Genomic DNA, 44614 nt, shown 5'->3' with positions numbered 1-44614 from the left:
CGCCGATCGGCGCCGCGTCCGCGCGCGCCGTCCGCCCTGCCGCGCCGCCGCCGGCGGATTCGAAATCCGCGGCTACGCCTCCCAGCTCGCGCATCTGCTGAACCAGCCCGAAATGGCGGCGATCCTCGCCGCCGACCCGCGCTTCGGCCGCGCCGTCCGCCCGCTCTGCCACCTGCTCAGGATTCCGCTGCCGGCCGCGCTGGCCCCGCAACCGATTTTGCTCCGCCGCCCCGAACCCGCCAGCGGAACGCCCTCGCAGCGGCCCTGCAACCACTCTTCCGCGCCGGCAGCGGATCGGGCGGCGCCATCTCCCCCGCTTGCCGTCGCCCTCCGCCCGTCCGGATAACGCCGGGGCGGCGCTTACATTCAGCCCTCTGCCAGAACGTCCCTGATCGCCCCGGTCAGGCGCGCCAGTTCATCCTGCGCGATGGTCAGCGCCGGGGTGAGATAGACGATGTCGCGGAACGGCCGGATCCACGCCCCGCGCGCGACGAACCGCTCCCGCAACCCCGCCGGATTCTTGATCCGCCCCAGCTGCACCACGCCGATCGCCCCCTTCACCCGCACATCGACCACGCCGGGCAGCCCCCGGCACGGTTCCAGCCCCTCGCGCAGCCAGGCCTCGATTTGCCTGGCCTGCCCCAGCCGGTCCTCGGTCTCGAACAGGTCGAGCGAGGCATTCGCCGCGGCGCAGCCCAGCGGATTGGCCATGAAGGTCGGCCCGTGCATCAGCGCCTTCATCGGGTCCTCGCCGAGAAACGCCTCGTACAGGTCGCGATGCACCACCGTCGCCGCCAGCGGCGAGGTGCCGCCCGTCAGCGCCTTCGACAACGTGACGATATCCGGCACGACGCCCGCCTGCTCGAAGGCGAACATCGTTCCCGTCCGCCCGAACCCAGTGAAGATCTCGTCGAAGATCAGCGTCAGCCCGTATTGGTCCGCCGCCGCCCGCAGCCGCCGCAGCACGGCGTCGTCGTGAAACACCATGCCGCCCGCCCCCTGCACCAGCGGCTCGACGATGATCCCCGCGAGCTCCCCGGCGTGCCGCTCCAGCAGCGCCATGAAAACCTGCTCCGACTCCGCATCCCGGGGCAGGGGGGCGATCACATGCTCCTGCAACAGCCCGGCGAACAGCGCGTGCATCCCTTCCTCCGGGTCGCACACCGCCATCGTCGCCAGCGTGTCGCCATGATACCCGTCGCGGAAGGCAAGGAATTTGTGCCGCCCGCGCTCGCCGCGATTGAGCCGCGCCTGCACCGCGACCTTCATCGCCACCTCCACCGCGACCGAGCCGGAATCGGTGAAGAACACCCGCTCCAGCCCGTCCGGCATCATCCCGGCCAGCCGCGTCGCCAGCCGATAGGCCGGCTCGTGCGCCAGCCCGCCGAACATCACATGCGGCATCGAATCGAGCTGGGCCGCGACAGCCTCACGGATATGCGGATGATTGTAGCCATGGCACGCCGTCCACCAGGAGGCGACGCCGTCGATCAGCACCCGCCCGTCGGCCAGATGGATTCTTGCGCCCTCCGTCCGCACCGCCGGCAGCGGCAGCGGCGCGGTCTGCATCTGCGCATAGGGCAGCCAGACATGCCGCCAGCCGCGCTCCAGCCAGTCGCTCACGAAAGCTTCGTCATCCCGAGCCTGTCGAACAGCGCATTGTCCCGCGCGACCGCGGGGTTCGCCGTGGTCAGCAGCGTGTCGCCATAGAAAATCGAGTTCGCCCCGGCGAGGAAGCACAGCGCCTGCGCCTCGTCGCTCAGCGCCTCCCGCCCGGCCGACAGCCGCACCCAGGATCTCGGCATGGAAATCCGCGCCGCCGCGATGGTGCGGACGAAATCGATCGGGTCGATCGGCGCGCTCTCGCCAAGCTTCGTGCCCTTCACCGCGACCAGCGCGTTGATCGGCACGCTCTCCGGCGGCGGGTCGAGATCGGCGAGCGTCGCCAGCAGCCCGGCCCGGTCGTCGAGATCCTCGCCCATCCCGATGATCCCGCCGCAGCAGATATTGATCCCCGCATCCCGCACCGCCGCCAGCGTATCCAGCCGGTCCTGGTAGGTGCGGGTGGTGATGATGCTGCCGTAGAATTCCGGCGAGGTGTCGAGATTGTGGTTGTAATAGTCGAGTCCGGCCGATTTCAGCCGCGCCGCCTGGTCCGGCCGCAGCATCCCGAGGGTGACGCAGGTTTCCATCCCCAGCGCCTTCACCCCCTCGACCATCGCCGCCACCCGGTCGAGATCGTGATCCTTGGGCGAGCGCCAGGCCGCCCCCATGCAGAAGCGCTGCGCCCCGGCCTCCTTCGCCCGCCGCGCCGCTTCCAGCACCGGGGCGATGTCCATCAGCTTCGAGGCCTTCACCCCCACGTCGAATTCCGCGCTTTGCGGGCAATAGCCGCAATCCTCCGGGCAGCCGCCGGTCTTGATCGAGAGCAGGGTGGAAATCTGCACCTGGGTCGGGTCGAAATGCTGCCGGTGCACCGTCTGCGCCTGGAAGATCAGCTCGGGCAGCGGCAGCGCCAGCAGGGCGGCGATGCGCGCCCGCGTCGGGGACGGCGCGGCAGCGGCGGTGGCGGTGGAAGAATCGAGTGCGATGGACATGGCAAGCTCCGATTTGCCCCAAGGGGTCGAACCGGTGATAAACGCTGCATCCGCGTTCGTGAAGCTTTTGCGGCAGATTGAGACAGGATGACCACGCTCGACCAGTTCGCGACCGACAAGCTCGCCCGCCTCGAGGCCGGCGCCCTCCGCCGCCGCCTGCGCCCGACCGCCCGCGCCGCCGGCGCGGTGCTGGAGCGCGACGGGCAGCGGCTGATCTCGTTCTCCTGCAACGACTATCTCAACCTCTCCACCCACCCGGCGGTGATCGACGCCGCGATCGACGCCGCCCGCCGCCACGGCGCCGGCGCCGGCGCCTCCCGCCTCGTCACCGGCGACCATCCGCTCTATTGCGCGCTCGAGGCGCGCCTCGCCGCGCTGAAACAGACGGAAGACGCCGTGGTGTTCGGCTCGGGCTTCCTCGCCAATACCGGCATCATCCCGGCGCTGATGGCGCGGGAGGATGCGATCTTCGTCGACGAGCTCGCCCATGCCTGCATCTGGGCCGGCGCCCGCCTGTCCGGCGCCGCGCTCCACGTCTTCCGCCACAATGACCTTGCGCATCTCGCCGAACTCCTCGCCGCCCATCGCCAAGCCGCCCGCCACGCGATGGTGGTGACCGACGGCGTCTTCTCCATGGATGGCGACCTCGCGCCCGTCGGCGAGATGCTCGCCTTGGCCAAGGCGCATGACGCCTGGCTGATGACGGACGATGCGCACGGCATCGGCGTCATCAACGAAGGGCGCGGCTCGGCTCACGGCCATGACGTGCCGTTGCAGATGGGCACGCTGTCCAAGGCGGTGGGCAGCTATGGCGGCTATCTCTGCGCCTCGCACGTGGTGTGCGAGCTGATCCGCAACCGTGCCCGCAGCTTCGTCTACACCACCGGCCTGCCGCCGGCGGTGGTCGGCGCCTCGATCGCAGCCCTCGACCTGATCGCGAACGATCCCGCAATGTGCGCCGCCCCGCTCGCCCATGCCCGCCGCTTCTGCGCCGCCCTCGGCCTGCCGCCGGCCGAAAGCCCGATCGTGCCGCTCCTGCTCGGCACCGCCGAGCGCGCCCTCGCCGCCCAGGCGGTGCTGGAGGGGGAGGGCTTCCTGGTCGCCGCCATCCGCCCGCCCACCGTGCCCGAGGGTACGGCGCGGCTCCGCTTCGCCTTCACCGCCGACCACGCGCCCGGCGACATCGACCGTCTGGCCCAACTTGTCCGCGACAGAATCATGGTGAGCGCATGAGCCATTTCTTCATCACCGCCTCCGGCACCGAGATCGGCAAGACGCATGTCGCCGCCGGCATGATCCGTCACTGGCGGGCCGGCGGCGTTCCCGCGCGGGCGCTCAAGCCGGTGGCCAGCGGCTACCAGCCGGCGCTCTCGGCGTCGAGCGATGCCGGCATCCTGCTGCGGGCGATGGGCAGTTCGATGCTGAACGACGAGGCGGTCGCCGCAATCTGCCCCTGGCGGTTTCCCGACCCGATCTCGCCGGACATGGCGGCGGCACGCAGCGGCCGGCGCATTCCGTTCGACGACCTTGTTGCCTTCTGCCAGGCCGATATGGCCGGCGCGGCCGGCCCGATGCTGGTCGAGGGGGTCGGCGGCGCGATGGTGCCGCTGGATGAAACGCACACCGTGCGTGACTGGATCGGCGCCCTCGGCCTCGAGGTCGTGCTGGTCGCCGGCGGCTATCTCGGCACGATCAGCCACACGCTTTGCACCGTCGAGGCGCTGCGCGCGCGGGAGATCGCGATTGCCGCGATCGTGATCAACCCGATGGAGCCGCTGCCGGTGCCGGTCGAGCGCACGCGGGAGTCGCTGCTGCGGCATCTCGGCGCCACCCCGCCGCCGGTCTTCATCGACGATACGCCGGACTGGCACGCCTGGCTCGACGAGGCCGCCCGCCGCTGAGTCGCCGGATGATACGAACGGCGTGTTGACACCCCCCGAAATCCTATATACCGGTTATTGAAAATCTGCATGGGGAGACCGACGGATGCGCGCTCTTGTGCCCGATTGCCCTTGCAGGCGGCAGGCTGAGTGGCTTCTGTTCTGGTCTCGTTCCCGCACGGCCCACGGGTTCGCCCGGCGCCGGCGTGACACGGCGGGCCACGACCGCGACGGAAGTGGCTTCAGGCCCGGATCGGTCCGGAAAATTCACAAACACTAGGGGAAACAAATCCAATGGTCAGAAAACTCCTTTTTGGCGCCGGCATGATTGCGCTGTCGTGCGGGCTGGGTGTCGCGCACGCGGCCTCGGGCACGATCGAGATCGGCATGATCGCGGACATGACCGGACCGGCGGCGCTCAGCGGGCAGCACAAGGTCGATGGCGCGAAGCTCGCCGTTGACGAGATCAACGCCCATGGCGGCATCAACGGCAAGAAGATCAAGCTGATCGTCGAGGACGATCGCGGGCAGAACCAGGCCGGCGTCTCGGCCTATCAGAAACTTGCGGCGAACCAGAATATCGTCGCGATCATCGGCTCGATCCGCAGCACCATCGTGCAGGCGACGCTGCCTTACGTCGCGCGCTACAAGATTCCGACCATGATCGGCGGCACCGATCCGAAGCTGACGCATGTGGGCAACCAGTGGGTGTTCCGCTTCCGCCCGAACGATACCTATGCCTCGGCGACGATGGCCCAGTATGCGGTAAAGACGATGGGCAGCAAGAAGGTTGCCATTCTTTACGACACCGACGCCTTCGGCTCGGCCGGCAATCAGCTGCTCAAGGCGGCGCTCGTGAAGGACGGCGCGAAAGTGGTCAGCGACCAGGGCTACACGACCGCGACGCGCGACTACACCTCGTTCCTTGAAAAGATCAAGAACTCCGGCGCGGATACGCTGGCCACCTACATGACGAATTCGGAGGACGAGGCGCAGATGCTCAAGCAGCTGCGCCAGCTCGACCTCAAGGTGAAGATCATCGGGTCCACCTCGATCGCGACGGCGGTGTGCATCCAGCTTGCCGGGTCGGCGGTCGACGGCACCTACGGCGTTTCCGATTTCGTGGCGGACGGCAATGACGCGGCGAAGGCGTTCACCAAGCTCTATGTCGCGAAATATCACAGCCAGCCCGACGTGTTCGGCGGTTGGGTGTATGACGCGATGAACGTCCTGAGCCGGGTGATCGCAAAGGACGGCACCGCGCCGGCGGCGATCCAGAAGGGCATTCGCGCGGTGAAGGGCTATCACGGCGTCGAGGGCACCTACAATTTCGACGCGAACGGCGACGGGCTGCACGGCTATTGGGTGGTGAAGATGCAGCACCAGAAGGTCATCCCGATCAAATACGTCGGCTGAAGGCCGCGCGCCGTCCGGGCAGGGTCGTGGCCCGGACGGCGTTCGCCGTTATCGTGACGGAATGAAAAACCAGCTGCCCGGGATATCGTCTGCGTGTTCTCCGAATTCATCCAGCTGACCATCGCGGGGCTTGCGGTCGGCAGCATCTATGCGCTGATCGCGCTCGGCTTCGTGCTGATCTACACCTCGGTCAACGTGGTGAATTTCGCCCAGGGCGATTTCGCGATGATCGGCGCCTATTTCATGGTCAGCCTCGTCGTCGTGCTGCATCTGCCCTGGTGGCTCGCGCTTCTGCTCGCGGTGGCGGGAACCGGCGTGGTCGGCGCGCTGTTCCAGTTGCTGATCTTCCAGCCGGTGCGCAACCGGCCGCGCAACTTCCTGCCGGTGATGATCGCCACTGTCGGCGCCTCGGTCTTTCTCGAACAGGCGTTCCTGCTGATCTATGGACCGATCCCGTACCAGCTGCCGCCGATCTTCAAGGCGCAGTCGGTCGCGTTGCTCGGCGTGCACGTCTATCCGCAATATATCGTCATCATCGTCGTCACCGCCGCCATGGTGGCGCTGCTGAACTGGTTCCTCGAACGGACCAAGCTCGGCAAGCAGTTGCAGGCGACGGCGCAGGACCCGGACACCGCGCGGCTGATGGGAATCCGCGTGGCGTGGATGGCGGCGCTGACATTCGCCATCAGCACCGCGCTGGGCGGGCTGGCGGGTTTGCTGATCGCACCCGTCTACACGGTGACGGCGACGATGGGCTCGACCATCGCGCTGAAGGCGTTCGCCGCGGCGATCGTCGGCGGGTTCGGCAGCATGAAGGGCGCCATCGTCGGCGGGCTCGGCATCGGGCTGATCGAAACCTACGGCGCGACCTATATTTCGGGATCGTATCGTGATGCGTTTCCGTTCATCGTGCTGATCCTGTTCCTGATCTTCCGGCCATACGGGCTGTTCGGTGAAAAAGTCTCGCAGAAGGTCTGACCGGCGCGCCGGCGGCTTCAGGGAAACGACAACATGACCAGGTCGATCGCCAAGTTCCTGCCCTTCATCGCGCTGCTCGTGCTGATTCCCTTCCTGCTGCCGGGCGGGCGGCTGGGCTCGTATTATCTCACGCTGCTGATCCTCTCGCTGTCCTACGCCGTCGCGGCCCTGGGGCTGACCGTTCTGCTCGGCTATTCGGGGCAGATCTCGCTGGCGCAGGCTGCGTTTTTCGGGATCGGCGCCTATACGTTCTCGATCCTCGCGGTGAACCACCACATCGGCTACTGGAGCGCGGCGCTGGCGGCGGTGGCGGTGACGACCGGGTTCGGCCTGTTCCTCGGCGCGATCTCGCTCAGGCTCGCCAGCCACTATCTCGCGCTGGTGACGATCGGCTTTCAGATCATCACCGAACTCGTGCTGAACAACTGGAACGCGGTGACCGACGGCGCCGACGGGATTTCCAACATCCCCCGGCCGAGCCTGTTCGGCTACGCGATCAACAGCGATCACGGGTTCTATTTCATCTCCGTCGCGGTGCTGGTGCTGGCGAGTTATGTCGTGTTCCGCCTGCGCCATTCGCGGCTGGGCGGGGCGCTGTTCGCCCTGCGCGAGGACGAGATCGCCGCTTCGGCAAACGGGATCAGCCTGTTCCGGACCAAGGTTCTCGCCTTCGCCGTCTCCGCGGCGCTCGCCGCGATGGGCGGGATTCTCTACGCTTCCGGCTCGCTCTATATCAGCCCGAACGTCTTCAATTTCTATCAGTCGGTCTCGTTCTTCGCGATGGCGCTGGTGGGCGGGCAGGCCTCGATCGTCGGCACCACGCTGGGTGCGGGGCTGATCACCTTCCTGCCGGAAGTGCTGCGCTTCCTGCATGCCTATTACATCGCGGTCTATGGCGTGCTGGTCGTCGTCGTCGTGCTGTTCATGCCGGAAGGGCTGTACGGGTTGCTGCTCCGCGGCGTCGGCGCGGTGGCGACGCTGGTGGCGGGCCGGCGGCGCTCTGACGAGGAAGAGGTGGCGCATCTCGAGGCCGGCGCCGTGCCCGAGCGGCCGGTGGCCTCGGACCGGCCGCTTCTGGAAATTCGCGATCTGGCCAAGCATTTCGGCGGCATCAAGGCGGTCAACGGCGTGTCGCTCACGGTCAACCGGGGCGATGTCGCGGTGCTGATCGGGCCGAACGGATCGGGCAAGACGACGGTGCTGAACGTGCTGAGCGGGATCTATACGGCGACGGCGGGATCGATCGTCTATGACGGGAAGGAGATCACCAATCTCGGCCCGGCGCGGATCAACCGGCTCGGCATTTCCCGCACCTTCCAGAACATCCGCCTGTTCCCCGAACTCACCGCGTTGGAAAATGTGGCGGTCGGTTATTACCGGCGCGGCACGGTCGGGCTTGCGGGCGCGTTGCTCTCGCGGCCGCGCGGCTATCGCGAGGAACGCGAGGCGATGGAAAAGGCGAGGGAAACGCTGCATTTCCTCGGTTTCGCCCGGCTCGGCGTGAAGGCGAAGAACCTGCCGTACGGGCAGCAGCGCATCGTCGAGATCGCGCGGGCGATCGTCTCCGGCCCCGAACTCCTGCTGCTCGACGAGCCGGCGGCGGGGATGAACCACGAGGAAACCGAGGTGCTGTCGCAGATCCTCTACCGGATCCATGCGCGGGGGATGACGATGCTGCTGATCGAGCACGACATGAGCTTCGTCTCCAGTGTTGCGACGCGGGCCTATGTGATGGATTTCGGCCAGAAGATCAGCGAGGGTTCGGTGAAGCAGGTGCTGTCGGATCCTGCCGTGATGAAGGCGTATCTGGGTGACGATGTCGAATATGCTTGAGGTCAGCAACATCCAGTCGCGCTATGGGCAGGTGACCGCCCTGCACGATATCAGCATCGAGGTGCGCGCGGGCGAGGTCGTCGCCCTGCTCGGCGTGAACGGCGCCGGCAAGTCGACCACGCTCAAGACGATTTCCGGTCTGCTGCACCCGACGCGCGGCGAAATCCGTTTCGAGGGCGAGCGGATCGACCGGATGGCGCCGGAGGCGATCGTCCGCCGCGGCATCGCGCATGTGCCGGAGGGGCGGCACGTGTTCCCGGGGCTTACCGTGCGCGAGAACCTGATCATGGGCACGTCGAACCGGAAGGTGTCGCGCGCCGAAACCGAGCGGGACATCGAGGGGATTCTCGAAATCTTCCCCGATCTGAAGCGGCTTTACACGCAGATGGGCTGGTCGCTCAGCGGCGGGCAGCAGCAGATGCTGGCGATCGGCCGAGGGCTGATGGCGAAGCCGCGCCTGCTGATGCTGGACGAGCCCTCGCTGGGCCTCGCGCCGGTCATCGTCAAGCAGGTGTTCGCGACGATCGCGCGGATCAACGCCGAGGGGATGACGGTGCTGCTCGTCGAACAGAACGTCAATCTCAGCCTGAAGGTCGCGCATCGCGCCTATCTGCTGGAGACCGGGCGGATCGTGCGGGCGGACACGAGCGAGGCGCTGCGCGCGGACGAGGGGTTCCGCGCGGCGATGCTGGGTGCTGGCGCCCACTGACGCCGGCGCCGCGGCCACATGAGATTTCGCCAGGCGGTCACACGAAACTTCGCCTGGCTGTCACATGAAACCTCACTTGGCGGTCACATGACCGCGCCGACCTGCCAGGGCACGAATTCGTTGTCGCCATAGCCGAGCCGTTCGGATTTCGTGCGCGCGCCGGAGGCGACGTCGAGCAGGTGGCGGAAGATTTCCTCGCCCTTTTGCGCGATCGTCGTGCCGGAGAGGATGTCGCCGCAATCGATGTCCATGTCGGTTTCCATGCGGCGGTAGAGATCGCTGTTGGTGGCGAGCTTGATCGAGGGCACCGGCTTGCAGCCGAAGGCCGAGCCGCGGCCGGTGGTGAAGCAGAGGATGTTGGCGCCGCCGGCAACCTGGCCGGTGACCGAGACCGGGTCGTAGCCCGGCGTGTCCATGAAGACGAAGCCGCGCTCGGTGACCGGCTCGGCATAGCGGTAGACGGCGGTGAGCGGCGTGGTGCCGCCCTTGGCGACGGCGCCGAGGGATTTCTCGAGAATGGTGGTCAGCCCGCCGGCCTTGTTGCCGGGCGAGGGGTTGTTGTTCATCTGCCCGCCGGTGCGGGCGAGATAGTCGCGCCACCAGTCGATCCGCGCCAGCAGGTCGTCGGCGATGCGGCGGCTCGCGGCGCGATGGACGAGAAGATGCTCGGCGCCATAGATTTCCGGCGTCTCCGACAGGATCGCGGTGCCGCCGTGGCGCACCAGGATATCCGCCGCCTCGCCGAGTGCGGGGTTGGCGGTGAGGCCGGAATAGGCGTCCGACCCGCCGCATTGCAGGGCGAGGATGAGATGCGAGGCGGGCAGGGGCTCGCGCCGCGCGGCGTCGGCGCGGGGCAGGATCTCGCGCAGCGCGGCAAGCCCGGCCTCGATCGTCGCGGGCGTGCCGCCGGAGTCCTGGATCGTCATCCAGTGGAAGCGGGGATCGTCCTTCAGCCCGTAGCGGGCGGTCATCCGCGCGATCTGCAGCACCTCGCAGCCGAGGCCGATGAACAGCACGCCGGCGACGTTCGGGTTGCAGGCCGCGCCCCAGAGCGTGCGTTCCAGCAGCTCGTAGCCCTCGCCATCGGCCGCCATGCCGCAGCCGGTGCCGTGGGTGAGCGGAACGATGCCGTCGACATTCGGAAACCCGTCGAGCAGCCCGCTCCGCTCCGCCCGCAGCGCGATCTGGCGGGCGACGGTCGCGGCACAGTTCACCGAGCTCAGGATGGCGATGTAGTTGCGCGTGCCGACCTGGCCGTTGGCGCGGCGGAAGCCCATGAACGTCGCCGGCGCGGCGACGGGTTCGACCGGCTTCACCTCGCCGAGCGTGTAGTCGCGCGCGAATTCGTGAACCTCGACATTGTGTTCGTGCACCCAGGCGCCGGGCGCGATGGCCTCCTTCGCGAAGCCGATGATCTGGCCGAACTTGCGCACCGGCGCGCCGGCCTCGATCGGGGCGGCGGCGATCTTGTGCCCCCGGGGGATTCGCGCCGAGGTCACCAGGCCCTCGGCGACGCCGGTGCCGGATGCGATCGGCTCGATCGCCACGAGGACATTGTCGGCGTCGTTCAGGCGCACGGTGGTGGGAGCGTTCATGGGTCTGGTTCCGTTTCTCGCCCTGGCGCGGGGCGGTGGTCCGCCCCGGGTCGTTGAATGAAATATACCGGTATGTATTTTTCCGATAAACGGCAAGCCGGTCAAGCGCCGGCCGGCCGTCCCGCGCGCTGCGCCACCTCGCCGGCATCGGGCGAGAAATAGTCGCGCCGCTCGGCGATCAGCAGGCGCACGGTTTCGAACACCCGGTCGAGATGCGTCTGCATCGCGGCGGCGGCGCGCTCGGAATCGCGCCGCATCAGCCCGTCGAAGATCGCCTGGTGCTCGGCGAGCACGGTTTCGGCGTGGTGCGGGCGCGGGAAGCCGAGGCGGCGAATGCGGTCGAGCTGCGCCTTGGCGCCGTTGATGATGCGCCAGACCGTGGGCGAGGCGCCGCATTCGCTGATGAGGCGGTGGAAATCCTCGTCCAGCAGATAGAACTCGTCGAAATCGCGGGCGGCGGAAGCCTTGCGCTGGGCGGCCATGTTGGCGGCGAGCGCGCGCTCGAAGGCGAGGTTCATCCGCGATGCGGCGAGCCGCACCACGCGCATCTCCAGCGCGTCGCGCACCATCTGGCCGTCGAACGCGTCCTGGATATGGATGGGGGCGACGCTGGTGCCCGAACTCGGCACCACGGTGACGAGGTTTTCCGCCGCGAGCTGCAGGATCGCCTCGCGCAGCGGCGTGCGCGAGATGCCGAGCCGGGCGCAGATTTCGCGCTCGTTGATCGCCGCCCCGGGCGGCAGCTTGAGCTGGACGATGCCGTTGCGGATGATCGTGTAGATCTGCGCGGTCTTGCCGATCGCGGGGTCGAGCCGGAGCGCGCCGAGCGAGGCGAGGAACGGATCTTCCGCCGCGGGGTTTCCGGTTTCGGCGGGCTGCTTGCGGGGGCGCGGCATGAATCTCCCTGACGTGGTGCGCCCGGAAGGATCTGACCGGCATGGACGCAAGGCGTTTTGCACCGATCATACCGGGGGCGCGACATGTTTGACAGTCGTGATTTACCAATATACCGGTATTTCGGGAGGGTCGATACATGGACGGTCTGCCGGCGCGCGAGGGGAACATGAAACGGGCGCTGGAGGGGCGGGTTGCGGTCGTCACCGGCGCCGGCGGCGCGATCGGCGCGGCGGTGGCCCGCGCGCTCGCGGCCGAGGGGGCGGTGCTCGTGCTGGTGGACATCGCCGCCGGGAAGCTGGCCGCGACCGGCGCCGAACTCGGCGCTGCGGCGCGGGTGGTCGTGGCCGATCTCGGCGATCCGGACGCCATCGCCGCGGCGGCTGCCGTCGTGAACGATAAGGGCGGCGCCGACATTCTCGTCAACAATGCCGGCATTCTCTCGAACCGCAAGATCGACGCGACCGATCTCGCCGAATGGCGGCGCGTGCAGGCGGTGAATCTCGACGGCGCCTTCCTGCTCACCCGCGCCCTGCTGCCGGCGATGCGGCGGAAGGGCTGGGGGCGGATCGTGAATATCGCCTCCTACGCGGCGAAATGCGGCGGGCTGACGGCGGGCACGGCCTATACGGTGTCGAAGGCGGGGCTGGTGGGGCTGACCTTTTCGGTCGCCCGCGAGGTGGCCGCCGAGGGGATCACCGTCAACGCCATCGCGCCGGCCTACGTGATGTCGCCGATGGTGTCGGAAATGCTGACCGAGGCGCAGCGCGCCGAACAGCTTGCGCAGATCCCCGTCGGCCGGTTCTGCCGGCCGGAGGAAGTGGCGCATGCGGTGATGTTCCTGGCCTCGCCGCTGGCGGCCTCGATCACCGGCGAGGTGATCGACATGAACGGCGGATTGCAGTTTGACTGACGGGCCGTTATCTCCGGCGCGGCTCGCGTCGCTGCCGGCGGACATCGCCCGCCCGGGCTATGACCGCGATGCGGTGCGGACCGGCATCCTGCATCTCGGCCCAGGCGCGTTCCACCGGGCGCACCAGGCGGCCTTCACCGAGGATTGCCTTGCGGCGGGCGAGACGGCGTGGGGGATTCTCGGCGCCTCGCTGCGCAGCGCGGGCACGCGGGACGCGCTGGCGCCGCAGGATTTCCTCTACACGCTGGCGCTGCGCGAGGGCGGGCGAGAGGCGTTGCGGGTGGTGGGCGCGCTGCGGGGCATTCTCGCCGGCGCCGATGCGCCGCGCGCGGTGCTGGCGGCGCTGGACGATCCGGCGATCCGTATCGTCACGCTCACCATCACCGAGCGCGGCTATGGTTGCGATGTCGCGCGCGGGGAGCTCGACGAGGGCGATGCGGATGTCGCCCACGATCTCGCCGCGCCGGATGCCGCGCCGCGCAGCGTGCCGGGGTTGCTCGCCGCCTCGCTGTGGCGGCGGCGGCGGGCGGGGATCGCGCCGTTCACGCTGCTCTCCTGCGACAATCTCGCCGGCAATGGACGTGTGCTGCACGCGGCGGTGACGCGGATGGCGGCGCGGCGCGATCGCGGGTTCGGCGATTTCGTGGCGGCGGAAGTGGCCTGCCCGTCGAGCATGGTGGACCGGATCGTGCCGGCGACGACGGCGGAGGACCGGGCGCGGATCGCCGCCCGTCTCGGCTGCGCCGATGCCGCACCGGTGGTCGGCGAGCCTTTCGCGGAATGGGTGATCGAGGACCGGTTCCCGACCGGGCGGCCCGGCTGGGAGCGCGCGGGGGCGCGGTTCGTGACCGACGTCGCGCCGCATGAGCGCCGCAAGCTGCGGCTGCTGAACGGCGCGCACACGATGCTCGCCACGATCGGGCCGGGGCTCGGCTGCGCCACGGTGGCGGAGGCGGTGGCGCATGAACGGCTCTCGCCGGTGCTGGCGCGGTTCTGGGCGGAGATGGCGGCGACGCTGCCGGCGGAGACCGACGCCGCCGCCTATTGCGCGCGGCTGCGGGCGCGGTTCGGCAACACGGCGCTGCGGCACGAACTGGCGCAGATCGCCCTGGGATCGGCGCAGAAACTGCCGCAGCGAATCCTGCTGCCCTGCCTCGAGCGCTGGCGCGCGGGGCGGGCCTCGCCGGTGCTGATCGCGGTCATCGCCGCCTGGCTGCGCGGCGCGGCGGCGGGCGGCGACCCGCTCGACGGGCTCGCCCGGCGCGAGGTTTTTGCCGCCGACGAGTGGCGCGCGCCGCCGCTTCGGGGCATGATCGCCGAGGAATGCGGCGCGATGGCGCGGCAGGGGCTGGCGGCGCGGCTCGACGCGCTCTGCCGCGCGCCGGACTGACAAGGGGAAAGGGCAGGGCGATGGAAGAAACCTGGCGCTGGTTCGGGCCGGAAGATCCGATCCCGCTCGAGCATGTGCGGCAGGCGGGGGCGACCGGCGTGGTGACGGCGCTGCACGACATTCCGCCCGGCGAGCCCTGGCCTGTCGCCGCGGCGCAGGCGCGGCGCGACGCGATCGAGGCCGCCGGGCTGCGCTGGAGCGTGTGCGAGTCGATCCCGGTGCCGACCGGTATCAAGTGCCGCGACCATGACTGGCCGCGTCTCGTCGCGGTGTGGAAGGACTCGCTCGCCGCGGTGGCGCGGGCGGGGGTCGGCGTGATCTGCTACAATTTCATGCCGGTGATCGACTGGACGCGCACCGAACTTGCCCACGAGATGCCGGACGGGGCGAAGGCGCTGCGCTTCGACATGGTGGATTTCATCGGCTACGACGTCTTCGTGCTGCGCCGCGCCGGGGCGGCGTCGTGCTATCCGGCGCCGCTGGTCGCGCAGGCGGAGGCGCGGATGGCGGCGTGCGACGCGGCGGCGCTGGCGCGGCTGGAGCGGACCATCATCGCCGGCCTGCCGGGCGGGGCGGCGGCGCAGACGCGGGAGACCATCGCCGCCGAGATCGCCCGGTTCGACGGGCTGGACGACGCGGCGGTGCGCGCCAATCTGGTCGATTTCCTGCGCGAGGTGGTGCCGGTGGCCGAGGAACTCGGCGTGCGGCTCGCGATCCATCCCGACGACCCGCCGGTGAAGCTGTTCGGCCTGCCGCGCGTGGTCTCGACGCTGGAGGATCTGGCGACGCTGTTCGAGGCGGTGCCCTCGCGGGCGAACGGGCTGACGCTCTGCGCCGGGTCGCTCGGGTCGCGCGCGGATAACGACGTGCTGGCGATCGCCGAGACGTTCCGCAGCCGCATCCATTTCGCGCATCTGCGCAACGTGACGGTGGAGCCGGACGGGTCCTTCGTCGAGGCGCCGCATCTCGGCGGGCGGACCGACATGGTGGCCCTGCTCGCCCTGCTGCTGCGCGAGGAACGCGAGGCGGCGGCGGCGGGGCGGCGGGCGTCGATCCCGCTGCGGCCGGACCACGGGCATCTGCTCGCGGCCGATGCCGCCAGGCGCGTCAATCCCGGCTATTCCTATATCGGCCGGCTGCGCGGGCTGGCGGAGCTGCGTGGCGTGATCCGCGCGCTCGAAGCCCTGGCGCCGGCGGCGTGATGTTCACCGCCATCGGGGAATGCCTCGCGGAGTTCGCGCCGAACGAAGCGGGCGGCTACGCGCTCGGTTTCGCGGGCGATACGTTCAACGCCGCCTGGGCGGCGCGGGTGCGGCTGCGCGGCGCGGTGCCGGTGCGCTACGTGACCGCGATCGGGACCGACTGGATGTCGGACGCGATGCGCGCGCGGATCGAGGCGGCCGGGATCGATGCCGCCTTCGTGCGGCGGGTCGAGGGCGCGTCGGTCGGGCTGTACGTGATCCGGGTGGAGGCGGGCGAGCGGTCCTTCGCCTATTGGCGGCGGCAGTCGGCGGCGACGCATCTGGCCGACGATCCGGCATTCCTCGCACGGGCGCTGGCGGGCGCGCGGCTCGTGCTGGTCTCGGGCATCACGCTGGCGATCCTGCCGCCGGCGGGGCGGGCGGCGCTGCTGGACGCCCTCGGCGCGGCGCGGGCGGCGGGGGCCGAGATCGCCTTCGATACCAATTACCGCCCGGCGCTGTGGCGCGACGCCGACGAGGCGCGGGAGATGATCCGGCGCGTGCTGCCGCTCGTGGATATCGCGCTGCCGACCTTCGAGGACGAGGCGGCCCTGTTCGGCGACGCGGCGCCGGCGGCGACGGTCGCGCGGCTCGCGGCGGCGGGGGTGCGGGATGTCGTCGTCAAGAACGGCACGGCGGCGACGCTGGGGCGCTTTGGCGCGGAGAGCTTCGAGGTGGTGCCGCGCGAGGTGGTGACGCCGGTGGATTCGACCGGCGCGGGCGATGCGTTCAACGGCACCTTCCTCGCCTGCCGGTTGCAGGGCATGGCGCCCGCGGCCGCGGTGGCGGCGGCGCAGGCGGTGGCGGCGCGGGCGGTGCTGACGCGCGGCGCGCTGATCGCCGACGAGGCGTGAGCCGCGCTTAGAGCACTTTCCGATCCTTTTGGATCGGATGTAGTGCCCTATCATGCTGATAAATCGAGCATCTTTATCCGATCAGATGACTCCATCTGATCGGATGATGCTCTAGCCCCGGTAGATCCGCGCGGCGTTGCCGCCGAACACCGCGTCCACCGCATCAGGCGCCATCACCCCGGTGAGGGCTTCCGCCGCGCCGCGCCAGGCATCGTAGGAGGCGGCGAGGGTGAGCACCGGCCAGTCGCTGCCCCAGAGAATCCGGCTTGGGCCGAAGGCGTCGAACACCGTGCGGACATAAGGGGCGAGCGCGTCGAAACCGGCACCAGGCGCCGCCTCGGTGATGAGGCCGGAGAGCTTGCAGGCGATCGCCGTGTCGGCGGCGAGGCGGTGCAGCGCCTCCGCCCAGGCGGCGTGGCCGCGCTGCGGGATCGACGGCTTGGCGGCGTGGTCGAGCACCATGGCGAGGCCGGGATGCCGGCGCGCGAGTTCGACGCAGCGCGGCAGGTGCGCGGGGCGGACCAGCAGGTCGAGCACCAGCCCGGCGCGTTCCATCGCGGCGAGGGCGGGTTCGATCTCCGGGCGCAGGATCCAGTCGGGATTGGCGATGTCCTGCAGCATCGGGCGCAGGCCGGCGAGGCGTGGTTCGCCCGCGAGGGCGGCGATGCGGGCGGGCGCATCGTCCGCCGCGAGATCGGTCCAGCCGACCACGGCGCGGACGAAGCCGCCGGCGCCGGCGGCGATGTCGAGCAGGAAGCGCGTCTCCGCCTCGGTGGGCGCGGCCTGGACGAGGATGACGGCGTCGATCCCCGTCGCGGTGCGGCGGGCCTCGTCGAGCGTGATCTCGCGGCAGATCGGCAGGTCCGGCGTCAGCCAGCCATAGTCGCCGCGGGCGGGCGACCAGAGATGGAGGTGGGAGTCGATGCGCATCATGCGGTCAGCGCGCGGTCGAGATGGACATAGCCGCCATCGACGACGTGATGCTGGCCGGTGACGTGCGAGGCGGCGGCGGAGAGCAGGAAGACGACGCTCGCCGCGATTTCCGCCGGCGTGGTCATGCGCGCGCCGAGCGGGATGGTGCGGGTGATGGCGGCGCGGCGGGCCTCGGGGTCGGGCTGGGCGGACAGCCACTGGTCGTACATCGGCGTGGCCACCTCGGCGGGAAGGACGGCGTTGACCCGTATGCCCTCGGCGGCGAGTTCGGCGGCCCATTCGCGGGTGAGGCCGAGCAGGCCGCCCTTGGCCGCGGCATAGCCGCTGGTGCCGCCCTGGCCGGTGAGGGCGACCTTGGAGGCGATGTTCACCACCGCGCCGCGCGACTGGCGCAGATGCGGCAGGCAGAGATGCATCAGGGTGAAGCACTGCACGAGATTGCGTTCGAGCGAGGCGCGGAAGGCTTCGAGTGCTGCATCGAGCGTGCCGCCAAGCCCGGCGCGATCGTTCACGCCGGCATTGTTCACCAGCCCGTCGATCCGGCCGTGGCGCGCGGCGATGGCGGCGATGGCCCCGGCGCAGGCGGCGGCATCGGTCAGGTCGAGGCGGTGATGCTCGCCGGGTGCTGCGGCGCGGTCGAGCACCACCGGCACGGCACCGGCGCCGGCCAGCGTGTCCACCACCGCGGCGCCGATTCCCGAGGCGCCGCCTGTGACGATGACGATCTTTCCCTTGAGCCCAAGCTCCATTGCTGCTCCCTTCCCTGCGGGTCGTGCCAGATATCGTTGTTGTATAGAAACGAAATCGGCATCGCCGGCGCGGACGCTATCAACCGGCCGCGGGCCGCGCAAGCCGGCGCGCGATGCCGCGATGGTGAGGCGCCGGCGGCGGCGGCCCGCTTGTCAGCGTTGCTGCATATCGATATTCTGCACCCCAATGGCCGATGGCGGACGCCTTCGGCGAAGGGGAGGAACAACGATGCGAGCGAACGACCCCGGAACGGGCGCGCCGGTCGGAACGGAGATCTCGGCATGAGCGTGCCCGCCCTTGAGGTGCGCGGCGTCGACAAGCGGTTCGGCGCGGTCGAGGTGCTGCGCGACGTGTCGCTCGAAGTGGCCCCAGGCGAGGTGCTTGGCGTGGTCGGCGACAACGGGGCCGGCAAGTCCACCCTGATGAAGGTGATTTCCGGCGTGCACCGGGCCGATTCCGGCTCGATCCGGCTCGGCGGCGAGGAGATGTCGTTCCGCTCGCCGCGCGATGCGCGCAATGCGGGGATCGAGACGATCTACCAGGACCTCGCGCTTGCCGATCATCTCGATGTGGGCGCCAACATCTTTCTCGGCCGCGAGCCGATGCGGCGTTTCATGGGCCTGGTGCCGATGCTCGACGAGCGGAAGATCCATGGCGAGATCGCCGCCCTGCTGGCGCGGATCGAAAGCCACATTCCCGATCCGATGACGCGGGTGCTCGACCTTTCCGGCGGGCAGCGCCAGGCGGTGGCGATCGCGCGCGCGCTCTACTGGCGGGCGAAGGTCGTCATCATGGACGAGCCGACGGCGGCCCTCGCCGTGATGGAAACCGAGAACGTGCTGAAGATGGCGCGGCAGCTCGCCGGCGAGGGGATCGGCGTGCTGTTCATCGGCCACAACCTCGTCGAGATCCTCAAGGTCTGCGACCGGGTGATGGTGATGTATCGCGGGCGCAAGGTGTTCGACGCGCGCTCGGCCGAGACGTCGCAGACCGAACTGATCCGCTACATGACCGGCTATGCGGATGCCGAAACCAACGAAGCCGAAAGGGAACATCCATGAAACTACGCAAGACATTGCTCGGTGCCGCGGCGGTCGCGCTGCTCGGCGGCATGGCGGCGGCGCCGGCCATGGCGGCCGCGCCCACCGTTCATTCGCTGCCGGTGCCGGCCAAGCCGGCGAAGCATTATCATTTCACGCTCATCACGAAATCCAACGCCTCGCCCTACTGGCTCGCGGTGCGCGAGGGGGCGGACGCGGCGGCGAAGAAGTTCGGCGTTTCGGTCGCCTTCGAGGCGCCGGCCAGCGGCACCGACCTCGCCGGGCAGATCGGCATGGTCAATAACGCGGTGACAGGAGGCACTGACGGCATCATCCTCGCCGCGCAGAATCCGCAGGCGCTGCTCAAGCCGGTGAAGTCGGCACTCGCGCATCACATTCCGGTGGTGACGGTCGATTCCGGCCTGTCGCCCAACATTTCGGACTGCTTCCTCGCCACCTCGAATGTCGGGGCCGCGGCGGCGCTCGCGAAATATACGGCCGACCACCTGATGGGCGGCAAGGGACAGTATGCGATCGTCGACTTCAACCACACCGCCTCGACCGGAATCGCCCGGCCGAAAGGCTTCATGCTCGGGATGAAGTCCTATCCGCACATCAAGAAGATGGGGCCGATCCAGTATTCCAACAACGACGTCAGCGCCGGGCTGCGGATCGCGACCACGATGCTTACGCAATACCCGCATCTCAAGGTGATCTTCGGCGCGAACGACCGCGCGGCGCTCGGCCCGGCCGAGGCGGTGCAGCGCGCGCACGCCAAGGTGAAGGTCGTCGGGTTCGATGCCGATCTTGGCGAGATCGCGCTGGTCAAGGCGGGGATCATCCAGGCCTCGATCCTGCAATCGCCCTACGACATGGGCTATTACGCGGTGGTCGCGCTGCTCGACAAGCTCGACGGCAAGACGCTGCCGAAGCGGATCAACACGCCGTATTTCCTGCTGACGCCGAAGAATCTCGGCTCCAGCCAGGCGACGGCGGCGATCCGCCAGTACGCGCCCAAGTATAACCCCGCGGGCTGAGGGAGACTGGCGGACGATGGACCAGCAGGCACGAACAGCCGCGCTCGACGTCGAGACCATTCCGCGCGGGCGCATGCTGTGGCGCTTCGTCCGCCAGATCGCCTTCGCGCTGATCAGCATCGTGGTGCTGGTCGTCGCGTTCGGCGTGCTGAACCCCCGCTTCCTGAGCGGGGGAAACTGGTTCCACATCGCCCAGCAGGTCGCGGTGATCGCGATCCTGGCGACGGGGCAGACCTTCATCATCGCGACCGCCGGGATCGACATCTCGCAGGGCTCGGTGGTCGCGCTGTCGTCGATGATCTGCGCGATCGCGATCGTCGATGCGCACATGTCGTCCGGGGTGGCGATCGTGCTGACGCTGGCGCTGGGGGCGGTGATCGGCGCGATCATCGGACTGTCGGTGGTCGTGCTCGGCGTGCCGCCCTTCATCGCGACGCTGGGCATGCTCGCGGTCGCACTCGGCGCGGCGCTGCTGACCACCAACGGCACGCCGGTGTTCGGCCTGCCGAACGGGTTCCAGGAGATTTCGCAAGGCACCGTGCTGGGCTTTCCCAACATGGCGTGGATCGCGGTGCTGCTCGCGCTGTTCTCGGCCTATCTGCTGAACAAGACGCGGTTCGGCCGCTACACGCTGGCGATCGGCAGCAATGCCGAGGCGGCGCGCCGGGTGGGCATCAACGTGCCGCGGCATCTGCTGCTGGTCTATGTGTTCGGCGGGATCGTCTCGTCGCTCGCCGGCGTGATCTATCTTGCCTACACGGCGGCGGCGCAGCCGACCTCGGGGGCGAATTACGAACTCTATGCGATCGCCGCGGTGGTGATCGGCGGCGGGTCGCTGTTCGGCGGGGTGGGGACGATCCTCGGCAGCATCCTCGGCGCGCTGCTGATGACGATCCTGAAGAACGGCACGCAGCTGGCTGGGATTTCACCCTATGTCGAGCAGGTGATTCTCGGGATCGTGGTGGTCGGCGCCGTCTATGTCGACAATCTGCGGCGGCGGCTGCGCTGAGCTGAAGGCCGCCGGCCGGATGCGGGCATCCGGCCGGTCGGGGCAGGCGGTCAGGCGAGGTCGAAGCGGTCGAGCTCCATGACCTTGGTCCAGGCGGCGACGAAGTCCTTCACGAAGGCGGCCTCGCCGTCCTGCGTGCCGTAGACCTCGGCGAGCGCGCGGAGCTGGGAGTTCGAGCCGAACACGAGATCCACCCGCGTTGCCGTCCACTTCACCGCCCCGCTCTTGCGGTCGCGCAGCTCGTAGACGCCGGGCTCGGCGGCGGGGTGCCAGCTCATGTTCATGTCGAGCAGGTTGACGAAGAAGTCGTTCGTCAGCGCGCCGGGGCGGGTGGTGAAGACGCCGTGCTTCGCCCCGCCGACATTGGCGCCGAGGGCGCGCATGCCGCCGATCAGCGCGGTCATTTCCGGGGCCGTCAGCGTCATAAGCTGGGCGCGGTCGATCAGCTGTTCCTCCGGCGCGCGCGGATCGCCCTTGCCGAGATAGTTGCGGAAGCCGTCGGCCTTCGGCTCCAGCACCGCGAAGGAGGCCACGTCGGTCTGCGCCTCGGTCGCGTCGGTGCGGCCGGGGGTGAAGGGCACGGTGACGTCATGGCCGGCCGCCTTCGCCGCCGCCTCGATCGCCGCACAGCCGCCGAGCACGATCAGGTCGGCCAGCGAGACCTTCTTGCCGCCGGTCGCCGCCGCGTTGAACTCGGCCTGCACCTTTTCGAGCGCGGCGAGCACCTTGGCGAGTTCGGCCGGCTCGTTCGCCGCCCAGTCCTTCTGCGGGGCGAGGCGGATGCGCGCGCCGTTGGCGCCGCCGCGCTTGTCCGAGCCGCGGAAGGTCGCCGCCGAGGCCCAGGCGGTGAGCGCGAGGCGGGTGGGCGCGATGCCGGTGGCGAGAAGCTTCGCCTTCAGCGCCGCGATATCGGCCGCGTCGATCAGCTTGTGGTCCACCGCGGGAACCGGGTCCTGCCAGATCAGGTGCTCGGCCGGAACCAGCTTGCCGAGATAGCGCGAGACCGGCCCCATGTCGCGATGGGTGAGCTTGAACCAGGCGCGGGCGAAGGCATCGGCGAACTCGTCCGGATTCTGGTGGAAGCGGCGCGAGATCTTCTCGTAGGCCGGGTCCTTGCGCATCGACAGGTCGGTGGTGAGCATGGTCGGGCGGTGCTTCTTCGCGGCGTCGAACGCATCGGGGATGACGTCACCCGCGTCCTTCGCGACCCACTGCCAGGCGCCGGCGGGGCTCTTGGTCAGCTCCCATTCGTAGTTGAACAGGTTGTCGAAATAGAAGTTGCTCCACTGCGTGGGCGTCTGCGTCCACGTGACTTCCGGGCCGCCGGTGATGGCATCGCTGCCCTTGCCGGTGCCGTAGCTGCTGATCCAGCCAAGTCCCTGCTGCTCGATCGGCGCGGCTTCCGGCTCGGGGCCGACCAGGGCGGCGTCGCCGGCGCCATGGGTCTTGCCGAAGGTGTGGCCGCCGGCGATCAGGGCGACGGTTTCCTCGTCGTTCATCGCCATGCGGGCGAAGGTCTCGCGGATGTCGCGCGCCGCGGCCACCGGATCGGGCTTGCCGTTGGGGCCTTCGGGGTTGACGTAGATGAGGCCCATCTGCACGGCGGCGAGCGGGTTTTCGAGGTCGCGGTCGCCGCTGTAGCGCTTGTCGTCGAGCCAGGTCGTCTCCGGGCCCCAGTAGATGCCCTGGTCGGGCTCCCAGGTGTCGACGCGGCCGGCGCCGAAGCCGAAGGTCTTGAAGCCCATCGATTCGAGGGCGACGTTGCCGGCGAGGACCATGAGATCGGCCCAGGAGATCTTGCGGCCGTATTTCTGCTTGACCGGCCAGAGCAGGCGGCGGGCCTTGTCGAGATTGGCGTTGTCGGGCCAGCTGTTCAGCGGAGCGAAGCGCTGCTGGCCGGCGCCGGCGCCGCCGCGGCCGTCACCGATGCGGTAGGTGCCCGCCGCGTGCCAGGCCATGCGGACGAAGAGCGGGCCGTAATGGCCGAAATCGGCCGGCCACCAGTCCTGCGAATCGGTCATCAGCGCCTTCAGGTCGGCGATCACCGCATCGAGGTCGAGGGTCTTGAATTCCGCGGCGTAATCGAAATCCGGATCCATCGGGTTCGACAGCGCCGAGTGCTGGTGCAGCATGCCGAGATTGATCTGGTTGGGCCACCAGTCGGCATTGGACTGGATGCCGGCCGAGCTTGACCGGGTCGCGCCGCCGGTGACGGGGCATTTCGCTTCTGTCGACAAGTCTTCCTCCGTTGATTGCCTGGGATGCCTGTCCGCCCGGGGTAGCGACTCGATTCCGATCGGTCAAATCCATTTTATGGAATGGAACAATAGGGGAAACCTATTGCAATCAACGTGAAACAGTTCGTCGCGGAGTGCGGCGGGACGGCGCGGAATTGCCGCGGTGCAGCAACGAAAACGGCTTGCGGCGGTGCGGCGGCGCGGTATACCGGCTGTGCGTTGGTGTTTCCAGTGTGCGTCTGCCGCACAAACGGCGGCGCACCGCGACCGGCCGGAAGACCGGCGGCGAGGCGGGAGGGCGAATGGCGATGGAAACGAGGACGAGGGTCGGCATCATCGGCGCGGGGCCGGCGGGGCTGATGCTCGCGCATCTGCTGGCCCGGGCGGGGATCGACAGCGTCGTGCTGGAGCGGCAGTCCCGCCATCATGTCGAGCATCGGATCCGCGCCGGAATCCTTGAACACGACGTGGCCGAACTGCTCCGCGCGACCGGGCTTGGGGCGCGGATGGACACGATCGGCTTTCGCCATGACGGCACCAACCTGCTGTTCGACGGCGCGCTGCACCGGATCGATTTCGCGCGGCTGACCGGCCGCCATGTGATGCTCTACAGCCAGCACGAGGTGGTGCGCGACCTGATCGGGGCGCGGGTGGCGGCGGGGCTGCCGATCGTCTTCGAGGCGGAATGCGCGGCGATCGAGGGGATCGGGACGGCGCGGCCGGCGATCGTCTATCGGCATGACGGCGCCGAGCACCGCCTCGACTGCGATATCGTCGCCGCCTGCGACGGGTTTCATGGCGCCGGCCGCGCCGCGCTGCCGGCGGCGGCGGCGCGCGAATACGACCGGGTCTATCCGTTCGGCTGGCTCGGCATTCTCGCGGAAGCGCCGCCCTCGAAGGACGAGCTGATCTACGCCAATCATCCGAACGGGTTCGCGCTGCTGTCGATGCGGTCGGCCACGGTCAGCCGGCTCTACATCCAGTGCGGCATGGAGGAGCGGCTGGAGGACTGGCCGGACCAGCGGATCTGGGAGGAGCTGGCGCGCCGGCTCGATCATCCGGGGTTCAGCCTGAACACCGGGCCGGTGATCCAGAAGGGGATCACGGCGATGCGCTCCTATGTCGTCGAGCCGATGCAGGCGGGGCGGCTGTTCCTCGCCGGCGATGCCGCGCATATCGTGCCGCCGACCGGAGCAAAGGGGCTGAACGCCGCGATCGCCGATGCCGCGCTGCTGGCCGGCGCCATCGTCCGCTGGGCGCGGGGCGAGGCCGGCGCGCTCGCCGGCTATGGCGCGGCGGCGCTGGACCGGGTGTGGAAGGTCGAGCGGTTCTCCTGGTGGATGACCTCGATGATGCACCGGTTCGACACGCATACCGGGTTCGACCGGCGGATGCAGCACGCCGAGCTGGAGTATTATACGCAGTCGGAGGCGGGGCAGACCGCGCTGGCCGAGAATTATGTCGGCCTGCCCTTCGCCGCGCCGGAGGGGGTGCCATGAACGAGACCGAAGCCGACGGGATCGCGCCGTCGCGCGGCGCGCAGCCGCCGCTCTCGGCGCCGGATTATCGCAGCACGGCGCTGCGCGCGCCGCGCGAGATGCCGGTGGCGATTCCGCAGACGCTGACCGAGACGACCGGGCCGGTCTTCGAGCCGTCGCGCTTCGCGCCGACCGACAATCTCGCCGTGAATGACGGGCACGAGGCGATGGGCGAGCGGATCATCGTCACCGGGCGGGTGCTGGACGAGGCCGGGCGGCCGGTGCCGCGCAGCATGGTCGAGATCTGGCAGGCGAATGCCGCGGGGCGCTACAACCACAAGGGCGATACGCATGACGCGCCGCTCGACCCGCATTTCCGCGGCGCCGGGCGCGTGTTCACCGATGACGAGGGGCGCTACCGCTTCGTCACGGTCAAGCCGGGCGCCTATCCCTGGGGGAACCACGCCAATGCGTGGCGGCCGAATCACATCCATTTCTCGCTGTTCGGCGCCGGGTTCGCCGCGCGCCTGATCACGCAGATGTATTTCCCCGGCGATCCGTTGCTCGAACTCGACCCGATCTTCCACGCGGTACCGGACGCGGCGGCGCGGGCGCGGCTGGTGGCGGCGTTCGATATCGGCGTCACCGAGCCGGGGCGGGCGCTCGGCTATCGGTTCGACATCGTGCTGCGCGGCCGCGCCGCCACGCCGATGGAGGGGTGAGGGATGGAGATGTCGGCGCAGCAGACGATCGGGCCGTTCTGGCACCTGATCGACCAGCCGGACTGGTGGGACCTGACGCGGTTCGGCGCCGCCGGCGCGCGGATCGCGATCGAGGGAAGGATCACCGATGGCGCGGGGGCGGCGGTGGCCGACGCGGCGGTGGAGCTGTTCCAGGCCTCGCCCGCGCGGGATGCGGTATTTCCCGGCTATGGCCGGGTGGCGGCGGATGCGGAGGGCCGGTTCCGCTTCGCCACCGTGATGCCGGGCCCGCTGCCCGGGCCGCGCGGGGCGAACGCGCAGCAGGCGCCGCATTGCGGCCTGGCGCTGCATGCGCGCGGCCTGCTGCGGCCGCTTTTCACGCGGATCTATTTCGCCGGGGATGCGCTGAACGCGACCGACCCGGTGCTGAGCCTGGTGCCGGCGGCGCGGCGCGACACGCTGGTGGCGGATGAGACCTCGCCCGGCGTCTGGCGGCGCGACATCGTGCTGCAGGGCGAGGGCGAAACGGTATTTCTGGACTTTTGAACAAGGGAAGCAGCGCATCCATGACCGAGGCCTTTATTTGCGAGTATGTGCGGACGCCGTTTGGGCGTTATGGCGGGACGCTTTCAGCGGTTCGCGCGGACGATCTGGCGGCGGTGGCGATCCGCGGGGTGATGGCGCGGGCGGCGGGGCTCGATCCGGCGGCGGTGGACGAGGTGCTGTTCGGCTGTGCGAACCAGGCGGGCGAGGATAACCGGAACGTGGCGCGGATGGCGCTGCTGCTGGCGGGGCTGCCGGAGAGCGTGCCGGGGGCGACGGTCAACCGGCTGTGCGGCTCCGGGCTGGATGCGGTGGGGAGTGCGGCGCGGGCGATCCGGCTGGGCGAGGCGGGGGTGGCGATCGCCGGCGGGGTGGAGAGCATGACCCGCGCGCCCTTCGTGATGCCGAAGGCGGGGGCGGCGTTCGACCGGTCGAACGCGGTGTATGACACGACGATCGGCTGGCGCTTCGTCAACCCGCTGATGAAGGCGCAATACGGCGTCGACGCGATGCCGGAGACGGCGGAGAACGTCGCCGCCGATTTCAACATCTCGCGGGCGGACCAGGACGGGTTCGCGCTGGCGAGCCAGCGCAAGTGCCAGGCGGCGGCAGAGGCCGGCTTCTTCGCCGGCGAGATCACCCCGGTGACCATTCGCGGCCGCAAGGGCGACACGGTGGTTGACACCGACGAGCATCCGCGGCCGGAGACGACGCTGGAGGGGCTGGCGAGGCTGAGCACGCCGTTCCGCGAGCCCGGCACGGTGACGGCGGGCAATGCGTCGGGGGTGAATGACGGGGCGGCGGCGCTGATCCTCGCCTCGGCGGCGGCGGCGCAGGCGCATGGGCTGACGCCGCGCGGGCGCGTGGTCGGCATGGCGACGGCGGGTGTGCCGCCGCGGATCATGGGCATGGGGCCGGCGCCGGCGGTGAGGAAGCTGCTGGCGCGGACCGGGGTTTCGCTGGACGCGGTGGACGTGATCGAGCTGAACGAGGCCTTCGCGGCGCAGGCGCTGGCGGTGACGCGGGATCTCGGGCTTGCGGATGACGACCCGCGGGTCAACCCGCATGGCGGGGCGATCGCGCTGGGGCATCCGCTGGGCGCGTCGGGGGCGCGGCTGGCGGGCACGGCACTGCGGGCGCTGGAGGCGCGGGGCGGCAGGCTGGCGATCGCGACGATGTGCATCGGTGTCGGCCAGGGCATCGCGGTGCTGATCGAGCGGGTGTGAGGCGATGATCGACAAGTTCGTGGCCTCGGTCGAGGCGGCGCTGGAGGGGATCGGCGATGGCGCCGCGATCATGGTGGGCGGGTTCGGCGCGGTGGGGCAGCCGAACGCGCTGGTCGACGCGCTGGCGGCGCGCAACCTGCGGGGGTTGACGCTGATCGCCAACAACGCGGGCGGGGATTTCGGCGGGATGCCGAAGCTGATCGAGCGCGGGGCGATTGCCAGGGTGATCTGCTCCTATCCGCGGGCGAGCCGGCGGACGGCGTTCGACGAGCTGTACGAGGCGGGGAAGATCGAGCTGGAACTGGTGCCGCAGGGCACGCTGGCGGAGCGGATCCGCGCCGCGAATGCCGGGATTCCGGCCTTCTTCACGCCGACCTCGGCGGGGACGGAACTCGCGGCGGGGAAGGAGACGCGGCGGATCAACGGGCGGGACTGCGTTCTGGAATACGCGATCGAGGCGGATTTCGCGCTGATCGAGGCCTGGGCGGCGGACCGGTGGGGGAACCTGACGTTCCGGCGGGCGGGGCGCAACTTCAACCAGATCATGGCGGGGGCGGCGAAGGTGACGGTGGCGAGCGTGCACCGGCGGGTCGAGCTCGGCGCGCTGGATCCGGACCGGATCGTGACGCCCGGCGTGTTCGTCGACCGGGTGGTGCTGGTGCCGGAGCCGATGGAAGGGGAGGCGGCGTGATGGAGGGGACGGTGATGCGGCGGGGCTGGTCGCGCGCGGAGATGGCCGCGCGGGTGGCGGCGGATATTCCCGAGGGCTGGGTGGTCAATCTCGGCATCGGGCTGCCGACGCAGGTGGCGAACCATGTGCCGGCGGAGCGGGAGGTGATCTTCCATTCCGAGAACGGCATCCTGGGGATGGGGCCGGCGCCGGACGCGGGGGCGGAGGACCCGTTCCTGATCAACGCGGGCAAGCAGCCGGTGACGCTGCGTCCGGGGGCGTCGATCGTCGGGCAGGCGGACAGTTTCGCGATCATCCGCGGGCGGCACCTCGATCTGTGCGTGCTCGGCGGGTATCAGGTGGCGGCGAACGGCGATCTCGCCAACTGGTCGGTCGGGCGCAAAGGGGTGGCGCCGGCGGTGGGCGGGGCGATGGATCTCGGCGCCGGGGCGGCGCGGGTCTGGGTGCTGATGGAACACTGCACGAGGGAGGGCGAGCCGCGGCTGGTGGAGCGCTGCACCTATCCGCTGACCGCGCTGGGCTCGATCACCCGCGTCTATACCGATCTTGCCGTCATCGACATCACGCCGGCGGGGTTCGTGCTGCGCGACGCGGCACCAGGGGTCACGCCGGAACAGGTGCGCAGCCTGACCGCCGCCCCTCTCGCCATCGGGTGACGATCTCCGGCATCAGGGCCGCCGACCGGTCATCCGCCGGCGGGCGAGGGGCGTTCCGGCTCGGCCCCGGTGGGGGGACGGCGCCGGTATGCGCCAGCCATGTTGGTCGTTTCCGCCAGGTGCGGTAATGAGCCCCATGCCATTTTATGTTGAGACTCCCGCGCTCCAGCATGCGCTCGCGGCGCGCGGTTATGCCGACCCGACCGCCGTGCAGAGCGCCGTGCTGGAACCCGAGGCCGAAGGACGCGACCTCCTGGTCTCGGCCCAGACCGGCTCGGGCAAGACGGTCGCCTACGGGCTGGCCTTCGCCGCCACGATCCTGGACGAGGACGTGCTGCCGCCGGCCGGCGCGCCGCTCGCGCTCATCATCGCGCCGACCCGCGAGCTTGCCATCCAGGTTCATGCCGAACTCGCCTGGCTTTACGAGCATACCGGTGCGAGCGTGGTCTCCTGCGTCGGCGGCATGGACCCGCGGCGCGAACAGCGCGCCCTCGCCGGCGGTTGCCATATCGTGGTCGGCACACCGGGCCGCCTGCAGGACCATATCGAGCGCCGGCATCTCGATCTCGGCCGGCTCAGGGTCGTCGTGCTCGACGAGGCCGACGAGATGCTCGATCTCGGCTTTCGCGACGAACTCGAATTCATCCTCGGCGCGTCTCCCGCGGACCGCCGCACGCTGCTGTTCTCGGCCACCATCGCGCGCGAGATCGCCGCGCTGGCGCGGCAATACCAGCGCGATGCGTTGCGGATCGACACCGTCGCGCGCAACCAGCCGCACGCCGATATCGAATATCGGGCGATCCGGATCGCCGCCCACGAGGTCGAGCACGGGCTGGTGAACCTGCTGCGGTTTCATGAGGGCGCCGGTTGCCTGGTGTTCTGCTCGACCCGCGAGTCCGTGCGCCAGCTTTACGGGCGGCTTCAGGAACGCGGCTTCGCCGCCGTCGCCCTGTCCGGCGAGCTCAGCCAGTCGGAACGCAATGCCGCGCTGCAATCCCTGCGCGACGGGCGCGCCCGCGTCTGCATCGCCACCGACGTCGCCGCGCGGGGACTCGACCTGCCCAATCTCGACCTTGTCATCCACGCCGACCTGCCGGCCAACAAGGCGACCCTGCTCCATCGCAGCGGCCGGACCGGACGCGCCGGACGCAAGGGCCTCTGCCTGCTGATGGTGCCCGACAGAAGCCGGCGCCGGGCGGAGGTTCTGCTTGCGTCGGCGAATATCAGGGCGATCTGGGAGGCCCCTCCGACGGCCGAGGCCATCCGCGCCCGCGACCATGCGCGGCTGCTGACCGATCCGGTGCTGACCGAGGCGCCGCTCGATGAGGAGATCGCCCTGGCGCGTGAACTGCTTGCGAACCGGTCGGCCGATGTTGTCGCAACGGCGCTGATCCGCCTGTATCGCGCCCGCCTGCCGGCGCCGGAGGAGATCGCGCCGCAGCCTGAAGTCCTCCCCCGTCCGGCGGCCCGTCGCGCCGCGGGCGCAGAGGACGGGCGGGCCATGGTATGGTTCCGGTGCGATGTCGGTCGCCGCAAGAAGGCCGATCCGAAATGGCTGCTGCCGGCGATCTGCCGGGTCGGCGGCGTCACCAAGCGCGATATCGGGGCGATCCGCATCTTCGATCACGAGACGCGGTTTGAAATCGGCGCCGATGTGGCCGACGCCTTTGCCGCCGCCATCGGTGCCGGCACCAATTCCGAGATGCGGATCGAACCGGCGGGCCACCAACCCGGCACGGCAGCGGAGGATTTCGGTCGCGGCAGGAAGGAAGGCCGGTTCAGGAAATCCCCGTCCCGGATCAAAGCTCACGCGCCGCCCCGCCGCGGCGGCAAGGCACGGAAAGCGGGATAGATCGGCGCGCGGACGATCCTTGCCGAGGCCGGCCGGTTCCTGATCATCGTGGGCGTGCGCCATGAGCGTGGCGGGGCCTGCCGGAACGGCGACAATGCTCGCCGGTTGCGGGCCCGCCGAATTAGCGGTTGGCCGGCACCGGCGACATGTCGGCCAGGGATTTTCCGTTGAGCGTCTCGATGAAGGCGTCTTTCGCCCGGTTGAGCGTCTGCCGCAGCCGACAGGCCGGCAGCAGATTGCACTGCCCGCCATCGGCGCGGAAGCATTCGACCATGGCCTGATCGCGTTCGAGATAGCGGACCACGTCTCCGATGCGGATCTGCCCGGGCGGCTTCGCGAGGCGGACGCCGCCGGTGGGCCCGCGGGAACTGAGGAGGTAGCCGCCGGCCACGAGATCCATCAGGATTTTCGCGAGATGATGGCGTGATACGTCGAGGCGGGTGGCAAGTGCGGACGTCGATTGAACCCGGTCAGGCTCGATCGCGAGCAGCATGAGGGCGCGCAGCCCGTAATCCGTATAGTTGGTCAGCGTCACAAACATATATTAGTCCGCTTATCAGGTATTGACAATGCGTATTTGGTCGGAGCATTTTACGCATATGAAATGCGTATATAGCCGGCTGACGGAGTAGCCATGCAGGACAGCGGAATCGACGAAGCGATGATCGAACGGCAGGTGCATGCCTTCTATGGGGCGGCGAGGCGCGACCCGCTCATCGGCCCCGTCTTCGAGGCGAAGGTGCATGACTGGGATCGTCATCTCGGCCGCATGTGCGCGTTCTGGTCCTCTGTCGCGCTGATGAGCGGCCGCTACAGCGGCACGCCGATGCAGGCGCACGCGCCGCTGCCCATCGAGGCCGCGCATTTCGGAAGATGGATGGAACTGTGGGCGGAAACCGCGCGGGAACACTGCCCGCCGGACGCGGCCGATCGTTTCGTCCTGCTCGCGGGGCGGATTGCCCGCAGCCTTGAACACGGCATTGCCGTGCATCGCGGCGAACTGCCGCTCTTCCCTCATGCCAATCAGGAGACAACCCATGTCCGGGCAGATTGAAACGCCGGCCGACGCCGGTCTGTTGAACGCGCCTGTCGGCCAGATCGCCGCCAGCCGAGCGGGTGCCGCTTCGGTGTTTCAGACCTTCGGCATCGATTTCTGCTGCCAGGGCAAGCGCACGCTGGCCGAGGCGCTGGCAGGGCAGGGGATCGCGCCGTCGCCCGTTCTCGCCGCCCTGATGAGCGCCGCCGCCGAACCGCTCGATGACTGGCGGGACGCGCCGACGCCGGCGCTGATCGACCACATCAAGACACGCTACCACGCGGTCCACCTCGCCGAGCTGCCGAACCTGCGCGACCTTGCCGCCAAGGTCGAGGCGACGCACCGCAAGCACCCTGCCGTGCCGGATGGCCTTGCGGAAACATTGTCGCGCATGATCGCCGAACTGCGCCTGCATCAGCAGCGCGAGGAGGTCGTGCTGTTTCCGCTGCTCGCCCAGGGGGGCGGCGAGATGGCGCGTGCCGCAATCCAGGTCATGCGCGCCGAGCACGAGGATCACGGCGCGGTTCTCGCGGGGATCGAGGCGATCACCGGTGGCCGGGTCGCGCCGCAGGGCGCCTGTGCCACCTGGCGGGCGCTGTATCTCGGCCTTGGCAAGTTTCACGACGATCTGATGATGCATGTCCATCTGGAGAACAACGTCCTCTTCCCGCGCTTCGAGGCCGAGGAGGAAGCCGGGGAGGGCAATCCGGCATCAGGAGCCAATCACTGACGGCCGGGCCGATGCTACCGCCCGCCTGGATCTGCTCCCGTTGACTGCAGCCCTGTTTACCGAAAGTCGCGTCATGGCCTATGTCGTCACCGAAAGCTGCATCAAGTGCAAATACATGGATTGCGTCGAGGTCTGTCCGGTTGACTGCTTCTATGCCGGCGAGAACATGCTGGTGATCCATCCGGACGAATGCATCGATTGCGGGGTCTGCGAACCCGAATGCCCGGCCGAGGCGATCGTGCCGGATTCCGACGCGAAGGCGGACGCATGGATCGATCAGAACCGTGAATTGGCGGCCCTTTGGCCGAACATCACCCGCAAGGGAACTCCGCCCGAGGACGCCGACGCGTGGAAGGACAGGCCTGGCAAGGCCGCATCGCTCTCGAGGGAGCCGGGCACGCCATGACGGTGCCGGCGCTGTTGCCCTTCCTGCGCGAGTTGCTGGCGCTGCACGTGATCGCGGTGATCTTGTGGATGGCGGGAATGATCGTGCTGCCCATGATCTATCTGCGCCATCATGGGCTGGAGCCGGCGAGCCCGGCGGCGATGGCGTTCGCGGCCCTCGAGCGCCAGATCTTCAAGCGCCTGGTCAATCCCGCGATGTACGCGGCCTGGGGGTTCGGCATCCTGCTTGCGTTGACGCCCGGCACGATATCCTGGAGCGCACTGTGGTGGCTGGTGAAATTGGCCGCCGTGCTGCTGCTCTCCTGGTACCATGGCATTCTCTCCGCCTGGCGCCGGCGGCTGCGCGACGATGCCCGGCCGGAGGTGACAATCCTGAGGCGGAGCGCGGTTGTCCCGATCGTCCTGATGGTCGTGATCGTCACGATGGTGCTGGTTCGGCCATGAGGCGCCGGATAAAGCCCGCCTGCGTTATCACCTGGTCATGGTGGCGACGCACGCAGACGGGTTCAGCTAAAATTCAAAATGCAACCGTGCTGCGAGAGCGCGCCTCGATTCCGTTGACAAGACGCGCCCTGGCAGGTTTGGCCTTTACACGAACGATCCGCCGACGAATTGCTGCAACTGGTTCGGGTTGATACCGACCATGGTGATCCTCGTGTTGTCCGACAATGTCAGGACAGCGCCGGTTTGAGGCGATGCATTTGAAGTTGCAGTGACGGAAGAAATCGTCTGGCCGTTGATCATCACCATGATATCTCTCTGCGTCGAGAAATTGTTGATGATGTCCTGGCTGCTGGTACCGCCCGACCTGGCAAAATAGATATTGTCCGAGCCGGCCAGGGACGATCCCGTGATCGTGGCGTTGCCGGACCCGGTGAAGAAGTACTGGGTTCCCGTGCCTTCTGACGAAATGATGTCATTGCCGCTGCCGGCCGCAAACAGGTTGCTGCCCGTTACCGATGTGGCGGTGAGCGTTTCATTGCCGACACCGGCAAAAAGCGCATTCCAAGCTCCGCTCGGTGTCGCATTCCCGCCTCCGGCCTCAATGAAATCGCCGTTCCCGCCGCCGACCAGAGTGGCCGACCCGGAGCCGCCGATCAGGGAGTTGTTGCCTTCCGCGCCGCCGGTAATGATGCCGCCGCCGACGCCGCCGAAAGCCGTCACGGCGCCCGCGCCGCCAAGAACCGTCACCGCGTTGGTGCTCTGATTGATGAAGTCGATCTTGCCGGTCGATCCCGTTGGATTGCCTGCGCGAACGACGGACTGCCCGGTAGCGACGATGGTGTCAAAGCCGCCATTGTTCCTGAACCGGTTTGTGCCGGCGGTGAACTGGACGCTTTCGTCGTCGGTCGACGAATAGATCGTCGTGTTGCCGGCGACCGAGCCGAGGGAACCGGCGCCCGAGGTGCTGATCGCCGCCCCCTGACTGCCGCTGATCGAGATCGTATTGCCGCCGGAATTGCCGACGATTGTTGCCGCCCCGGTCGCGTAAAGCGTGTTGCCGGTCGCGTTCGCGCCAAAGGTGATCTTCGACGCGCCGGATACTGAAATCAGGTTGCCGGAATCGTTGACGTTAATCACGTCGCTACCGGCGGACATGACGGTATTGGTGCCCGCGTCGAGGTTGATGACGTTGTGGCCACCCTCGGTCGTGATGCGATTGTAACTCGCGCCGCCGGCGGCGTTGGTGGCCGTCGTGATCGTGTTGTCGCCGCTCGCGACCTGAACGTCGTACCAGTAACCGTCAAGCGTGAAGTTGTTGTTTCCGCCGCCCGCATAGATCGTGTCGGTGCCGGCGCCGCCCATCGGATCCCATGTCAGGTTTGTGGTCGAGCCCGTGACGATCAGCGCGTTCTTGCCGGCGCCGCCGGTAATGGTCTCGTTACCGCTGAAGGTCGCGATGATTCCGCGGATACCGTTATTGGTCGGAACGCCATTGGTCATGGCGTTAGGCAAGCTGATCGACCCGCCGCTGCCGGTGACCGAACCGGTGATGTAAGTATCCTCGTAGAACGACGTATTGGTGGGCTCAGGAGGAGGGGAGGAGTTCGTAGTGCCGTCGGAATTCAAGGATATCGGTGTTACTGTCACACCGGTATAGGGCGAATTCAGATTGATGAGGTTGGTGATATTGTTGTCCAGCTGTTGCTGAACAGTGGCCTGAATCGATGTGTCTACTGCAAACGTGTCTGGTGTCGCACCAAGACTTGCTATGACTGAGACATTTTCCGTTGATGTTGAGGATGACACGAGCCGCTCCTTGGTCTGCTGTGCTGGTGCCCTCAGATCTATCGGCGAAAAATTAACGCATTCCCAACAGGAAGCAGTTTTTCTAACAAACAATTCGTCTCAAGGTTGTAGTTTGGTGTTGTTTCAAATTATGCGTTCAATACAAATTTCTAACGGGGATCAGGCCCGGTCCCTGATCGCACATAGCGCCTCGAATTCAGCGACATGCTCGTAGTCCGGCATCAGCCTTTCGAGATCCCGGCACCGCCGGGTCGCGGGGTGGAAATAGATTTCCGTTGAGCCGGAGGGCAGGACTTCGAGATAGGCGTTCACCCGTTCGGGTGTCATGTGGCCGGAACGTCGGATGCCGAGGATATGGTCGGGACTCGATAGCCCGGCGCGGCTCGCCTGTGCGCGGATAACACGCGACCAGGCATAAAGGGCATGGGCCGGGAAACCCGGCCGGTCGCCGCTCGCCCTCAGGACCGCGGGGGGTTCGGCCGGAACCCGGATGCGCCGGAGGCCGAATTCGCGGCCGATGCGGATCATCAGCGACGCCACGGTGGGATGCATGTGCATGTGCTTGTGGCTATCCGCGTGGTGCAGCGTGAGGCCGGTCGCTGCGAAGGCCTCGAACTGCGCACGGATTTCAGCCGCCAGTTCCCGCCGCGCGGCGGGGGAGAAAAAGTAGCGGAAGCCGCGGGCGACCTGATCGGCCCCGAACCGGCCATCCGCGCCGGTGATCGTGGGCAGGGCGGTGTGGCCGAGCACGGAATCCCCCTCGACCAGCACCAGATGCAGCCCGACATTCAGGCTGGGCAGGCGCCGCGCGCGGGCAACCGCGTCGGCCGCAGCGGGGGCTGCCACCATGAGACTCGCCTGGGTCAGCGCGCCCTCAAGATGGGCGCGTTCCACCGCTTCATTGACGCTGTCGGTCAGGCCGAAATCATCCGCCGAGAAGATGACCTCGGCGTCGCTTCGCATGGCTGCGGATGCTCTGGACGATCAGGCGGCGTGGCGCTCGCGCAGGAACTGGAAGAACTCCACGCCCTCGCGCAGGCGGCGCTTCATCATTTGCGGGCTGCGCACCATCTCGCCGACGATCGAGGCGATCTTCGGCACGCGGAAATAGAACTGCCGGTAGAAGGTTTCCACGCTGTCGAAGATTTCGGTGTGCGTCAGATGCGGGTAGTGGAGCGGCGCGATCTGGATCCCGTGATCGTCGATCAGTTCGGCATGCGCGGCGTCGAGCCAGCCGTTTTCGACGGCCTGGTTGTAAAGGAAGGTGCCCGGGTACGGCGCGGCGAGGGAGACCTGGATGGTATGCGGGTTGATCTCCTTCGCGAAATCGATCGTCTCGCGGATGGTGTCCTGCGTTTCGCCGGGCAGGCCGAGAATGAAGGTGCCGTGGATCTTGATGCCGAGATCGTGGCAGTCCTTCGTGAATTTCTTCGCGACCTCGATCCGCATGCCCTTCTTGATGTTGTGCAGGATCTGCTGGTTGCCGCTTTCATAGCCGACGAGCAGCAGACGAAGACCATTGTCGCGCAGCACCTTGAGCGTGTCGCGGGGAACGTTCGCCTTGGCATTGCAGGACCAGGTGACGCCGAGCTTGCCGAGTTCGCGCGCGATCGCCTCGGCGCGGGGGAGGTTGTCGGTGAAGGTGTCGTCGTCGAAGAAGAGCTCGCGCATCTGCGGGAAATCGCGCTGGATCTGCTTCACCTCGGCGATCACGTGCTCGACCGAGCGGGTGCGGTAGCGGTGGCCGCCGACCGTCTGCGGCCAGAGGCAGAAGGTGCAGCGCGACTTGCAGCCCCGGCCGGTATACAGCGACACGTAGGGGTGCATCAGATAGCCGATGAAATAGTCCTCGATCTTCAGGTCGCGCTTGTAGACGTCGGCGACGAAGGGAAGGCTGTCCATGTCCTCGAGGGTGGGGCGGTCCTGGTTGTGGACGATCTCGCCGGCCTCGTTGCGCCAGGAAATGCCGTCGACCTCGGCGAAGGGCTTGCCCTCGGCGATTTCCTTGATCGTGAAGTCGAACTCGTTGCGGGCGACGAAGTCGACAGGGGCGGCGCGCTCGAGGCTTTCGCCGGCCTGGACCGCCACCTTCGCGCCGATGAAGCCGATCTTCACGCCGGGGTTCTCCGCCCTGATCTGGGCCGCGACCTTGACGTCGTTGGCGAAGGACGGCGTGGAGGTGTGGATGATGACGAGCTCGGCGGTGCGGGCGTGCGGCATCACATCCTTCATCGTGAGGCCGGCGGGAGGCGCGTCGATCAGTTTGGAGCCGGGGATCAGCGCCGCCGGCTGGGCGAGCCAGGTCGGGAACCAGAAGGACCGGATCTCGCGGCGCGCCTGGTAGCGGGAGCCGGCGCCGCCGTCGAACCCGTCGAAGGAGGGCGGTTGCAGGAACAGGGTCTTCATCATCGCATCGGTCCTAATTCATATGCCGCGGGGCGGCTTCTGCCTGTCGCCCGCTGTCGCTGCGGCCCGAATCGGCCTCCAGCACATTGCCACGCCACTCGACGGTATCGCTCCAGAAACTCATCACGAAAATGGCCGCCGAAACCATATCGCGCAAGAGGAAAAGCCAGGGCGCCGGCGTGCTCGCCAGGGCGGGTGAACCACGGCCGCGCCCGGAAAATCCAAGGCGGCGTTCGAGCTGCTGCGCGATCATGTAGCGCAGGCCGGCGGCGAGGGCCAGGCCGATCCATGTCCACGTCGCGCCGCCGGACAGCAGCAGTGCCGCCAGGGCCCAGAAGAGCGGGAACTGCGTGATCATTCCGGCATAGCTGAACGGCACCAGCGCGCGAATTGTGCGGGCCCAGCGCAGTTCGTGCCGCATGAGGGCGGCGAACGTCGTCTCGGGCACCGAGGTGGCCGGAAGCGCCGGCGCGAGAACGACCTGCTTGCCGGTGGCGCGGATGCGCTGGCCGAGGACGTTGTCGTCGGCGAGATGGTCGAGCAGCGCCTCGAACCCGCCGATCCGGTCGAGATCGGCGCCGCGGAGAGCCATTGTCGCGCCAAGGCAGTCCTGCCGGCCGAGCGCGCGGGCGATGGCGGCGCCGGGAAGGAAGCCGTGATTGATCTGCATCGCGCCCAGCCGGGCGGCGAGCGCGCCGTTCGCGGGCAGACCGGTATAGAAGGTCGTGGCGAGGCCCGCCTCTGGCCGCGAGAGGGAGCGGGCGATGCCGTTCAGGAAATCCGGTGCGACATGCATGTCGGCATCCGAGATCACGAGAAGGTCGTACCGGGCGGCGGACCGCATTGCGATCAGGTTGGCGACCTTCCGGTTGCGGCCCGCCCGGTGCGGCCCGGCGACCGTCGCGACGTCGACCTGCCTGTAGCGTGCCTGCAAACGGGCTACCAGGGCGAGGGCGGGGTCATCGGGATCGGCCGCGCCGAATACGAGCTGAAACCGCGGATAGTCCAGCAGGAAGAAGGATTCGAGCGCAATGTCGAGCAGCGGTTCGGTGCCGTGCAGCGGCTTGAGAACGGTGATGCCCGGCGCGTCGTCCGGCATTGAAGCTTCCGGATGCCGGGCGACGCGCACGAGGGTGGAGCCGATGGCCTGCTGGACGAGGCCGACCGCGCAGAGCGCGTCGGCGAGGGCCGGCAGGATTGCGGTCATGTCAGTCCTTGATCGCCCCGCCGGACAGCGAAGCGACCTTCGCCTTCAGCGCATCGATCAGCCGCGACGCGTTGCCAGGCTCGATCAGGCCGCTGAAGTCGGAGCGCTGCGTGGCGACCTTGCTGATTGTCCCGTCGAAGAGAACGTCGGTGATTTTCCACACACCGCCGGACTGCCGCATCACGTAGGCCAGTTCGACCTTCTTTCCCCCGTTTCCCTCGAACGTGGTCGACACGACGCGGGCATTGCCTGTCCGCCGGATGTCGGGATTGGTCGTGAAGTGCTGGCCGGCGTAGGCGTTGAAGTTGCTCACATAGGTTGCAACCGTATACTGGCGGAACAGTTTCTCAAGCTCGGTTTTCTGGGCAGCCGGAATTTGCGACCAGAGCAGTCCTGCCGAGTTCTGCAGGATCAGTCGAAGGTCGAAACTCTTTTCGATCACCGGCTTGAGCATGGCGTAGCGCGCACTGAAGGTCTTGCCGGCGCTGCCAGCCTTCATTGTCGCGATCAGCGCGTCGTCCAGAGCGTTGACCGGCTGCGTTTCCGGGGCAGCGGCAGCGCGTGCCGCCGGAAGCGCGAAGGGCAGGGCCACGGCAAGTGGCGCCGCCAGGAGCATTCGACGTTTCATAAGGGCAGATATGGCGATCAACGTGCCGGAATTGCGACCGAACCGTGCGAATTTTCGGGCACGGCTCCGCGACCGAGCGCGCCGAGCGCGTGCGCCACGATATCCTTCGCGGTAAGTCCGGCATCGATCAGCTGGCCGGCGGGTGAGTTGTGGTCGATGAAGCGGTCCGGAAGCGTCATCGGGCGGAATCGCAGTCCTGAGTCGAACGCGCCAGACCAGGCGAGATGGTGGCCGACAGCCGCGCCGAAGCCGCCGCTCGAACCATCCTCGATCGTGATCAGGACTTCGTGATGACGGGCAAGCTGGTCCACCAGCGCGGTATCGAGCGGCTTCATGAAGCGGGCATCGGCGACGGTTGCGGGGAAGCCGCGCGCCGCGAGTTCGTCCGCTGCCTTCAGCGCTTCGGCCAGGCGTGGGCCGAGCGCCAGGACGGCCACCTTGCTGCCTTCGCGCACGATTCGTCCCTTGCCGATTTCCCATGGCGTTCCGCGCGCAGGGAGCTGGACGCCGGTGCCCTCGCCGCGCGGATAGCGGAACGCGGACGGGCGGTCGTCGATCGCGGCCGCGGTGGCAACGCAGTTCATCAGTTCCGCCTCATCGGACGGTGCCATGATCACCATTCCGGGGAGGCAGCCGAGATAGGCGAGGTCGTAGGCGCCGGCATGGGTGGCACCGTCCGCGCCGACGAGGCCGGCGCGGTCCATGGCGAAGCGCACGGGCAGGGACTGGATCGCCACGTCATGCACGACCTGGTCGTAGGCGCGCTGGAGAAAGGTGGAATAGATCGCGCAGAACGGCGCCATGCCTTCGGTCGCCATGCCGGCGGCGAAGGTCACGGCGTGCTGTTCGGCGATGCCGACATCGAAGCAGCGGTCCGGGAAGCGCTTGCCGAAGGCGTCGAGGCCGGTGCCGCTCGGCATCGCCGCGGTGACCGCGACGACGTTCGGATTATGTTCCGCCTCGGCGATCAGCGCCTGGGCGAACACCTTTGTATAAGAGGGCGGTCCCGGCGGCGCCTTGGTCTGCTCGCCGGTGACGACGTTGAACTTCGAGACGCCGTGATACTTGTCGGCCGACGCCTCGGCCGGTGCGTAGCCCTTGCCCTTCTGGGTGACGACATGGAGCAGGATCGGCTCGTCGCCGTCGATGTCGCGCAGATTGCGCAGGACCGGAAGAAGATGGTCGAGATTATGGCCGTCGATCGGGCCCACATAATAAAAGCCCAGCTCCTCGAACAGCGTGCCGCCGGTAAGGATTCCGCGGGCGTATTCCTCGGCGCGCTTGGCCGTGCGTTCGAGCGTGCGGGGGAAGCGTTTCGCCATCCGGGCGGCGAAATCGCGGATCGAGAGGAAGCTGCGCGAGGAGATCAGCCGCGAGAGGTAGGCGCTCATCGCGCCGACCGGCGGCGCGATCGACATATCGTTGTCGTTGAGGATGACGATCATGCGGGACTTGCTGGCGCCCGCGTTGTTCATCGCCTCATAGGCCATGCCGGCGGACATCGCCCCGTCGCCGATCACGGCGATGACGTGACGCTTAGGGGATTCATCCTTCAGGTCGCGGGCCACGGCCATGCCCAGTCCGGCCGAAATCGACGTCGAGGAATGGGCGGCCCCGAACGGATCGTATTCGCTTTCGGAACGGCGCGTGAAGCCGGACAGCCCGCCGGGCTGGCGCAGTGTACGGATGCGATCGCGCCGGCCGGTGAGGATCTTGTGCGGATAGGTCTGATGGCCGACATCCCAGATCAGGCGATCCCGCGGGGTCTCGAACACCGCGTGCAGGGCCACCGTCAGCTCGACGACGCCGAGCGACGCGCCCAGGTGCCCGCCGGTCACGGAAACGGTGTCGATCGTTTCGGCGCGCAATTCCCCGGCGAGCTGGCGGAGCTGGTCGGCGGAGAAATTGCGCAGGTCGCTCGGAACGCGGACACGATCCAGCAGGGGAGTCTGCGGCGGCATCAGACGACACCCCGTGCGCAGGTAACCGGTCTTTCGCTGGCGCGGTAAGCCATCATGCTGATTCCTTCAATCTCCGTCATTGCGACCCTGCGGCACTCCGGGCCGTGCCGGTACCCGGAGGATTTATACATTCATCGTGGGGAGCGATAGGGCATGGTTGAAGAGATAAGATCAACCGGTCTGGAATGAAACGGGTGCGGGGATGGGGTGGCTGTTTGATCTCGCACGATGCATAACTGCAACACAGGCGGTCTCCAAGAGGGGGCTCGGAACAGGCGCCCTTGCGAAGCCGCCTTGGGATGACTTATTTCAGAGAAACGGCGTACTGCCGGAGTGGATTTCCCACAATCGCGAATTCCCGATTCGAAAGGCGACAGACCATGGATCTGCCTCATACCATGACCGAATGCGCAGATCCGGCCGTGGACCAGACGGTCATGAAAGTCGTGCTGGCGCAGCCGCGCGGGTTCTGCGCCGGCGTCGAGCGGGCGATCGAGATCGTTGAACGGGCATTGGCGAAATTCGGTCCGCCGATCTATGTGCGCCATGAAATCGTGCATAACCGCCATGTGGTGGAGGATTTGAGATCCCGCGGCGCGGTGTTCGTCGACGAGATTTCGGAAGTGCCGGATGGGGCGATTACGGTGTTTTCTGCGCATGGCGTCGCGCGGAAAGTGCAGCAGAGCGCCGCGAACCGCGCCCTGCCGGTGATCGATGCCACCTGCCCGCTGGTTGCCAAGGTCCATTCCGAAGGGCGGCGCTACGCTGGTCAGGGGCGGGAGATCGTGCTGATCGGCCATGCCGGGCACGCGGAAGTCGAGGGGACGATCGGCCAGATCGACGGTCGGGTCTATCTTGTGCAGACCGTCGAGGATGTGGCGTCTCTGCAGGTGAGCGACCCGGACAAGCTTGCCTATATCACACAGACGACGCTTTCGGTTGACGACACGCGCGGAATCATTGCGGCGCTGGTCGAGCGCTTTCCCGGGATCGTCGGTCCCGACGTGCGCGATATCTGCTATGCTACCCAAAACCGGCAGGAAGCCGTGCGGCATCTGGCCGAACAGGTCGACGTTATCCTGGTCGTCGGCAGCCGAAATTCATCGAATTCCAATCGTTTGTGCGAGATCGGCGCCGAATTGGGGCGTCCGTCCTATCTGATCGACGATGCCAGCCATCTCGATCCGTCCTGGTTCAAGGGCATCCGCGCCGTCGGGGTTACGGCGGGCGCGTCGGCGCCGGAAGTGCTGGTCAAAGGGGTGATCGATGGCCTGCGGAAGTTCGGCGCCATCGAAATCGATACCCTTGCCGGCACGCCGGAAGATGTCAGGTTCAAACTGCCCACCGAAGTGAGCGATGCCTGAACGGCGCATCGGCAGGTTGGGAAATATCAGGAGTTACCAATGGGCGTGCCGCTGAAGCAGGCGATCAAGGTTGGAGCCTACGTGCTGAAACAGCATTTGACCGGCAATCGGCGGTATCCGCTGGTGCTGATGCTGGAGCCGCTGTTCCGCTGTAACCTGGCTTGCGCCGGTTGCGGCAAGATCGATTATCCCGCACCGATTCTGAATCAGCGCCTGTCGGTTGCCGACGCGCTGGAAGCCGTGGATGAGTGTGGCGCTCCGGTTGTGGCGATTGCTGGCGGCGAGCCGCTGCTGCACCGGGAAATGCCCGAGATCGTCGAGAAGATCCTGGCGCGGGACAAGTTCATCTATCTCTGCACGAATGCGCTGCTGCTCGAGAAGAAGATCGACCAGTACAAGCCGCACCCGAATTTCTGCTGGGACATTCATCTCGACGGCGATCGCGAGATGCATGACCAGGCGGTCAGTCAGGAAGGCGTCTACGAACGTGCCGTTGCCGCGATCAAACTGGCCAAGGCAAAGGGATTCCGTGTTTCGATCAACTGCACATTGTTCGACGGAGCCAATCCCGAGCGGGTCGCCGCGTTCCTCGATACCGTGAACGAAATCGGCGTCGATGGGGTCATGACGTCCCCGGGTTATGCCTATGAGCGTGCCCCGGATCAGGAACATTTCCTTAACCGTCAGCGGACGAAAGAACTTTTCCGGGCGATCTTCCGCCATGGAAAGGAGCGGAAGGCGCGCGGAATTCGCTGGAAATTCAATCAGTCTCCCCTCTTTCTCGACTTCCTGGCCGGCAATCAGACCTACAAGTGCACGCCCTGGGGCAACCCGACGCGCAACGTGTTTGGTTGGCAGCGGCCTTGCTACCTAATCGGGGAAGGCTACGCAAAGACGTACAAGGAGCTGATGGAGACAACCGATTGGGACAAATATGGTGTCGGCAATTATGAAAAATGCGCCGACTGCATGGTCCACTCGGGCTTCGAGGCGACTGCGGTGGTTGACTCGGTCAAGCGCCCCTGGAAATTGGCCAAGCTTGCGGTGACGGGGATCCGTACCGAAGGCGCCATGGCGGCAGATATCCCGCTTGATCATCAGCGGCCGGCGGAGTTTGTGTTCTCACGGCACGTCGAACACAAGATGGCGGAGATCCAGGGAACCCAGGAACCGGCCGAACCCGCGGAGTAACCGGGGAACGGCCGTATCCCGCCCCTGTTGCGGTCATCCGGCGGCGCTTCGCTCGCGAGGCGCCGGCATGATGTTTTGTGCGGGGGCAGTTCTGGTCGGACGGAGTTCGGACTCTCGACGGTCGACAATCATGTAGCCCCGGCCCCAGTTCGTCTGGATCAGGTCGTCGGCTCCGGCGGCCAGCAGTTTCTTGCGGATTTTGCAGATGAACACGTCGATGATTTTTGGGTTGGGCTCGTCGAGCCCTCCATAGAGATGATCAAGGATCGCTTCCTTGCTCAGAACGCATCCTTTCCTTAGGGCAAGGATCTCCACGATCTGATATTCTTTTTCCTGCTTACCCACGTTGATCAGCCATGTTGAGCGGAGCACAAAGCAAGAACTTGGTGCTGTGAGCGGAGGAAGCGATGGCGCGCAATGCGGTGCAGTTTCAGCGCGGGCTGAGCGAGGCCGAATTTGAGCGGTTGTATGGCACGGAGGAGCAGTGCCGCGCGGTGGTGATCGCCGCCCGCTGGCCCGACGGGTTCTCCTGCCCGGTCTGTGGCGGGCGCTCTTATAGCGAGGTGAAGACCCGGGGCTTGTTCCAGTGCACGAAATGCCGACGGCAGACATCGCCGATTGCGGGCACGATTTTCGCCTCGACCAAATTGCCGCTGCGGACCTGGTTCCGGGCCATGTACCATCTGACCCAGAGCAAGCAGGGCATCTCCAGCATCGAGTTGGGCCGACGTCTCGGGGTGCGACAGACCTCGGCCTGGATGCTCAAGCACAAGCTCCAGCAGGTGATGCTGGAACGCGATGGGCGCAAACGCCTGACCGGGCGGGTCGAGATCGATGATGCTTATCTCGGCGGTGAACGCTCCGGCGGCAAGCGCGGGCGAGGCGCGCCCGGCAAGACCCCTTTCATCGCGCAGTCGAGACCACGCCTGAAGGCAAGCCGGTTCGACTGAAACTGCGGCGGGTGGCCGGGTTCACCGGCCAGG

40 protein-coding genes and 3 pseudogenes are annotated in these 44614 nt (G+C 67.8%); 28 read left to right on the top strand and 15 right to left on the bottom strand.

All coding sequences use genetic code 11. The annotated features are described in order from the left end of the window. Window positions 1-346, top strand: a pseudogene (locus RT91_RS16120) (TOP6B-like family protein); the annotation flags it as partial. A 20-nt stretch (window positions 347-366) separates the two neighbouring features. Here RT91_RS16120 and RT91_RS16115 read toward each other — a convergent pair. Continuing rightward, a complete protein-coding gene (locus RT91_RS16115) occupies window positions 367-1623 on the bottom strand; it encodes an adenosylmethionine--8-amino-7-oxononanoate transaminase (protein ID WP_035188437.1) in 1257 nt (418 codons plus the stop codon). Continuing rightward, window positions 1620-2597 carry a biotin synthase BioB gene (gene bioB, locus RT91_RS16110; protein WP_012039684.1) on the bottom strand — a complete coding sequence of 326 codons (978 nt, stop codon included), beginning with the start codon at window positions 2595-2597 and terminating at the stop codon, window positions 1620-1622. The genes RT91_RS16115 and bioB overlap by 4 nt, the downstream gene beginning before the upstream one ends. Window positions 2598-2684: 87 nt before the next feature. On the opposite strand from bioB, the gene bioF reads away from it, so the two are divergent. The 6 genes from bioF to RT91_RS16080 all read left to right on the top strand — a co-directional run bounded on the left by bioF (window position 2685) and on the right by RT91_RS16080 (window position 9413). Further along, window positions 2685-3830, top strand: a complete 1146-nt coding sequence (gene bioF / locus RT91_RS16105; RefSeq protein ID WP_035188435.1) for an 8-amino-7-oxononanoate synthase — start codon at window positions 2685-2687, stop codon at window positions 3828-3830. Beyond that, complete coding sequence (gene bioD, locus RT91_RS16100; protein ID WP_035188432.1) at window positions 3827-4498, top strand: dethiobiotin synthase; 672 nt, start codon at window positions 3827-3829, stop codon at window positions 4496-4498. Before bioF ends, bioD begins: the two co-directional genes overlap by 4 nt. 273 nt (window positions 4499-4771) lie before the next feature. After that, entirely contained in the window at window positions 4772-5893 is a 1122-nt protein-coding gene (locus tag RT91_RS16095; RefSeq protein ID WP_007423275.1) for an ABC transporter substrate-binding protein, read from the top strand. A 93-nt stretch (window positions 5894-5986) separates the two neighbouring features. After that, the gene (locus tag RT91_RS16090; RefSeq protein WP_007423274.1) at window positions 5987-6871 is read left to right on the top strand and encodes a branched-chain amino acid ABC transporter permease; all 885 of its coding nucleotides are present in this window, start codon (window positions 5987-5989) and stop codon (window positions 6869-6871) included. 33 nt (window positions 6872-6904) lie between these two features. Beyond that, window positions 6905-8704, top strand: a complete 1800-nt coding sequence (locus tag RT91_RS16085; protein WP_012039682.1) for an ABC transporter permease subunit — start codon at window positions 6905-6907, stop codon at window positions 8702-8704. After that, a complete protein-coding gene (locus RT91_RS16080) occupies window positions 8697-9413 on the top strand; it encodes an ABC transporter ATP-binding protein (protein WP_035188430.1) in 717 nt (238 codons plus the stop codon). The genes RT91_RS16085 and RT91_RS16080 overlap by 8 nt, the downstream gene beginning before the upstream one ends. Before the next feature lie 83 nt (window positions 9414-9496). Here the strand turns inward: RT91_RS16080 and RT91_RS16075 are convergent, their stop codons facing one another. Then, entirely contained in the window at window positions 9497-11008 is a 1512-nt protein-coding gene (locus RT91_RS16075; RefSeq protein WP_035188428.1) for a UxaA family hydrolase, read from the bottom strand. A 101-nt stretch (window positions 11009-11109) separates the two neighbouring features. Then, on the bottom strand, window positions 11110-11904 hold the full coding sequence (locus RT91_RS16070) for a GntR family transcriptional regulator (protein WP_012039679.1): 795 nt from the start codon (window positions 11902-11904) through the stop codon (window positions 11110-11112). Between the two features lie 137 nt (window positions 11905-12041). Here RT91_RS16070 and RT91_RS16065 point away from each other — a divergent pair, with 137 nt between their 5' ends. The 4 genes from RT91_RS16065 to RT91_RS16050 are packed head-to-tail and all read left to right on the top strand — an operon-like array spanning window position 12042 to window position 16300. Beyond that, window positions 12042-12815 (top strand): SDR family NAD(P)-dependent oxidoreductase, encoded by a 774-nt coding sequence (locus RT91_RS16065; RefSeq protein WP_012039678.1) that lies wholly within the window; start codon window positions 12042-12044, stop codon window positions 12813-12815. Further along, window positions 12808-14205: a mannitol dehydrogenase family protein gene (locus tag RT91_RS16060; RefSeq protein ID WP_035188425.1), complete on the top strand. Its 1398-nt coding sequence runs from the start codon at window positions 12808-12810 to the stop codon at window positions 14203-14205. Before RT91_RS16065 ends, RT91_RS16060 begins: the two co-directional genes overlap by 8 nt. Before the next feature lie 20 nt (window positions 14206-14225). Then, a complete protein-coding gene (gene uxuA, locus RT91_RS16055) occupies window positions 14226-15407 on the top strand; it encodes a mannonate dehydratase (RefSeq protein WP_013640421.1) in 1182 nt (393 codons plus the stop codon). Next, window positions 15407-16300, top strand: a complete 894-nt coding sequence (locus tag RT91_RS16050; protein ID WP_035188422.1) for a sugar kinase — start codon at window positions 15407-15409, stop codon at window positions 16298-16300. The genes uxuA and RT91_RS16050 overlap by 1 nt, the downstream gene beginning before the upstream one ends. A gap of 111 nt (window positions 16301-16411) precedes the next feature. On the opposite strand, the gene RT91_RS16045 is transcribed toward RT91_RS16050, so the two are convergent. Then, entirely contained in the window at window positions 16412-17230 is an 819-nt protein-coding gene (locus RT91_RS16045) for an amidohydrolase (RefSeq protein WP_035188448.1), read from the bottom strand. Next, window positions 17230-17982 (bottom strand): SDR family oxidoreductase, encoded by a 753-nt coding sequence (locus tag RT91_RS16040; protein WP_035188419.1) that lies wholly within the window; start codon window positions 17980-17982, stop codon window positions 17230-17232. Before RT91_RS16040 ends, RT91_RS16045 begins: the two co-directional genes overlap by 1 nt. Before the next feature lie 282 nt (window positions 17983-18264). On the opposite strand from RT91_RS16040, the gene RT91_RS16035 reads away from it, so the two are divergent. From RT91_RS16035 to RT91_RS16025, 3 genes are read left to right on the top strand one after another with little or no spacing between them, the layout of a single operon-like run. Beyond that, window positions 18265-19044, top strand: a complete 780-nt coding sequence (locus RT91_RS16035; protein ID WP_007423993.1) for an ATP-binding cassette domain-containing protein — start codon at window positions 18265-18267, stop codon at window positions 19042-19044. Next, on the top strand, window positions 19041-20060 hold the full coding sequence (locus tag RT91_RS16030) for a substrate-binding domain-containing protein (protein WP_007423991.1): 1020 nt from the start codon (window positions 19041-19043) through the stop codon (window positions 20058-20060). Before RT91_RS16035 ends, RT91_RS16030 begins: the two co-directional genes overlap by 4 nt. Before the next feature lie 16 nt (window positions 20061-20076). Beyond that, on the top strand, window positions 20077-21069 hold the full coding sequence (locus tag RT91_RS16025; protein WP_007423990.1) for an ABC transporter permease: 993 nt from the start codon (window positions 20077-20079) through the stop codon (window positions 21067-21069). A 50-nt stretch (window positions 21070-21119) separates the two neighbouring features. Here the strand turns inward: RT91_RS16025 and katG are convergent, their stop codons facing one another. Beyond that, window positions 21120-23306: a catalase/peroxidase HPI gene (katG, locus tag RT91_RS16020; RefSeq protein WP_035188417.1), complete on the bottom strand. Its 2187-nt coding sequence runs from the start codon at window positions 23304-23306 to the stop codon at window positions 21120-21122. A gap of 302 nt (window positions 23307-23608) precedes the next feature. Between katG and RT91_RS16015 the strand changes: the two genes are divergently transcribed. From RT91_RS16015 to RT91_RS15985, 7 genes are all read left to right on the top strand, one after another. Then, complete coding sequence (locus tag RT91_RS16015) at window positions 23609-24805, top strand: 4-hydroxybenzoate 3-monooxygenase (protein WP_035188447.1); 1197 nt, start codon at window positions 23609-23611, stop codon at window positions 24803-24805. Then, the gene (gene pcaH / locus RT91_RS16010; RefSeq protein ID WP_035188415.1) at window positions 24802-25506 is read left to right on the top strand and encodes a protocatechuate 3,4-dioxygenase subunit beta; all 705 of its coding nucleotides are present in this window, start codon (window positions 24802-24804) and stop codon (window positions 25504-25506) included. Before RT91_RS16015 ends, pcaH begins: the two co-directional genes overlap by 4 nt. Window positions 25507-25509: 3 nt before the next feature. Continuing rightward, on the top strand, window positions 25510-26031 hold the full coding sequence (gene pcaG / locus RT91_RS16005; protein WP_035188413.1) for a protocatechuate 3,4-dioxygenase subunit alpha: 522 nt from the start codon (window positions 25510-25512) through the stop codon (window positions 26029-26031). Window positions 26032-26051: 20 nt separating this feature from the next. Continuing rightward, window positions 26052-27254, top strand: coding sequence for a 3-oxoadipyl-CoA thiolase (gene pcaF / locus RT91_RS16000; protein WP_007423986.1), 1203 nt, complete (start codon window positions 26052-26054; stop codon window positions 27252-27254). 4 nt (window positions 27255-27258) lie between these two features. Beyond that, window positions 27259-27945 (top strand): 3-oxoacid CoA-transferase subunit A, encoded by a 687-nt coding sequence (locus RT91_RS15995; RefSeq protein WP_012039670.1) that lies wholly within the window; start codon window positions 27259-27261, stop codon window positions 27943-27945. Further along, window positions 27945-28601 carry a 3-oxoacid CoA-transferase subunit B gene (locus tag RT91_RS15990; protein WP_012039669.1) on the top strand — a complete coding sequence of 219 codons (657 nt, stop codon included), beginning with the start codon at window positions 27945-27947 and terminating at the stop codon, window positions 28599-28601. The genes RT91_RS15995 and RT91_RS15990 overlap by 1 nt, the downstream gene beginning before the upstream one ends. A gap of 136 nt (window positions 28602-28737) precedes the next feature. Beyond that, window positions 28738-30453: a DEAD/DEAH box helicase gene (locus RT91_RS15985; RefSeq protein WP_007421704.1), complete on the top strand. Its 1716-nt coding sequence runs from the start codon at window positions 28738-28740 to the stop codon at window positions 30451-30453. A gap of 121 nt (window positions 30454-30574) precedes the next feature. Here the strand turns inward: RT91_RS15985 and RT91_RS15980 are convergent, their stop codons facing one another. Continuing rightward, a complete protein-coding gene (locus RT91_RS15980) occupies window positions 30575-30994 on the bottom strand; it encodes an Rrf2 family transcriptional regulator (RefSeq protein WP_012039667.1) in 420 nt (139 codons plus the stop codon). Between the two features lie 93 nt (window positions 30995-31087). On the opposite strand from RT91_RS15980, the gene RT91_RS15975 reads away from it, so the two are divergent. From RT91_RS15975 to RT91_RS15960, 4 genes are all read left to right on the top strand, one after another. Further along, the gene (locus tag RT91_RS15975; protein WP_013640412.1) at window positions 31088-31507 is read left to right on the top strand and encodes a group III truncated hemoglobin; all 420 of its coding nucleotides are present in this window, start codon (window positions 31088-31090) and stop codon (window positions 31505-31507) included. Beyond that, on the top strand, window positions 31491-32219 hold the full coding sequence (ric, locus tag RT91_RS15970) for an iron-sulfur cluster repair di-iron protein (RefSeq protein WP_011942529.1): 729 nt from the start codon (window positions 31491-31493) through the stop codon (window positions 32217-32219). Before RT91_RS15975 ends, ric begins: the two co-directional genes overlap by 17 nt. A gap of 73 nt (window positions 32220-32292) precedes the next feature. After that, entirely contained in the window at window positions 32293-32625 is a 333-nt protein-coding gene (gene fdxA / locus RT91_RS15965) for a ferredoxin FdxA (protein ID WP_011942528.1), read from the top strand. Beyond that, complete coding sequence (locus tag RT91_RS15960; protein WP_013640410.1) at window positions 32622-33068, top strand: CopD family protein; 447 nt, start codon at window positions 32622-32624, stop codon at window positions 33066-33068. Before fdxA ends, RT91_RS15960 begins: the two co-directional genes overlap by 4 nt. A 144-nt stretch (window positions 33069-33212) precedes the next feature. Here RT91_RS15960 and RT91_RS15955 read toward each other — a convergent pair whose 3' ends face one another. The 6 genes from RT91_RS15955 to dxs form a co-directional block, all read right to left on the bottom strand. Beyond that, complete coding sequence (locus tag RT91_RS15955; RefSeq protein ID WP_035188403.1) at window positions 33213-34874, bottom strand: hypothetical protein; 1662 nt, start codon at window positions 34872-34874, stop codon at window positions 33213-33215. 159 nt (window positions 34875-35033) lie between these two features. Further along, window positions 35034-35837 (bottom strand): hopanoid biosynthesis-associated protein HpnK, encoded by an 804-nt coding sequence (hpnK, locus tag RT91_RS15950; RefSeq protein WP_011942525.1) that lies wholly within the window; start codon window positions 35835-35837, stop codon window positions 35034-35036. 21 nt (window positions 35838-35858) lie between these two features. After that, window positions 35859-37283: a hopanoid biosynthesis associated radical SAM protein HpnJ gene (gene hpnJ, locus RT91_RS15945; RefSeq protein ID WP_035188401.1), complete on the bottom strand. Its 1425-nt coding sequence runs from the start codon at window positions 37281-37283 to the stop codon at window positions 35859-35861. Between the two features lie 10 nt (window positions 37284-37293). Continuing rightward, window positions 37294-38487, bottom strand: coding sequence for a bacteriohopanetetrol glucosamine biosynthesis glycosyltransferase HpnI (gene hpnI, locus RT91_RS15940; RefSeq protein ID WP_035188399.1), 1194 nt, complete (start codon window positions 38485-38487; stop codon window positions 37294-37296). Window position 38488: 1 nt separating this feature from the next. After that, window positions 38489-39103 (bottom strand): ABC transporter substrate-binding protein, encoded by a 615-nt coding sequence (locus tag RT91_RS15935; protein WP_013640405.1) that lies wholly within the window; start codon window positions 39101-39103, stop codon window positions 38489-38491. A 29-nt stretch (window positions 39104-39132) separates the two neighbouring features. Continuing rightward, the gene (gene dxs / locus RT91_RS15930; RefSeq protein WP_013640404.1) at window positions 39133-41076 is read right to left on the bottom strand and encodes a 1-deoxy-D-xylulose-5-phosphate synthase; all 1944 of its coding nucleotides are present in this window, start codon (window positions 41074-41076) and stop codon (window positions 39133-39135) included. A gap of 380 nt (window positions 41077-41456) precedes the next feature. Here dxs and ispH point away from each other — a divergent pair, with 380 nt between their 5' ends. Next, a complete protein-coding gene (gene ispH, locus RT91_RS15925; RefSeq protein ID WP_007421330.1) occupies window positions 41457-42440 on the top strand; it encodes a 4-hydroxy-3-methylbut-2-enyl diphosphate reductase in 984 nt (327 codons plus the stop codon). 39 nt (window positions 42441-42479) lie between these two features. After that, entirely contained in the window at window positions 42480-43631 is a 1152-nt protein-coding gene (gene hpnH, locus RT91_RS15920; RefSeq protein WP_007421329.1) for an adenosyl-hopene transferase HpnH, read from the top strand. Between the two features lie 33 nt (window positions 43632-43664). Here the strand turns inward: hpnH and RT91_RS15915 are convergent. Continuing rightward, window positions 43665-43976: pseudogene (locus RT91_RS15915) on the bottom strand (helix-turn-helix domain-containing protein); the annotation flags it as partial. Between the two features lie 62 nt (window positions 43977-44038). Between RT91_RS15915 and RT91_RS15910 the strand changes: the two are divergent. Next, window positions 44039-44614, top strand: a pseudogene (locus RT91_RS15910) (IS1595 family transposase); the annotation flags it as partial.

It is taken from the genome of Acidiphilium sp. JA12-A1 (assembly GCF_000724705.2).
Lineage (GTDB): Bacteria > Pseudomonadota > Alphaproteobacteria > Acetobacterales > Acetobacteraceae > Acidiphilium > Acidiphilium multivorum.
This window is presented reverse-complemented; position numbering and strand designations above follow the sequence as displayed.

Excerpts from the sequence above, each read along its gene's own strand:
- RT91_RS16030 (WP_007423991.1), top strand. The coding sequence starts at position 19,041 with ATGAAACTACGCAAGACATTGCTCGGTGCCGCGGCGGTCGCGCTGCTC.
- pcaH (WP_035188415.1), top strand. The coding sequence starts at position 24,802 with ATGAACGAGACCGAAGCCGACGGGATCGCGCCGTCGCGCGGCGCGCAG.
- pcaF (WP_007423986.1), top strand. The coding sequence starts at position 26,052 with ATGACCGAGGCCTTTATTTGCGAGTATGTGCGGACGCCGTTTGGGCGT.
- dxs (WP_013640404.1), bottom strand. The coding sequence starts at position 41,076 with ATGCCGCCGCAGACTCCCCTGCTGGATCGTGTCCGCGTTCCGAGCGAC.
- RT91_RS16070 (WP_012039679.1), bottom strand. The coding sequence starts at position 11,904 with ATGCCGCGCCCCCGCAAGCAGCCCGCCGAAACCGGAAACCCCGCGGCG.
- uxuA (WP_013640421.1), top strand. The coding sequence starts at position 14,226 with ATGGAAGAAACCTGGCGCTGGTTCGGGCCGGAAGATCCGATCCCGCTC.
- bioD (WP_035188432.1), top strand. The coding sequence starts at position 3,827 with ATGAGCCATTTCTTCATCACCGCCTCCGGCACCGAGATCGGCAAGACG.
- ric (WP_011942529.1), top strand. The coding sequence starts at position 31,491 with ATGTCCGGGCAGATTGAAACGCCGGCCGACGCCGGTCTGTTGAACGCG.
- RT91_RS15975 (WP_013640412.1), top strand. The coding sequence starts at position 31,088 with ATGCAGGACAGCGGAATCGACGAAGCGATGATCGAACGGCAGGTGCAT.
- RT91_RS16075 (WP_035188428.1), bottom strand. The coding sequence starts at position 11,008 with ATGAACGCTCCCACCACCGTGCGCCTGAACGACGCCGACAATGTCCTC.
- pcaG (WP_035188413.1), top strand. The coding sequence starts at position 25,510 with ATGGAGATGTCGGCGCAGCAGACGATCGGGCCGTTCTGGCACCTGATC.
- RT91_RS16085 (WP_012039682.1), top strand. The coding sequence starts at position 6,905 with ATGACCAGGTCGATCGCCAAGTTCCTGCCCTTCATCGCGCTGCTCGTG.
- RT91_RS16045 (WP_035188448.1), bottom strand. The coding sequence starts at position 17,230 with ATGCGCATCGACTCCCACCTCCATCTCTGGTCGCCCGCCCGCGGCGAC.
- bioB (WP_012039684.1), bottom strand. The coding sequence starts at position 2,597 with ATGTCCATCGCACTCGATTCTTCCACCGCCACCGCCGCTGCCGCGCCG.
- RT91_RS16095 (WP_007423275.1), top strand. The coding sequence starts at position 4,772 with ATGGTCAGAAAACTCCTTTTTGGCGCCGGCATGATTGCGCTGTCGTGC.
- RT91_RS15935 (WP_013640405.1), bottom strand. The coding sequence starts at position 39,103 with ATGCTCCTGGCGGCGCCACTTGCCGTGGCCCTGCCCTTCGCGCTTCCG.
- RT91_RS16035 (WP_007423993.1), top strand. The coding sequence starts at position 18,265 with ATGAGCGTGCCCGCCCTTGAGGTGCGCGGCGTCGACAAGCGGTTCGGC.
- ispH (WP_007421330.1), top strand. The coding sequence starts at position 41,457 with ATGGATCTGCCTCATACCATGACCGAATGCGCAGATCCGGCCGTGGAC.
- RT91_RS16040 (WP_035188419.1), bottom strand. The coding sequence starts at position 17,982 with ATGGAGCTTGGGCTCAAGGGAAAGATCGTCATCGTCACAGGCGGCGCC.
- bioF (WP_035188435.1), top strand. The coding sequence starts at position 2,685 with ATGACCACGCTCGACCAGTTCGCGACCGACAAGCTCGCCCGCCTCGAG.
- RT91_RS16065 (WP_012039678.1), top strand. The coding sequence starts at position 12,042 with ATGGACGGTCTGCCGGCGCGCGAGGGGAACATGAAACGGGCGCTGGAG.
- RT91_RS15985 (WP_007421704.1), top strand. The coding sequence starts at position 28,738 with ATGCCATTTTATGTTGAGACTCCCGCGCTCCAGCATGCGCTCGCGGCG.
- RT91_RS15990 (WP_012039669.1), top strand. The coding sequence starts at position 27,945 with ATGGAGGGGACGGTGATGCGGCGGGGCTGGTCGCGCGCGGAGATGGCC.
- hpnJ (WP_035188401.1), bottom strand. The coding sequence starts at position 37,283 with ATGATGAAGACCCTGTTCCTGCAACCGCCCTCCTTCGACGGGTTCGAC.
- RT91_RS15960 (WP_013640410.1), top strand. The coding sequence starts at position 32,622 with ATGACGGTGCCGGCGCTGTTGCCCTTCCTGCGCGAGTTGCTGGCGCTG.
- RT91_RS16015 (WP_035188447.1), top strand. The coding sequence starts at position 23,609 with ATGGCGATGGAAACGAGGACGAGGGTCGGCATCATCGGCGCGGGGCCG.
- fdxA (WP_011942528.1), top strand. The coding sequence starts at position 32,293 with ATGGCCTATGTCGTCACCGAAAGCTGCATCAAGTGCAAATACATGGAT.
- RT91_RS16025 (WP_007423990.1), top strand. The coding sequence starts at position 20,077 with ATGGACCAGCAGGCACGAACAGCCGCGCTCGACGTCGAGACCATTCCG.
- RT91_RS15995 (WP_012039670.1), top strand. The coding sequence starts at position 27,259 with ATGATCGACAAGTTCGTGGCCTCGGTCGAGGCGGCGCTGGAGGGGATC.
- hpnK (WP_011942525.1), bottom strand. The coding sequence starts at position 35,837 with ATGCGAAGCGACGCCGAGGTCATCTTCTCGGCGGATGATTTCGGCCTG.
- RT91_RS16080 (WP_035188430.1), top strand. The coding sequence starts at position 8,697 with ATGCTTGAGGTCAGCAACATCCAGTCGCGCTATGGGCAGGTGACCGCC.
- hpnH (WP_007421329.1), top strand. The coding sequence starts at position 42,480 with ATGGGCGTGCCGCTGAAGCAGGCGATCAAGGTTGGAGCCTACGTGCTG.
- RT91_RS16050 (WP_035188422.1), top strand. The coding sequence starts at position 15,407 with ATGTTCACCGCCATCGGGGAATGCCTCGCGGAGTTCGCGCCGAACGAA.
- hpnI (WP_035188399.1), bottom strand. The coding sequence starts at position 38,487 with ATGACCGCAATCCTGCCGGCCCTCGCCGACGCGCTCTGCGCGGTCGGC.
- RT91_RS15980 (WP_012039667.1), bottom strand. The coding sequence starts at position 30,994 with ATGTTTGTGACGCTGACCAACTATACGGATTACGGGCTGCGCGCCCTC.